Source organism: Sodalis sp. CWE (genome assembly GCF_019646055.1).
GTDB lineage: Bacteria > Pseudomonadota > Gammaproteobacteria > Enterobacterales > Enterobacteriaceae > CWE.
Window position 1 is genome coordinate 1 of the sequence record NZ_JAESFE010000001.1, and the last position, 57671, is coordinate 57671.

The 57671-nt window shown below is 32.1% G+C and carries 32 protein-coding genes, 1 tRNA gene and 4 pseudogenes (1 of these 37 running past the window's edge); 14 read left to right on the forward strand and 23 right to left on the reverse strand.

Translation table 11 applies throughout. The features are described from left to right. A tRNA-Trp gene (locus JK145_RS00005) sits at positions 1 to 73 on the forward strand. Positions 74 to 191: 118 nt separating this feature from the next. Here JK145_RS00005 and pssA read toward each other — a convergent pair. Further along, complete coding sequence (pssA, locus tag JK145_RS00010; RefSeq protein WP_220664846.1) at positions 192 to 1550, reverse strand: CDP-diacylglycerol--serine O-phosphatidyltransferase; 1359 nt, start codon at positions 1548 to 1550, stop codon at positions 192 to 194. A gap of 722 nt (positions 1551 to 2272) precedes the next feature. Then, positions 2273 to 4477 carry a primosomal protein N' gene (gene priA, locus JK145_RS00015; RefSeq protein ID WP_220664847.1) on the reverse strand — a complete coding sequence of 735 codons (2205 nt, stop codon included), beginning with the start codon at positions 4475 to 4477 and terminating at the stop codon, positions 2273 to 2275. A gap of 226 nt (positions 4478 to 4703) precedes the next feature. On the opposite strand from priA, the gene rpmE reads away from it, so the two are divergent. Further along, positions 4704 to 4922 (forward strand): 50S ribosomal protein L31, encoded by a 219-nt coding sequence (gene rpmE, locus JK145_RS00020; protein WP_220664848.1) that lies wholly within the window; start codon positions 4704 to 4706, stop codon positions 4920 to 4922. Between the two features lie 1034 nt (positions 4923 to 5956). On the opposite strand, the gene nfo is transcribed toward rpmE, so the two are convergent. Continuing rightward, complete coding sequence (gene nfo, locus JK145_RS00025) at positions 5957 to 6808, reverse strand: deoxyribonuclease IV (RefSeq protein ID WP_220664849.1); 852 nt, start codon at positions 6806 to 6808, stop codon at positions 5957 to 5959. Positions 6809 to 7445: 637 nt separating this feature from the next. Between nfo and JK145_RS00030 the strand changes: the two genes are divergently transcribed. From JK145_RS00030 to tpiA, 5 genes are all read left to right on the forward strand, one after another. Further along, on the forward strand, positions 7446 to 8294 hold the full coding sequence (locus tag JK145_RS00030; protein WP_220664850.1) for an SPOR domain-containing protein: 849 nt from the start codon (positions 7446 to 7448) through the stop codon (positions 8292 to 8294). Positions 8295 to 8383: 89 nt separating this feature from the next. After that, positions 8384 to 8914: an ATP-dependent protease subunit HslV gene (hslV, locus tag JK145_RS00035; protein ID WP_220664851.1), complete on the forward strand. Its 531-nt coding sequence runs from the start codon at positions 8384 to 8386 to the stop codon at positions 8912 to 8914. 12 nt (positions 8915 to 8926) lie between these two features. Then, positions 8927 to 10264 carry an HslU--HslV peptidase ATPase subunit gene (hslU, locus tag JK145_RS00040; protein WP_220664852.1) on the forward strand — a complete coding sequence of 446 codons (1338 nt, stop codon included), beginning with the start codon at positions 8927 to 8929 and terminating at the stop codon, positions 10262 to 10264. 734 nt (positions 10265 to 10998) lie between these two features. Beyond that, positions 10999 to 11745, forward strand: coding sequence for a ferredoxin--NADP(+) reductase (gene fpr / locus JK145_RS00045; protein ID WP_220664853.1), 747 nt, complete (start codon positions 10999 to 11001; stop codon positions 11743 to 11745). A gap of 414 nt (positions 11746 to 12159) precedes the next feature. Further along, positions 12160 to 12942 carry a triose-phosphate isomerase gene (tpiA, locus tag JK145_RS00050; RefSeq protein ID WP_220664854.1) on the forward strand — a complete coding sequence of 261 codons (783 nt, stop codon included), beginning with the start codon at positions 12160 to 12162 and terminating at the stop codon, positions 12940 to 12942. Between the two features lie 116 nt (positions 12943 to 13058). Here tpiA and mrcB read toward each other — a convergent pair whose 3' ends face one another. Then, positions 13059 to 15455, reverse strand: a complete 2397-nt coding sequence (gene mrcB / locus JK145_RS00055) for a bifunctional glycosyl transferase/transpeptidase (RefSeq protein WP_220664855.1) — start codon at positions 15453 to 15455, stop codon at positions 13059 to 13061. 1791 nt (positions 15456 to 17246) lie between these two features. On the opposite strand from mrcB, the gene pcnB reads away from it, so the two are divergent. From pcnB to panC, 4 genes are all read left to right on the forward strand, one after another. Further along, the gene (pcnB, locus tag JK145_RS00060) at positions 17247 to 18413 is read left to right on the forward strand and encodes a polynucleotide adenylyltransferase PcnB (protein WP_220664856.1); all 1167 of its coding nucleotides are present in this window, start codon (positions 17247 to 17249) and stop codon (positions 18411 to 18413) included. 142 nt (positions 18414 to 18555) lie between these two features. Further along, a complete protein-coding gene (gene folK, locus JK145_RS00065) occupies positions 18556 to 19050 on the forward strand; it encodes a 2-amino-4-hydroxy-6-hydroxymethyldihydropteridine diphosphokinase (protein ID WP_220664857.1) in 495 nt (164 codons plus the stop codon). 239 nt (positions 19051 to 19289) lie between these two features. Continuing rightward, complete coding sequence (gene panB / locus JK145_RS00070) at positions 19290 to 20081, forward strand: 3-methyl-2-oxobutanoate hydroxymethyltransferase (RefSeq protein WP_220664858.1); 792 nt, start codon at positions 19290 to 19292, stop codon at positions 20079 to 20081. 16 nt (positions 20082 to 20097) lie between these two features. Then, a complete protein-coding gene (gene panC, locus JK145_RS00075; protein WP_220664859.1) occupies positions 20098 to 20961 on the forward strand; it encodes a pantoate--beta-alanine ligase in 864 nt (287 codons plus the stop codon). A 2247-nt stretch (positions 20962 to 23208) separates the two neighbouring features. On the opposite strand, the gene ubiA is transcribed toward panC, so the two are convergent. After that, the gene (ubiA, locus tag JK145_RS00080) at positions 23209 to 24084 is read right to left on the reverse strand and encodes a 4-hydroxybenzoate octaprenyltransferase (protein ID WP_220664860.1); all 876 of its coding nucleotides are present in this window, start codon (positions 24082 to 24084) and stop codon (positions 23209 to 23211) included. Positions 24085 to 24853: 769 nt separating this feature from the next. Then, complete coding sequence (pgi, locus tag JK145_RS00085) at positions 24854 to 26506, reverse strand: glucose-6-phosphate isomerase (RefSeq protein ID WP_220664861.1); 1653 nt, start codon at positions 26504 to 26506, stop codon at positions 24854 to 24856. Between the two features lie 574 nt (positions 26507 to 27080). On the opposite strand from pgi, the gene lysC reads away from it, so the two are divergent. Then, entirely contained in the window at positions 27081 to 28448 is a 1368-nt protein-coding gene (gene lysC / locus JK145_RS00090; RefSeq protein WP_220664862.1) for a lysine-sensitive aspartokinase 3, read from the forward strand. 1368 nt (positions 28449 to 29816) lie between these two features. Here lysC and lpdA read toward each other — a convergent pair. The 3 genes and pseudogenes from lpdA to aceE all read right to left on the reverse strand — a co-directional run bounded on the left by lpdA (position 29817) and on the right by aceE (position 35578). Beyond that, a complete protein-coding gene (gene lpdA / locus JK145_RS00095) occupies positions 29817 to 31235 on the reverse strand; it encodes a dihydrolipoyl dehydrogenase (protein ID WP_220664863.1) in 1419 nt (472 codons plus the stop codon). Positions 31236 to 31374: 139 nt separating this feature from the next. Then, positions 31375 to 32673, reverse strand: a pseudogene (gene aceF, locus JK145_RS00100) (dihydrolipoyllysine-residue acetyltransferase); the annotation flags it as partial. Between the two features lie 223 nt (positions 32674 to 32896). Then, complete coding sequence (gene aceE / locus JK145_RS00105) at positions 32897 to 35578, reverse strand: pyruvate dehydrogenase (acetyl-transferring), homodimeric type (RefSeq protein WP_220664865.1); 2682 nt, start codon at positions 35576 to 35578, stop codon at positions 32897 to 32899. A gap of 1481 nt (positions 35579 to 37059) precedes the next feature. Between aceE and nadC the strand changes: the two genes are divergently transcribed. After that, positions 37060 to 37950, forward strand: coding sequence for a carboxylating nicotinate-nucleotide diphosphorylase (gene nadC, locus JK145_RS00110; RefSeq protein WP_220664866.1), 891 nt, complete (start codon positions 37060 to 37062; stop codon positions 37948 to 37950). 550 nt (positions 37951 to 38500) lie between these two features. Here the strand turns inward: nadC and JK145_RS00115 are convergent. Together JK145_RS00115 and secA are read right to left on the reverse strand one after the other, a co-directional pair. Next, entirely contained in the window at positions 38501 to 39544 is a 1044-nt protein-coding gene (locus tag JK145_RS00115) for a GMP reductase (RefSeq protein ID WP_220665216.1), read from the reverse strand. Between the two features lie 792 nt (positions 39545 to 40336). After that, the gene (secA, locus tag JK145_RS00120; protein ID WP_220664867.1) at positions 40337 to 43054 is read right to left on the reverse strand and encodes a preprotein translocase subunit SecA; all 2718 of its coding nucleotides are present in this window, start codon (positions 43052 to 43054) and stop codon (positions 40337 to 40339) included. A gap of 644 nt (positions 43055 to 43698) precedes the next feature. On the opposite strand from secA, the gene JK145_RS00125 reads away from it, so the two are divergent. After that, on the forward strand, positions 43699 to 44241 hold the full coding sequence (locus tag JK145_RS00125; RefSeq protein WP_220664868.1) for a DUF721 domain-containing protein: 543 nt from the start codon (positions 43699 to 43701) through the stop codon (positions 44239 to 44241). Here JK145_RS00125 and lpxC read toward each other — a convergent pair. From lpxC to murE, 12 genes and pseudogenes are all read right to left on the reverse strand, one after another. Continuing rightward, positions 44230 to 45174 carry a UDP-3-O-acyl-N-acetylglucosamine deacetylase gene (gene lpxC / locus JK145_RS00130; protein WP_220664869.1) on the reverse strand — a complete coding sequence of 315 codons (945 nt, stop codon included), beginning with the start codon at positions 45172 to 45174 and terminating at the stop codon, positions 44230 to 44232. The genes JK145_RS00125 and lpxC overlap by 12 nt on opposite strands. A gap of 259 nt (positions 45175 to 45433) precedes the next feature. Then, positions 45434 to 46436, reverse strand: a pseudogene (gene ftsZ, locus JK145_RS00135) (cell division protein FtsZ); the annotation flags it as partial. Positions 46437 to 46502: 66 nt separating this feature from the next. Continuing rightward, entirely contained in the window at positions 46503 to 47762 is a 1260-nt protein-coding gene (gene ftsA / locus JK145_RS00140) for a cell division protein FtsA (RefSeq protein WP_220664871.1), read from the reverse strand. Between the two features lie 130 nt (positions 47763 to 47892). After that, positions 47893 to 48003 (reverse strand): annotated as a pseudogene (locus JK145_RS03025) (hypothetical protein); the annotation flags it as partial. 97 nt (positions 48004 to 48100) lie between these two features. Further along, complete coding sequence (locus JK145_RS00150; RefSeq protein WP_220664873.1) at positions 48101 to 48448, reverse strand: hypothetical protein; 348 nt, start codon at positions 48446 to 48448, stop codon at positions 48101 to 48103. A gap of 253 nt (positions 48449 to 48701) precedes the next feature. Then, positions 48702 to 50186, reverse strand: a complete 1485-nt coding sequence (gene murC, locus JK145_RS00155) for a UDP-N-acetylmuramate--L-alanine ligase (protein ID WP_220664874.1) — start codon at positions 50184 to 50186, stop codon at positions 48702 to 48704. Positions 50187 to 50271: 85 nt separating this feature from the next. Continuing rightward, a complete protein-coding gene (gene murG, locus JK145_RS00160) occupies positions 50272 to 51369 on the reverse strand; it encodes an undecaprenyldiphospho-muramoylpentapeptide beta-N-acetylglucosaminyltransferase (RefSeq protein WP_220664875.1) in 1098 nt (365 codons plus the stop codon). Beyond that, a pseudogene (gene ftsW / locus JK145_RS00165) lies at positions 51366 to 52487 on the reverse strand (cell division protein FtsW); the annotation flags it as partial. The pseudogene ftsW and the gene murG, both read right to left, overlap by 4 nt. A gap of 87 nt (positions 52488 to 52574) precedes the next feature. Beyond that, the gene (gene murD / locus JK145_RS00170; RefSeq protein ID WP_220664877.1) at positions 52575 to 53894 is read right to left on the reverse strand and encodes a UDP-N-acetylmuramoyl-L-alanine--D-glutamate ligase; all 1320 of its coding nucleotides are present in this window, start codon (positions 53892 to 53894) and stop codon (positions 52575 to 52577) included. A gap of 5 nt (positions 53895 to 53899) precedes the next feature. Beyond that, entirely contained in the window at positions 53900 to 54985 is a 1086-nt protein-coding gene (gene mraY / locus JK145_RS00175) for a phospho-N-acetylmuramoyl-pentapeptide-transferase (protein ID WP_220664878.1), read from the reverse strand. Next, complete coding sequence (gene murF / locus JK145_RS00180) at positions 54979 to 56358, reverse strand: UDP-N-acetylmuramoyl-tripeptide--D-alanyl-D-alanine ligase (protein WP_220664879.1); 1380 nt, start codon at positions 56356 to 56358, stop codon at positions 54979 to 54981. The genes mraY and murF overlap by 7 nt, the downstream gene beginning before the upstream one ends. Further along, on the reverse strand, positions 56355 to 57671 hold the 3' portion of the coding sequence (gene murE, locus JK145_RS00185; protein WP_220664880.1) for a UDP-N-acetylmuramoyl-L-alanyl-D-glutamate--2,6-diaminopimelate ligase. It continues 180 nt past the right edge of the window; the window shows 1317 of its 1497 coding nt (coding positions 181-1497); the start codon falls outside the window, past its right edge; the stop codon is at positions 56355 to 56357. The genes murF and murE overlap by 4 nt, the downstream gene beginning before the upstream one ends.

Below are 57671 nucleotides of genomic sequence, written 5' to 3' on the forward strand. Positions count from 1 at the left end.
GGGGCGTAGTTCAATTTGGTAGAGCACCGGTCTCCAAAACCGGGAGTTGGGAGTTCAAACCTCTCCGCCCCTGCTTAACAATTTATATTAAATAAAATTTTGCTCTTTGAATGTAAAGAAGAAATTAATCGAATAAAATCCGGGTTTTATAATTGCTTACGTAAAACAATACTCTTTCTCTTACTTCTGTATTATAAAAGAATTCGATTGATTAATCGATCAATAAGCATTCTACGTAATCGACGAATGAATTTTCGAATCTTAATTGGATAGTCATCTATATTTTCAAGTTCTGAAAAATGTTGGATTATTTTAGTATGAATACAAATTTGGTCGAGTTCTTTTTTACGTTGTAGGCAAAGCACTTCTTCGGGATCATGAATTAGTAACGCATTTTCTAAATCAAGGCGCCAAGCACGTGGGTTGAGGTTATTGCCAGTTAGTAATTGCCACGTGTTATCTATCCATATTCCTTTTATGTGAAAGCTGTTTGTACCGTCTTGCCATAAGCGAACTATCAATTTATTTTCATCTATATATCTTTGTAATGGTCGAAGAAAATGACGCAAATTGATCTCATATAGATACGGTAAAATATCAATCATTTTGAATGAGCTTTCTTCTGGAACATAAAAATCGTTAGCAGTTTTGTCACCAATAACAATTTCAATTCTCTTACCTATACGTAATAGACTGATTAAATCATATTTAAGTAAAGTGGGTAAATTAAAATAAGGCGTACATAAAATTAAATTATTTTCAGTAGAACACAATAAGTGATGAATTGTTTTATTTAATGGACTTTGCCTACCTAACCCAATCAGTGGAGTAATAGCTAATTCATTGCTATTAGCTTTTCCTTGAAAACGATAATCGGCTTTACGCAAAAGCTGGCGAAGCATTTTAGTATCGTGCTTTATCTCAAAAGTTTTCGGTCTTGAAACATTATCCAATCTACGTACTGCTGGTGCGGTTAGTAAATATTGCTTAATATAAGTAAGTAGCGTGTCAGATAAGGAAAGATTACGAATAATTTTATAACGGTCATAACGATATTTGTCTAATTGATGCAAATAAACATTATTTAAACTAGCTCCACTGTAAATCACTTGATCATCAATAATGCAGCCTTTTAAATGAAAAACACCTAATGCCTCACGTGTATTAACTGGTATACCATAGATCGGTACGTCTATATCTGGATGATCTTGCATCATACGACAATACCAATCCGCATTGGTATTGGAACCGATTTCTCCTATACGGTTTCGTTGTGCTCGATGCCAATCAATTAAAATTGTTGCATCTAGAGATACATTATGATATTTAGCTTTGTAAACCGCTTCAAGGATTCGTTTTCCACCTTGATCCTGTTCTAAATATAGTGCGACTAAGTAAATTCGTTTTTTAGCAAAAGAAATAATCCTTATAAGCTCACGGTAAAAATCATGAGGACTATAAAGAGTTTTAACATCTGCAGCTACCTGAGGAATTTTTGGCAGTTGTGCAACGTACTGTCGGTGCTTTTTTTGCTTAAAGTTCGAAAACATTGCAACTAATTTTAAAAAATTAAGTATTCTAGTAGAGTTATTTTTTTTGAATTAAAAATGTATTTTTTCTATTTTAGTTATTAGTTTTACTGTTTGAAAAAACAATTTCCTTTAAAGCTCTTTTTTTTTGATTAAAACTTACATAGAAAAATATGATCATTTGTTATTTCAGCGCAGCAAGCATTTTAAATTTTAAATCTTAGTTTTTTATTAAATGTTTTAAACATCATTTAATTTTAACTTCTTCAATTTTATTTGACCTTTTGTTTACTGAAAGAAAATTTCTTCTTTAAAAGAATGAAATAAAGACAAGGTTTCTAGCAATGTTTTAGTATAGAAAAAACTACTTTGATGAGCTCTATATTAGAACAATGAAAAATTATGAATTTTGGTATTTTAACACGTATTGCTTTAATATGGACGAGTTAACATTTATCCAAGCTAGGCAATAACCTTCTAAAAGACACACCATTGTTTCAATAATATTGAAGGACTATTACTTTTTACAAGTACTTATTTAAATGTTCTCGGAATCTTCTCTTAGAATTAGTAGAACAGTGATTACCTTTTACCTTAAAAGCAAGTCTTCTTAAAACAAAAAGAACTAATATAGCCCTTTACTTATTATTTAGAATAAATGATTGGCATATATTCACTAATTAAATTAAAAAAACTAATTAATTCTCCTGTTTAAGAATTTAGTTTTTAAAAAAATGTTTTTTTTAATTTTCAATGGGATCTACATCTAAATACCATCTTATCTTTTTGTTAAGTGGCAAAGAATTTATTAATGGAAGACTAGTAGTAATTAAATTTTGTAGCTGATAACAGGAAAGATGAAAGAGTAACAACTGCCAACAAAAACGTCTATCCTTTTTAGGAACTATTGCAGGAATAGGTCCTATAATCCATAAATCATCATTATGCAACGAACTAAATTCTAATATTTGACGTAATTGATTAAGAAACAGCTGTGCATAATGATTATTTTGATCATATGCTCGGAATAAAATTTGTTTACTAAATGGGGGCAGGTTTGTTTGACGTCGTTCTTCCAGACTTTGCTTAGCAAAATTCATATAACCGTACGATAACAAGGTTTGCAATAAAGGATGATCTGGGTAACAAGTTTGTATTAATACTTCCTTTTGTTTTCGAGTTCGTCCAGAACACTCAATAATCTGTGTATATACTTGTGCAAAACGTTCAGGAGCACGAAAATCATAAGAAAATAGAACACCATCTATGTCCAAAAAAGATATTAAAGTAATGCATGGAAAATAGTAATTTTTTACTAAAATTTTTGTACCAATTAAAATACATGAATTACCTTTTTGTGCTTGAATTAAACGCATCCTAAAAGAGTTTTTACATGCTATAGTATCTCGATCAATTCGAATTATTGGTGTACCTGGAAATAAAGATATTAGCGCCTCCTCTAATTGTTCAGTTCCAACTCCGACTGTAACTAAGCCAATCGATCCACAGTGTAAACATTGATATGGTAAAGCACAATGGCTTCTGCAATGATGGCAACGCAATTGCCAGTGATAATGCTGGTGTAAAGTATAGTAACGATCGCATCGTTGACATGTAGCAATCCAACCACATTCACAGCACAATAATACCGGCGAAAATCCACGTCGATTCAAATATAGCATCACTTGATTGCCCTCTGCTAAATGCAAACGCATTCTGCTTAGCAAAGGCAGAGAAAGTCCGTTTATCAGCCTGTGTCCTTTTATATTGAGCAATTTACGTCTAACAATTTTAAGTTGTGTGATTCTATTTCTTAGAGTAAGTTGACGGTATTTTTTTTTATAAACATTAGCAATAGTCTCAAAAGAAGGTGTAGATGTAACAAGAACTATTGGAATCTTTTCTTCTCGTGCACGAAATACTGCCATATCGCGAGCATGATACCGCCATCCTTTTCTTTCTTTATAAGAGTTGTCATGTTCTTCATTAATTACAATGATTCCTAATCGAATAAAAGGGGCAAAAATTGCTGAACGGGTTCCAATGACAATTGCACACGCTCCATGAAATACCTTTAACCAAATTGCTAATTTCTCACTATCATTGAGTTTTGAATGTAGAACTTCAATTGGAACATTAAAATACTTGCGAAATTGTATAATTTTTTTTAGAGACAAATTAATTTCCGGTACTAATACTAAAGCTGGCTCTCCTTTAGAAAGGAGATTTTCTATTATAGTTAAACATACATCAGTTTTTCCAGATCCACTAGCACCAGTCAATAACCAAACAACAAATTTATTTCGTTCACTAAGAATAGTCTTAACAACAGTCTTTTGTTCTATATTCAGTTTCAGTTTCCTCTCGTTAGCCTGGAATCTTAATCGCCAATCATAGTACATGTTCGATTCTTTAGATTGTAAAATGCACAACCCTTTATTGCGTAATAAATAAAATGTTGATGGGTTTAACTGTAATGCGTTCATTTGATGATAGTATATTGGCTTTTTTAAAAGCAATGCTAAGACTCGTCTTTGTTGTGGCGCTCGATTTAAACTGCATAATTTTATTGAACGACCTTGCTCTGTAACAATCCACTGTCGTGGATAATTTATTACTGCAGGTTTACCATGACGAAGTAAAGCGGGTAAAGCATGAAACAATACTTGTCCAGTAGGATAGTGGTAATATTTTGCAGACCAATTCAAAACATGCCATAAATTAACTGAAAATAATGATTGCTTATCAAGCACTTTACAGATAAATTTCAATTTATCTCGAGATATTTTGCTCCTTTCATCTTGAAAAGAAATGATTATTCCAGTAACCTGACGACTCCCAAAAGGAACTCTAACACGACTTCCAATTATTGGTGACATATTATTTGGCATAAGATAATCAAATGTCTTTGCCACCGGAACTGGTAATACAACTTTTACAATTAACATGATATCTTTCTTGAGCAGAAAAGAAACACTGTGTTCAAATTTTATTGAAAATTTGCTACTGATATTTGTATTTATAAGAAATAACTTCAGATTAAAAGACCATTGTACAAAAACGAATAGACCTTGCTTTTTCTAAAAGAATTAATTTTTTTATAAAAAAAGTAAATATATCTAATGCAAAAAAAATATTTTCAGTTTTTAAAAAAATTGTATTTTTAGAGGTATTATGAAAAAAAACATTCATCCAAATTATGAAGATATAACCGCTTTCTGCGCCTGTGGAAATATTATTAAGACACGCTCTACATTAGGGCGCAACCTAAATTTAGATGTTTGTGGGAAATGTCACTCTTTCTATACAGGAAAACAGCGTGTGGTCGATACTGGTGGCCGTGTTGATCAATTTAAGAAACGATTTAACGTACTAATTGGTAAAAAAAGTTAATCTCGCAGATTTAAAAGTTAATTGATTTGATCAACATTAAGTAATAACAACGATATCTATTTGATCTTTGTTTTATTTTTTCTTAAATTTACTACCTGAAGCTAGATTAGCTGGCAATTTAAAAAGTTAAAAGTGATTTTCAACATAAAAAATTGAAATTGCTTTGCTTATTATTAAATTCCATTCGCTAATAAAGTACCGTATACATACGAATATCTATAATTCCTTAAGAATTTATCCAAAAAAATTGAAAGTTAATTTCTATCCATCAGGTTTGATTTGTTAAAAAACGCAACATTAGCAATTAAGAGCGTAGAACTTTGCTTAATAAAATTAATTTCAATTGAAAATTGACTTTAATATTTCTTTTATTTATTCAATAAATTTACTATTTTCAGTACTTTTTTATTTAAGCTAAACAAAAGTTCCGCATAAAAATGAATATCTACGTAAAAATATTTACATGTTCTGCTTTAGATAAACAAGCAGAAAGAAGATGTCTTTCTTTTTTTTTATTTCCAATACTTTAGAAAATCTTAAAAATTCATTGATTTTCGAAATACAAAAATATAATTGTTCCGAGCTAATGTTTAGATAGAACATCATTTAGTTTTTAAAATCTATTTTTTAGAAATAAAGGTAATATTTCAAATGTATTGAATTAAATACTTATTTATAACTACCTTACTTTGAAAAGTATTTTTAGAACTTTAAAAGTTAAGTACTTGTTGATGGGCAAAATTAGAAGATTTTTTTTAGAAACTCTTTCTTACTAAGAGTCAGTTATTATGTTATTGTATAGAGATAGTTATATAATAACTATTTAATTTTAATAACGTCATTAAAGAAAATTAGAAGTTACAACCATTCAAACAATGTAAATTCTTTGCATTCTTTTTTCCTGTAAAAATAGAAATATTAATTAGTAATTAATACAGAATTATCCCTTGATAAAAAGAAACGCCTTAACAAATTGTTAAAAAAATAAAAATCTTTTTTATTAAAATTTTTAGAAAAAAATACTAATTTGCTTATTAAGCAGATAATGATTTTAGCCAAGAAATTTCTTTTAACCAAAGTTTTGAGTCAATTGTTTCTAAAATTATAGGAATTTCATTAAAACGATGATCAGTTACTATCCAAGAAAAAACAGCTTCTCCTATCTTTCCTCCAAAAAGATTGTAATGACGATCGACCCGACTACCACAACTAACCATAGTATTATTAAGATGTAAACCACGTAAATAGAAAAAACCAATAATATCATCAAATTGCTTGAAAGTATCAACGCAAGATGATACGTTACACAAGTTATAACCAGCAGAAAAAGCATGACACGTATCAATACAAACCCCGACACGATTTTTGTCATCCACCCTGTAAATAATTTCTGCAAGCTGCTCAAACCGAAAACCAACCATTCCTCCCTGACCAGCTGTATTTTCGATGACAGCGGTAACATTACAAGTTTTTTCTAATGCTAGATTAATAGAATCAGCAATACGAATCAGACAATTATTTTCACTAATTTGTTTTAAGTGACTACCAGGATGAAAATTAAGTAAATGTAATCCAAGTTGCTGACAGCGCTGCATTTCATCAATAAATGCCTCACGCGATTTTTTAATACCTTCATAAGTTGGATGCCCAAGATTGATAAGGTAACTACTATGTGGAAGAATTTGCTTAGACATATAACCATAATGCTTGCAAGCGTTTTGAAAAGTACTAATAGCTTTATAAGAAAGTGAATCAACTTTCCATTGACGATGATTCTTAATAAAGAACGAAAACGCTGTTGCTTTAAGATTACTAGCATGTCTTACTGCATTAGACACGCCTCCCAATACACTAACGTGTGCTCCGATAAATTTTTTCATTTTCATTTTAATTTCTTATGTCTAAATTCTAAATACGATAGAATTGTATAAGACGATCATATTATTGAAATAGATAGATTTTCCTTTCCTTCATTTTATGCGTTAATGGAAGTTTACGAGTTAATTTAAGTTACGCTTTGACGTTAAATGCTTTTTACACGGATTCTCTTTTCTGATATTGTTTTCAACAACTTTTTATTTTCGAAAAATTCGAAATATTATTTTTCTTTTTTATCATTCTCTAATTTTTTCTAAAAATTAGAAAATCACATAATTTATCCTTTAGGTAAACAAAATTCCAGTTTGGAATATAATCAAAATTTGCAGTTCCTTAACTATTAAAATGCATAATTAATTAATAGTGATTGTTGAAGGTAATTAGTTATTTACTGTGACTAGTTCTTTCAAAGATGGTGACTGCAAAATGCAATAACTACTCATGAAACTGCTTTTTTAAATTTTTTATTCGTTTAAATTCTTACATTAGTAAATATTAGAAATATGCTAAAACTACATTTGTTTATATAATTAATACCTTATATTCAATATATTTTAATATATCTGAAAATTCGTTCTAAATTTGTACTAGCCAAAGATCATTATATTCAGTAGCATAGAGTATTGATAATCAATTTAGAATGTAATGAAAATAAAAACAGCACGAAAGGACTATGCGAGACATGGTTTCTTTTTGAGAGATCGATATAGAAGAACGTTGCATCGAAAAAAAAACCGTATCTTTTTTGGTATATCTAAAATGTTTGTTATGCAAATAACTGTTATATTAAGTATGCTTTTTGGTTGCCTTTATTTAATCGCTCATAATTCAGACAAATTAGTAAACGCAACCAATTATAATAAAAAAGTTGATAGTCTACTTCCAAGTAAACCAAAAGAGCGATGGCGTTATATTAAAGAATTAGAAAATCACCAAATTAGCACAAAAGCTCAAAAAACTACTAATAATCTAAAAATAGTAGATAAAACACACTTAGTAAAAAAAATATCAATTAAAAAAAAGAAAAAAAATATGTACTGGCATTCAGCGTCCTCTAACCCTGATAAATTGATTCATAATGAACAAAAAAAAATACCTAATATATGGCCACATTTAATTACTCAGACGTCTCATAATCTCTTGCAAGAAAGATCCATACGACCATTAAATCGTATAACATCATCAAACATAATATCACAATTTTTATCTAAACAAATAGAGCAAAATGTTACTATGTTAATAGGTGAAAAAAAAATGGTAACTAAAGAGCAATCACGACGTTGGTTAGTTCAATGTGCATCTTGTAGAATTAAAAAAAGAGCGGAGTCAATTCGAGCTCAATTAGCACTCTTTGGAATTGAAAGTCAAGTTGCCATAAGCAACGGTTGGAATCGAGTTGTACTAGGTCCTTATACTCATCGCATTATTGCTAGTAAAGTCTTACAAAGAATGCGAAATACTGGAATATCAAATTGTATCCTAGTTGCTAACTAGAATTAAAAAATTTAAAATGTTACTCCGTGCAGTAATATTTATATTTTGATTACTGAGACAATATTTGTATTTGTTTTAAGGAATTATTCGTGACAACAATTATAAGCGTACGTCGCAATGGAAGTGTCGTTATAGGCGGTGACGGACAAGCCACTTTAGGAGATACCGTTATGAAAGGTAATGTACGTAAAGTTCGCCGCTTATACAATGACAAAGTTATTGCTGGTTTTGCTGGTAGCACTGCGGATGCTTTTACTCTTTTTGAGCTATTTGAGCGCGAATTAGAAGTGCATCAAGGTCACTTGGTTAAAGGTGCAGTTGAGTTGGCCAAAGATTGGAGAACTGATCGTATGCTTCGTAGATTAGAAGCTCTTTTAGCAGTCGCTAGCTCATCAGATTCGCTTATCATTACAGGAAACGGTGACGTTATTCAACCAGAAAATGATCTTATTGGTATTGGATCCGGAGGTCCCTACGCACAATCCGCAGCACGTGCGCTCTTGGAAAACACTGATTTAAGTGCTCGAAAAATTGTAGAAAAAGCATTAAGAATTTCTGGTGATATCTGTATCTATACTAATCAGTTTCATACCATCGAAGAGTTATCATATAAAGTATGAAGGACGAATAAAATGTCTAAAATTACTCCACGAGAAATTGTTAGCGAACTTGATGGCTATATTGTAGGTCAGCATAAAGCTAAGCGAGCTGTAGCTATCGCATTACGTAACCGTTGGCGTCGTATGCAGTTAGATGGCATTCTTCGCCAAGAAGTAACTCCAAAAAATATTCTTATGATTGGACCTACTGGCGTAGGTAAAACAGAAATTGCTCGTCGCCTAGCTAAATTGGCCAATGCTCCATTTATTAAAGTTGAAGCGACAAAATTTACAGAAGTGGGTTATGTAGGAAAAGAAGTAGACTCGATCATTCGTGATTTAACTGATTCAGCTGTTAAAATGGTACGATTGCAATCTATCGAACGAAATCGTTTTCGAGCCGAAGAACTAGCTGAAGAACGAGTACTTAGCGTTCTCACTCCATCCTTTAAAAAGAGCTGGGAACAAGAAGAAGGTAATACCGATGCTCTTAGTATTCGTCAGAGTTTTCGAAAAAAGTTACGAGAAGGTCAATTAGATGAAAAAGAAATCGAAATTAACCTCGCTGAAACTTTAGCTCCAGTTGGTATTGAAATCGTAGCCCCTCCTGGCATGGAGGAGATGACTAATCAATTACAATCGATGTTCAAAAATTTGGCTAGTCAAAAACAAAAGCCTCGCAAAATAAAGATTAAAGACGCTATGAAAATTTTAATAGAAGAAGAGGCTGCCAAATTAGTAAATCTTGAAGAATTAAAAGAAACCGCAATAGAAATGGTAGAACAACACGGCATCGTTTTTATTGATGAAATAGATAAAATTTGTAAACGTAGCGAAATGTCTGTCTCCGATGTATCGCGAGAAGGGGTTCAGCGTGACCTTCTTCCATTAGTAGAAGGTTGCACCGTTTCTACAAAGCATGGAATGGTAAAAACAGATCACATCTTATTTATTGCGTCTGGTGCATTTCAAGTTGCTAGTCCTTCAGATCTCATTCCTGAATTGCAAGGAAGATTACCAATCCATGTTAAGTTAGAAGCGCTTACTAAAAATGATTTTGAACGAATCTTAACGGAACCAAACGCTTCTTTAACTGCTCAATATATTGCATTAATGGCAACAGAAGGAGTAAATATTATTTTTACTGAAGACGGCATTAAACGTATTGCTGAAGTAGCCTGGCAGGTAAATGATCGTACTGAAAATATTGGCGCTAGACGTTTACACACCGTTTTAGAACGTTTAATGGAAGATATTTCTTACAACGCTAACAGTCAGAATGATAAAATAATTTCCATTGATGCAGACTACGTTCGAAATCATTTAGATGAACTAATATATGATGAAGATTTAAGCAAATTTATTTTATAAATAAGACGGATTACAATTTTTATTTTAAGTTTAGACCAATTTCCAGTTTTATTTCTATCTAATAATCAGACTAACTAGTCAATACTACAATGAACTAATTGTACCAAATTACTTAGAATTTTTCTTTGATTTTCTTCAATAAGTAATTTGATAATTTACTGAACAATAGACTTGTTCAGAGCGTTTTTGCTTTTATTAGTTACATATATATAAAATTCTGATAGAGTGAAAAAAATTGGTTTTTTTTGATCTACTTAGCATAATGAATAATCAATGAAAAATTCTTTCTATGTTCAGATATCGCTCATAAAAAAATGGTATGATTATTTTTAAATATAAAGGTCGAGTAATTGTCATGTCTATTTTTCTAAGGTAGAAAAATTCTACGATATCGGTAATTAGTAAGTTAATTAGTTTTATTAATTATTAACCAACCCATTTTGATTGAAAAAAAACGAATTTGATAGAGAAGTTCAATAATATGATTACTTAGTTTAAATAATAAATGCAAAGCAAAAATGCATAGAATTGAGTTCATATATTTCATTTCAGCTGTTTTTCTTGAAAAATTAATAAAGTAAATAATCCATGCTCATCTCTTATAAGATTCGTTTAACTAGATGATGAAATGTCTACTTCAAAATTGTTATATTAACACGTTAATAATTGTGTATCACGTCTATATCAGATGAACTAAGAAAATAATAAAAACTTATTTAATGAGGATCAATATTATGTCTGAATGGGTGATAGGTAATGTAGTTCAAGTGAAACATTGGACTGATAATCTTTTTAGTTTAATCATCCGTGCTCCAATTGACCCTTTTGTTGCTGGACAGTTTACTAAACTAGGGTTAGAAATTAATGGAAAGAAAATACAAAGGGCTTATTCTTACGTTAATGCACCAAAAAATAGAAATTTGGAATTTTATTTAATTGCTGTACCAGGAGGCAAATTTAGCGGGAAACTGCATGCAATGCAACCCGGAAATAATTTAATGATTACTAAAAAAGCAGCAGGTTTTTTTATATTAGATGAAATTCCATCCTGCAAATATCTATGGATGCTAGCAACAGGTACCGCTTTAGGTCCATACCTGTCAATATTGGAACAAGGTGATGGACTCGAGCGTTTTGATAAAATTATTTTAATTCATGCAGTAAGATTCGCTAAAGAATTAAGTTACCTACCGCAAATGCTAAAACTTCAGAGGCGTTTTAATAACAAATTATCTATACTAACAATAGTGAGCAGAGAAATAAATCAAGGGTCGCTTACTGGTCGGATCCCTTCTCTTATTAAAGATGGTTCACTAGAACAAGCGATAAACCTAAAATTAGAAGCAAAAAACTGTCATGTTATGTTATGCGGCAATCCAAATATGGTACATGATACGCAACAGATTTTAAAAGAAACAAGAGCTATGCAAAAACATTTCAAAAACAGTCCTGGACATATAAGTACTGAACATTATTGGTAAGCAGAATAATGTTCATGATATTTGATTTAACATTAGATTAGATTTCTTTTAAAGAGAAAGATCCCCCAATAGTTTTTGGCAAATTTTATGTTCTTAATTTAAAAAGAATAAATTTACTTTAATAAAAGTATTACGCCTAATTAAAGATTTTTTTCAAAAAAACTAAAAACATATTAATAAGCATGCTAAGTTTGTTTAATTTTAAACAAAAAATTTAGATGTTTTTTATAGATACAAAAAGCTTAAAAAAAATAAAACTGAATTTTCTTTTTTATTTCACTAACCTAAAATGATCAACGTTTAATCCTTTATTATCAAATCTACACATTAGAAAATGTGCAAAAGAGGATATTTCAATGTTTTTATATGGTCAATCTTGAATAAGAAACCTTCTCTATTCATAGGAGAATAATAATGCGTTATCCATTAGTAATAGGTAATTGGAAACTTAACGGAAATAAAACCACTATTAGTGAATTACTTACGGTGATAAAAGCTGAACTCAATAGTTTCACTGTTACCTGTAGTGTTGTTATCGCCCCACCGATGATTTATCTTGATTTAGTTAAGCGTTATCTTGATAAAAGTTTGATTATGTTAGGTGCTCAAAATGTCGACATTCATATTTCCGGACCCTATACTGGAGAAATTTCTTCTGAAATGCTTAAAGATATCGGTACGAAATATGTTATTATTGGGCATTCAGAACGACGTATTTATCATAAGGAAAATGATTGGCTTATCGCTAAAAAATTCTCTATTTTAAAAAAAATAGGATTAATTCCAGTATTATGCATTGGAGAAAATGAAATGGAAAAAAATGCCGGTAAGACTGAAGTGGTATGCGCTTATCAAATTGATTCCATATTAAATCATTTAGACATTAAAGCGTTTGAGAATATTGTTATTGCTTATGAACCGATTTGGGCTATTGGCACTGGAAAATCTGCTACTCCATCACAAGCACAAAAAGTACATGAATTTATCCGAAAACACATTGCTGTGCACGATGCAGCAATTGCAAAACGTGTTATCATTCAATATGGTGGATCGGTTAATACCCATAATGCTGCTGAATTTTTTTCTCAGCCAGACATTGATGGCGCCTTAGTTGGTCAAGCTTCTCTGAATGCTTATACTTTTTCAGCTATTATCAAGGCTGCTTCTATAATAAAGCAAGAAAAACTTGATAGTTAAAATTTCAAAAAATTAACACCTATCCATCTATGGATAGATAGATACAGAATTAAAATTTTCTTTTTTCAATAAAAAGATTTTTTTCATCTTTCTATAAAAATTACAATTTTAGATAACTAATTTATTTTCATCTCCAATGAAGATGAGCAAAGTAAATTTGGATTATCAGTCCAAACTGGTAATGTACGTACTCCATCACTACTGTTACAAACAAAATTACCTGCATAGTCAATATACATTTGATTAATGCCATCTGGTGGTATCAAGTTCAATGTTAATGGCATTTGATTTTCTAAATAAAAATGATAAAGAACTAAAGCACCTTTGGCACCAGTCAATTTTGTAGGACCGTTATTATCGCGTCCTACCCAAGTAATAGAAACTTCCTTTCCATCAATACCAACAAACCAACTATCACGAAAGTCATTTGTCGTTCCGGTTTTTGCTGCCAAATGTGAAGAAGCAAATTTTTTTGATAAAGAACGTGACGTTCCGTACATAGCAACCTGTTGCATTGCATATAGTGTTAAATATGCCGCTTGAGCAGGGATAACTCGTTCGGCTTGCGGTAAGCTTTGATGTAAAATAGTATTATTTTCTCCTATTACTGATCGCACTGCTGATAAAGCAGCATGGTATCCACCACTAGCAATAGTTTGAAATTCTTGAGCTACCTCTATTGGAGTTAGGTTTATAGCACCAAGTAGCAGCGATGGTACTGGATTAATTAATGAAGAAGGAATACCTAACTTTTTTAAAGTGACAATGACACGATCAAGTCCTACTGATAATCCAAGATTCACTGTAGGCACATTCAAAGAATTAGTTAGCGCATCCACTAACATAACCTTACCACGAAATTGTCGATCGTAATTTTTTGGTGACCAAAGACTACCATTCGGTTGTTTAAAAGCAATTGGTTGATCAGCAGTCCAAGTGTTAAGTCGATATTTATCTGGTTCGCTTAAAGCAGTTAAATATGTAGCTGGTTTCGCTAAAGATCCTATTGAACGTCGTGCCTGCATTGCGCGGTTAAAACCAGCAAATTGTGGTTCTGCACCACCAACCATAGCACGTATTTCTCCGCTAAATCTGTCGACTATAACCATGGCAGCTTCCAGATCCTTAATACCACGATTTGATCGAAGCATTTGAATGCCAACTTCTACCGCTTTTTCTGCTGCTTTCTGTGAAAGAAGATCTAATGTAGTAAAAATTTTAGTGCCAGATAAATCTTCAATTTTTTCTCCTAGTTTTTTCTGTAATTCTTCACAAACCTTTTGTATAAAAGCCGGTTGAGATGCTAATATTTCTTTTTTTGGCTGAACTTCTAATGGACGAGCAATTAGTACGTTGTATAATTTGCTATCTATTATTTTTTGATTTTCTAATAATTTTAGGATTTGATTTCTTCTCTCTAATGTTAGATCGGCATTACGCCAAGGATTATATAAGGATGCTCCTTTTACCATTCCTACTAACACTGCTTGCTGACCAAGATTTAACTCATTAATCGGACAACCAAAATAATATAAGCTGGCTAATGGAAAACCTCGAATTTGATCGTTTTTATCTTGACCAAGATATACTTCATTTAAGTATAGTTCTAAAATGCGATTTTTATCACACCGCCAACTTAAAATAAGGGCCATATAAGCTTCATTAATCTTACGCCATAGTGAGCGTTTGTTAGATAAAAATAGATTTTTAACCAACTGTTGTGTCAGTGTGCTACCCCCTTGCACTGCACGTCCAGCAGTAATGTTTGCCAAAAAGGCACGACAAATAGAAGTAAAATTAATACCATCGTGTTGGTAAAAATATCTATCTTCTGTGGCAATCAAGATTTTTGTTAGAAAATCTGGAAAGTCAGAAAGAGGTATAAACAAACGTTGTTTACCTTTTGGTGAATTTAGCATTGTAATGAGTAATGGATCGAGACGAAAAAGTCCAAAGTTTCGCCCAGTGTTTTGATTTTTTATTTCTAATAGTTTATCCCTTTCAAAGGTCATACATACATGTATTTGTCCTTCTTTCCCATCCGGGAAATTAAATGGACGTCGTAATAGTTCAATACTATTGCCCTGCACGATAAATTCACCAGGGTGCGTAATGTGAGATACTTCACGATATTTCAAATTTTCCAATAATGTTATTATGTTGCTTTGACTATAAAAATTACCAGGCTCTAATATTACTATACGACTATAAACAGCTGCAGGAAATTTCCAAACTTTTCCGTTAACACAATTTCGAATTTTTATATCTAAATGTACGCCATAAACTAAAATGACGATTATTGCTAATATCAAAAAAACACCAATAGACCAATTTTTTATTCGGCCATTTTTTCTTTTTTTTGAAATGATTCTATTTGAACATGAATACAGAGAATATTCTTCTTTAGTTTTATTACCTTGCAGATAATTAAGGAAGGGTCCATTTCTATTCGAAGTCTTGAGATTCGCTGATCGCTTGTAACGACTTATAGGTTCACGATCATTCCAAGACATTACTTCCACCTCCCCTTAAGGAATCTTCTAATGACTAATTATTGGAGTAATTTCGTTCGTTTTTTTTAGCACTTTTAATTTAACTAAAAATAGATATTATGGATTTTTATGAGATAAATTCTTATCTCATTATTAACCATAATCGAAATTATACAACTGTATATTTATACTTTATAATGACAATCTATGAAAGATACAAAACGAGTACAGTGTCATTATATAGATTCCTTTATACCATTTAAAAAAATACATATAATTTTTTATCAAATTCTAATTTAGAAAATCTCACAGAAACATAAAAGACCCATTGTTCTTCTATAAAGAATGGAATTTTTAGTTTTTTCCGTCTTATCAATACACTGGATCTAATTATTGTTCTATACGACAGTTTTTAAATCTTATTCTTTTATAAGAAATCGCTATAAGATAAACACGACATATCAAAATGGCATGAAGAATAAAATAATTTTTTCTTTTCTTTTTTTATATCATAGATGAATTTTGCATCAAAATTATTTTTAACTACTAAAAAGATTTTTGATAATGGTTTTCATTATAAAATGAATTTATTATTATCAGTTCTGTTTTACTACCACTAAATCTAGTGTTCGTTAGGCATGCTTGAAGAAAAACCAGACGTCTTTTGCGTTTAAAGAACGTTCTGTCTTTCAGACAGAATAGTTTGGAAAGAGTAAAATTCGATTCAACAATTAAAAATCAGCCTTTAACAAAAAATCAAAAAGAAAAAGATCTATTTTAGAAAAATCTTTCTCCAATTTCCTTATCAGGAGGATACCACTGATAATATTTTGTAAAAGTTTTAACTGAAAACATCAACAGTAACTAGAAATTAAATTTGTGAATTACCAATTTAAGTATCGTTTTTCTTTATGAAGTTTCTTTCCTATATAATCAATTGCTAATGTTCATATAGAATTCTATAGATGAATAAAAATTTAGATCATTGTCTTTTTAAGAATTAATATCTCCACCGCGATTATTAGGATACAATTGCAGTGGTTATAGTCTTGAAAGACAAAAAAGAAACATATGTAAGTAAAGACCAATTGTTTTTTTAAAAAAATCAAAAAACTTAAAAATTGATTAAGCAAAAAATAAAGCTAACCATATATTATTATTTTTGTAACCAGAGTAGAAATACTGATTTTTTTTGGCCTTACAGACGCTTCTTTAAAAGAAGAACAATTAAGATAAAACTAAAAAATATGAATGAAAAATTTGAACTTATCAAAAACATTAAAATTTCTTAAAATAGAAGGGAATAAATTTGAATTAAATGTGCATTTGATAAGAAATCAAGTATTTAAATTTAAAACAGGCAAGACTATTTCGATGGTACACTTTTTGTGAAATTCTGATTATATTTTGCAGAAAGTAAAAAGTAGAATCGATATAAAACATGTAATGTAGTCTGATTGTTTAAAAATTATCTTTATTAAAATATGACATTATGGCGTTGTTTTTTTATTTACATGTTTCCATAGGAAAATTAACTCATGCTCAGGATTTACTTAATTCCACTTTCTTTTGTAAGAAAACTGTTCTCACACTGTTTATTTTAAATTAGCAATTTCTAATTTACTACAAACTGAACAGTAAATTAATTAAAAATTTTTTTAACTAAATGACGAAAATATTTTGTCTCTAACTTAGATAACTTTTTAATTTTATGAATGAACACTAATTATAAGACCTTTACTTGAAAAAATTAAATATTTCATATGAAATTTAACTAAAATCACAAACGACCCATAAGGGAAATTCTATTTGATGATTGTTCCGCATAATCAGTATGCTATTTCTCACGAAAAGATCAGCATAAACGCGTTAAAAGTTCTTTATCGGCTAAAAAAAGTAGGGTATCGAGCTTACCTAGTTGGAGGTAGCGTACGCGATCTAATTCTCGGTAAACAACCAAAAGATTTTGATATTGCTACTAACGCTACTCCGGAGCAAATTCGCAAAATATTCCGCAATTGTCGCTTAGTTGGTCGGCGTTTTCGTCTTGCTCATATTATGTTTAGATCTGAAACTATCGAAGTTGCTACTTTTCGCGGCCATCACCAAACATTAGAGATTAAAAAATTTAAAAACAGAACAGATTATATCAACCAAAATGGTATGTTGTTGTGTGATAATATATTTGGCTCTATTGAAGAAGATGCTCAACGCCGTGATTTTTCTATAAATAGCTTATATTACGATGTAACTAAATTCACTTTATATGATTATACTGGCGGCCTAAACGATCTGAAGAGAGGGATTATACGCCTGATTGGAGATCCAGAAACTCGTTATCGCGAAGATCCAATTCGCATGCTACGCGCAATACGTTTTTCTGCTAGATTGAATATATCTATCAGTTTTGAAACGGCAGAACCAATCTCTCGTTTAGTCAAATTGCTTTATCATATTCCTTCTGCAAGGTTGCTTGAAGAGGCTCTCAAATTATTTCAAACAAGAAGCGGTGAAATTACCTACCAATTATTATGTAAATATCAACTATTCAAATTTTTATTTCCACCAACTAACAGTAATCTTGAAAAGGAAAATTATCTCGTAAAGCAAATACTAATCTATGCATTAGCAAGCTCAGATCGTTTTTTTAAAAAAAATATGTATGTTCATCCAGCTTTTTTGTTTTCTGCGATCTTATGGTATCCACTGTTAACTCGTGTAAAAAATTTAATTCAGAGAGATAACATCTCCTATACTAATGCGTTTTTTTTAGCAATAAAAGACATACTTAACCAGCAATGTAAAATTTTAGTTATTCCAAAACGTTGGGTTATTTTAATACGAGATATATGGCAACTGCAATTGCAACTATCAAAACGTCAGTGTAAAATTGCTGATAAATTAATTAAGCAACCTAAATTCTACGCTGCCTATAATTTATTCAAATTGCGTGCTAAAATTGAAAAAATATCAAATTAAAAAAATATTGTCTACAGGAAGTAAAAATAATCTTTTAGAACTTTATAATAAAAAAGAAAACCCATTGTTTTAAATGAAAAAAAGTCTATATTGATTAAACATAACCGCTCAAAATTTCTAATGACGATAGTACTCAAAATGTATGGAACGTGTGTGGCTTTCTATAGGAAGCAATCTTTCGAATCCCTTACAAAAGGTTAATAATGCTATTAAAGCATTAAAAGATTTGCCAAAAACGCGGCTTGTTGCTTGCTCATCCTATTATCGGAGTCGTCCATTAGGACTAAAAAATCAACCTGATTTTTTAAATGCCGTAGTCGCTTTAGATACAAACTTGGCACCAGGAACATTACTTATTTATATTCAAAAAATTGAACTATGTCAAGGTCGTATACGTACGAAAAATCGTTTTGGACCTCGTACATTAGATTTGGATATTTTATTGTTTGGTAAAAAGATTATTATAGAAAATCATTTGGTGATACCACATTATGATATGTATAGACGAGAATTTGTACTTTATCCCCTTTCTGAAATCGCGCCAGATTTAAAGCTTCCTAATGGCGTTTTGATATCTAATCAATTACAACAAGTTCCGTTTAATGGACTGACTTGTTGGGGAAAAAAAGATGTTTAATGAAAAGTAAAGAGATCTTTATGTCGTAAAGCTTATGTTTATTCTATTTATAGAGATGATTTTCTCTGCTTATTAGATAAATTTTTATCAAATATAATAATTTCTATTTTTAAATAGAACGAAAATTTCAGCGTTCTTACTAATTAATCGATATGTATATCAAAAAAATTTTTAAGATAATCTATTAATATTTAGCTCTAAATAGAAGATAGTTAGAATGGAGGTTTGTTAAAAAAACTATGGTAACAATTTCTCATTTACAGGAATGGAAGCGGGAACAATTTAAATTTGCCTCTATTACCGCCTATGATGCCACGTTTGCACGCCTTTTTTCTAAAAATGGAGTTAAAGTGATTCTAGTTGGAGATTCTCTTGGAATGACTATACAAGGACATAATTCTACTTTACCAGTTATCTTAAATGATATGGTATACCATATTCGCTGTGTACGACAAGGAGCACCTTCTTGCTTTCTTTTGGCTGATTTACCATTTATGACTTATGCAACGCCATCTCAAGCTTTCGAGAACGCAGCAAAACTAATGCGTGCGGGAGCTAACATGGTTAAGTTAGAAGGAGGTGGTGCATGGTTAGCTGATACTATCAGAAATTTAGTCATGCGTTCGATACCTGTTTGCGGACATCTTGGTCTAACTCCGCAATCGGTTAATATGCTTGGAGGATACAAGGTCCAAGGTAAAAATATGAATGATGCAGAACAATTATTGGCTGACGCGCATATTTTAGCAAAAGCGGGAATGCAACTTCTAGTTTTGGAATGCGTGCCAAGTAAGCTTGCGGAGCAAGTAACATCTGAACTAACTATTCCAATTATTGGAATAGGTGCTGGGTCTAAAACTGATGGACAAATTTTAGTTATGCAAGACGTTCTTGGTATTACAGAGGATATTAATATGCCTACCTTTGCTAAAAACTTTTTAGCATCCGAAGGAAATATTCCTGCTGCTGTGCGTTGTTATATCCAAGAAGTTGAATCAGGACAGTTTCCTGCATTGGAACATAGTTTTTAGAAGTAGAAGAGGTACAGTGCTTATTATCGAATCACCAAAATTACTGCGCCATACGGTTAAACAATGGCATCAAAAGTGCAATCGTATAGCCCTTATTCCTACCATGGGAAATTTACACGACGGACACATGGCATTAATTGATGCTGGGAAGACTTATGCAGACAAAGTTTTGGTCAGTATATTTATTAATCCTATGCAATTTGACCAATTTGAAGATCTACTAAAATATCCGCGTACCCCAAGGAAGGACTATGAAAAATTGATTAAAAAAGGCGTAGATGTGGTTTTTGCACCAAAAATAGAATCCATTTATCCTAATGGTCTTGATAATCAAACTTCTGTTCATGTACCTTCTTACATCACAAATATACTAGAAGGTGAAAGTCGGCCAAATCATTTTTGTGGAGTTTCCACTATTATTAGCAAATTATTTAATTTGATTCAACCAAACATGGCTTTCTTTGGGGAAAAAGACTTTCAACAATTACTAGTCATCCGTCAATTAGTAAAAGATATGAATTATGACGTTGAGATCATTGGGATACCAACAGTGCGTGATTCTGACGGACTAGCATTTAGTTCGCGCAATAGTCTTCTGAATGCCTCAGAGCGGCATCTGGCTATTAAATTAAACCAAGTACTTACACAACTTGTAAATCAGTTTTTTGAAAAGAGAAATCATATCGACAAGTTTGATGAATTACTTGAATCAGCAAAAAAGGAATTGGTAAATTTTGGTATTAAGCCGAACAGACTTGTCGTTAGAGACGCGAAAACATTGAAACCTTTGACAACCAGTAGCCAAAAAGCAATAATTTTATTTACCGTTTATATTGGAAACATTCGTCTTATTGACAATGCACAAATAGATTTAATTTAGATCTAAAATTCTTAAATTAATTTAACTTATTCACAAGTCTTTCTCAAAAAATAGTGAAGAAAATAATTATAGACTAAAGAGAAATTTTTCTATTGTAAATAGAAGAATTAATTTTATAAATTAAGTTTATAATACAAAATGATTTTTCTATCAAAAAAACATATTAAAAGCACTATGAAAAAATATAAGATCGAGGTATGCGTTTCTTCTTAGAAGATTGAATCGTTTTCATTATTTTTCATACAATTGATAATTAAAAAATTAACTCCAAAGCGTTATCACAACATTTTATATATTAAAGATTCATTAATTTCTTGTTGAGTGAAACTTATTTAATAGATATACCTTATCTAAATAGGTAAAACTAGTGATCAACTTTTCTAAGTTAGTCACACAAAAATCAGAAAAACATTAAAATTAAGCTTAAAGCCAAATTTTTTAGAGTAAAATTCGAAAAAAAAATAAAATAAAATATTATTGGAAAAGAAAGATAGCACGAAATACTATACAAACACTATAAGTAGTATTATTCATAAATAATATTAAAACCCATAATGCTAAGAAAAAAACTAAAAAAGTAAAAAATTAGTCATACATTGAAAATGTTTCAATTAGTTGAACTTTAGCATTAAACGAAACTATAAAAACAGTTGCATTTAATGAAGATAACTTTTATAAAAGATGACTGATGTATCATGTTACTCATAACTTTATTAGAAATTTTTAACTGTTAATGAAGCAAAAATGCTGACTTACTTTATAAATCAATATCTTTAATATAAGAAGATAATAACGATTAACACAAAAGATAAAGTAATACAATTTTGTACAGAATATCTTTCTCCAAATAATGCAACCTGCTTCGAATAAGTCGTAATTTAGATTAGTAGTTTTAAATAGAGTAAATTTTTTCTAAAAAATAAAAGGATTTTGACGTAATTATTACCGTAAAAACTGTATCAGTTTCTTAATTGAGTCAGAAGAGACGGTATATTTACTATAAGAATGCGCATGTACATTACAATTGAATGAGTAAATAGCTGCTTTGATTTTAGCGAAATTTCCAATAATATTGGATGCATCAAACAGTTAAAATAAATATAAATACATTAATAAACGATTAGTACAAGCTGATTTAAATTAAATCTACCAAATTGCTTAATATTATTAACTTACATGTAATTAATTAATTATTTGATAATAAATATTTTTTATTTTTTTCAAAATCAATTAAAGAAATTGATTTTTTGATTATGCAAGTGATGCCCTACACATGTTTGCAATTGCACTTTGCATGATGAGATTTATTTTTTTGCATAAATCTTTCTTACAGAAAGAACCGTTGATATTTTAATTTTATTAATTAAATGCAAAATAATTAATCATTGAAGTCTAATAAATTTTTTCAATTAATATTGGATATTTTCTCATCTCAATTTACGAGAATAAGTCGTTTTCAGTGACTCTTCATAAAATGAATTATGTTTGAACTAAATTAGATTAGACATCTATAGTTATTTAATAAAAATTAAAGCGAATAACCTTTAAAACCTACTTATTGTGATCAGTAAGCGCATATTTTTTATCTATAAAAATTTTTATTTAAAAACTATTTAAAACTAAAAATAGTTAAAAGAGATAATTCTTTGATAGAATTTATGAGTTATTTTAATTCACTAATCAATCTATATTTATAATCCAATTTTTTATTGTAGAATTTTTTAAAAAAGTTTATTATTAATCAATCACCGTTCAAAAAAATATTTAAAATTCTTTAAAGATTCTTGCTTTAAATAGCAACACTAGCTTTAATCCAATGCTTATATTGATCTTAAAAAAAAACGGGTTGTTTAAACAATTGTTTTTTAATTTAAAAAATTGAGAACATAAATAGCCTTTACTGTAAGCATAAAATTTGAAATCTTCAGAAAATCATTTTAGTTAAAAAAACTAAATAAATATAATGAAATTTGTTATTTTCTTAAAATCAATTGCACCTTGCAGCATGCAATAATTTAACTTAAAAAATTTCAGAAACACATTCTTTTTATTTCTCTCTATAAGAGAGGTGTGCTTTGTTTCCTTCTTTTAAGAAGAGAAAATCAATTTCGAGTTTAAGCATTCAATCATTTCTCTTTTCAAGGTTTATTTATGTATTGTATTATTCGTCTATTCTTTTAGATATGACAGAAAAAATATGAAAGGTGAAAATATGAATGAATAATTACATTCAATATATAGATTCAATTATCGTTGAAGCGGTAAACCGAAAAAGATTCCGATAAAAATAACCATTCCAACAAAATTATTTTTTAAAAAAGCTTGAAAACTAGCGTTGCTTTTTGAGGCATTAGTAATTTGTTGTTGCCAGATAAACAACCACGTTGCACTTGCTAAAGATAAGAAATAAATTCCATTTAGATTGAGATATATACCGACTGCACCTAATAGCAATAGCATCATTAGATGTAGTAACATAATGATAACTCTATCCAAATTTCCAAATAAGATGGCAGTTGATTTAATACCAATAATCATATCGTCGTCTCGATCTATAATGGAGTATTGGGTATCATAAGCTATTGTCCATATAACATTTGCTAAAAATAACAGCCAACAATGTAACGGTAAAGATTGACTTACTTCAATAAAAACCATAGGAATTGAGCAACTGAACGCTATTCCTAAGATTAGTTGCGGAAAATACATATATCTTTTCATGAATGGATAAACACAGGCTAATATTAAAGCAACTACTGAAAGTGCAATAACCTTTATATCTAAAGTTAATGCCAAAATAAAAGAAACTCCCAGCAAAAAAATGAGCAATATTCTCGCTTCTTTTTTTTTTATTTTTTGATTTGGTAATGGACGATTGCAGGTGCGTTTAACGAAAAGGTCTATATCATAATCAATATAATCATTTATGACGCAACCCGCTGCACGCATAAAAAACACACCTAACATAAATACTACCAATGTTTTTAATTTAGGCACGGCCATACTTGCTAGCCATAATGCCCATAAAGTTGGCCATAAAAGCAAAAATAATCCAATTGGCTTGTTAATCCGTATTAAACAACACCATGTTTTCCACTTGTTTTTTATGAAATTGTAATTCAATTACCAGATTTCCTTTAATTGTTTTAAATTCTAATACAGAGAAATTTCAGCTATTTTAGCTATTAAATAATTTTCTAGATTTCATCAATAAATAGGATTTTTAGTGATTTAGAATAATTTAATTTATATTAAAAATATAAAGCAATGTTCTTAATTAAAGAATTTATTATTTTTTTAGAAAAGTTAATAAAAGTAATTTCTTGCAATATGATTATATTGATAGTGCTATTCTCGCAATAGAAAAAATACTGTAGAAAATAAAAATAATGAGTTAAAACACTCCCAATAAAAAATTTAGGCAAATTTCATTTAAAGTGAAAATGCATTATTTATGCAAATAGATTTTTTGGAAAATCAAAATAATTTCACACATTATTATTTAAAATAAGTGTAAGATTTTAAATTATATAACAAAATAATAAATTTCTTATTTAGAATAAGATGCAATAAACGTTGTTTTCAAATTAACAAAAATATTTTCCCTAAATTAGGAATTAATATTTTGATCACTATAAATCAATAAACGTTAAATATTAACATAATATTAATTTTTTTAAAGATTACTAAGTTGCTTATTCCTAACTTTCCAAATAAAAAAACTTTTAAAAAGTATCTAATTCCAAAATAAATAAACAGATTTTATCATTACTGTATCATCCTCATATTAACCCAGTTTTATTGGATTAAATTTTTAATATGTGCATGATTTTATCACAGATAGTTTCTAAGTTAGATACGAAATCAAATTTTTGAAAACTTGTACTAAAAATCAACAACGACGCCAAGAGTGATAACAGTTAATTAAACCATTAGTAGAACTATCATGAGTATTCACTGGACTATTTTGAGTTAATTCTGGTAGAATGCGGCCAGCGAGCTGCTTCCCTAATTCAACTCCCCATTGATCAAAGGTATATACGTTCATAATTATTCCCTGTGTAAAAATTTTATGTTCATATAATGCAATAAGTGCTCCCAAAGTATAGGGAGTGATTTTACGAATCAAGATAGAGTTAGTGGGACGATTACCTTCAAACACCTTAAATGGTATAACATTCCTGACTTGATCCAGTGTTTTTCCGTTTGAAAAAAACTCTTCTTCTACTTCTTTACGCGATTTTCCAAAAGCTAAGGCTTTAGTTTGAGCAAAAAAATTGGAAAGTAACTTAGTATGATGATCAGCAATAGGATTATGGCTGATAGCAGGTGCAATAAAGTCACATGGAACAATTTTAGTTCCTTGATGAAACAATTGATAAAAAGCATGTTGACCGTTTGTTCCTGGTTCGCCCCAAATAATAGGTCCAGTTTGATAATTAACAAAATTTCCGTTTCGATCAATAGATTTTCCATTAGATTCCATATTTCCTTGTTGAAGATAAGTAGGAAAGCGATGCATATACTGATCATAAGGGAGAATCGCTTCGGTTTCCATACCAAAAAAGTTATTATACCAAACACCAATCAGTGCTAATAAAACCGGTAAATTTTTATTAAACGGAGTTGAAATAAAGTGATGATCCATAGCGTGCGCGCCGCTAAGTAATTTTTGAAAATTATCAAATCCCAATGATAACATAATAGAAAGACCAATAACAGACCACAATGAATAGCGACCGTTTACCCAATCGCACAATTTAAACATATTTTCCATTTCAATGCCGAACTCCATCACTGCTTTTTTATTAGAAGATAGCGCAATAAAATGACGAGAAATGTGTCGCTCGTTTTTGGCAGCTTTTAAAAACCAACTTTTTGCACTATGGGCATTCATCATAGTTTCTTGAGTAGTAAAAGTTTTAGAGGCTACCAGAAATAAAGTGGTAGACGGATCGAGATTTTTTACTGTTTCAGCAAAATGAGTTCCATCTATATTTGATATGTAATGCATATTTAAATGATTTTTATAAGGTCGAAGTGCCTCGTTGACCATATATGGGCCAAGATCGGATCCTCCTATACCGATATTGACAATATCGGTAATTGGATGATTAGTATAACCTTTCCATGTTCCACTAATTATTTTCTTACAAAACTGATTCATTTTTTCTAATGTTGCATTAATATCTGGCATAACATCTTTTCCATCTACATTAATTGGCATATTACTACGATTCCGCAAAGCGACGTGTAGTACAGGTTTATTTTCAGTACGATTGATTTTTTTTCCAGTAAACATAGAAGAAATACCTTCTTTAAGGCCACATTCGTCTGCTAAAGCCAATAATCGAGTTAAAGTTTCATTGGTAATGCGATTTTTTGAATAATCCACTAGAATTTGATCATCGAAGGTAGCTGAAAAGGAAGAAAAACGATCAGGATCTTGCGCGAACAGGTCGCTTATTTTTACATCTTTCATTATAAAGAAATGTTGTTGCAGTGCCTTCCAGGATCTGGTATGACAAGGATTGATATTTTTCATAAAAAACCCTTTTGAGAACAAGTTTGCTTATTTTTTTGTTGTATATTTTTCAGACGATTGCTACTTATCTTTATTGAATTTTAAAGTTATGTAAATTTTCCATTATTTCAATGATTTATTTGGTACAGAAATCATTGGTTCTTTTTAAGAATTATTCCTTTTCTTCAAAAGAAAAGATAAAACTGCCCTTTAAAATAATTTCTATATCATTAATAGAACTTATGTAAGATTCTTAAATTTCATTATTTATATTTTTGGCGTATATATCATGTATTAAAAATATTCCAGATGGAAATAAAAACAACACCAAAGAATTTGTCTTAAAAAGACATGCGCCTTTTCAAAAGGAAATAAATAAAATATTGACAATGTTGTGATTAATCTTGTTATCTTGTCCGTAAGAAACATTAATTTTTTATTAAAAATTATCAGAATATTCTTTGTTTCTTTCTAAAAGAAAATGTTTACTGTATTTAATCCTTAATTTCCATTTCTTATCTATGATCTTCCAAATTGGAATTATTTAATTTTATTAATTCTACATCTTCTATGATGCTTAATATGAGTCTCACATATGTTAATTGATTCTGCTACTTCATTTCAAGTAGCTAAATTCGGAGGAACTAGCTTGATTGATTTTGAATCAATGAACCATAGCGCAAATATTGTACTAAATAATCCTATGGTGCGCTTAGTAGTACTTTCTGCGTCAGCTGGCATTACTAATATACTTATTGCACTTTCTGGAGGTCAAAAAGAAAGCTACAGAAGATATTTTCTAAATAAAATTCGGCAAATTCAATATAATGTTATTGATCATCTTATCGATAAAACGAGCGTTCGAAAAAAAATTGATCAAATGATTTATAACATTGGATTACTGGCTAAACTAGCACAACTTAAGACTTCATTAGCACTGACTGATGAATTGGCTAGTCACGGAGAATTAATGTCTACATTATTGTTTGTGGAAGTTTTACGTCAACGTGGCGCATCAGCAACATGGTTTGATATACGTAAGGTTATGCTCACTGATAACCAGTTTGGCCATGCTAAACCTTATGACTATCTACTTAAAACCCAAACACGCGCTTTACTTATACCACGTTTAAAAACTGAGTTAATCATTACTCAAGGATTTATTGGAAAAGAGTTCAACGGTCGTACCACTACCCTTGGACGTGGCGGAAGTGATTATACAGCAACATTACTTGGAGAAGCGGTAAAGGCAAGACAGGTTAATATTTGGACTGATGTACCAGGAATTTATACTACTGATCCACGTATCGTACCACAAGCCAAACGAATTGAAAAAATCAGCTTTAAAGTGGCTGCCGCAATGGCTATCTTTGGTACTAAATTTTTACATCCTGAGACACTAAAACCAACGATACGCAGTGCAATCCCAATTTTTATTGGATCCAGTAAAGAACCCAACGCTGGTGGAACGTTGGTGTACAACTATACCGAACATCAGCCATCATTCTCTGCCATATCTTTGCGTTATCATAACATATTACTAATATTACAGAATTTCGGTATAATGTGCGCAAATAAACTCCTAGAACAAGTACTTAATACATTAAACCGACACTCTATTTTGGTAGATTTTATCACTTTTTCTAAAATTAGCGTATCGTTAATAGTCAACCCCTTTTCAAGGCTACCTATTAACGACAAAAATTTGTTTATAAATTCTATTTTGACAGAATTATCTCTTTTATGTAACTTTTCAATAGAAGAGAACTTAGCTATTGTCACAATAATTGGTAATAGGTTACGAAAGATAAATAAATCGGATAGAGAGTTACTATATAATACTCTTGATAAGCTTAACATTCGGCTTATTTTTGGGGCTAGTAATTATAATATTTCTTTGTTAGTTTCCAACGATGATGCTGAAAATATTGTTAGGGTTCTACACAATTCATTATTTAGATAAGTTTATAAAACATATATACACACTAGTTTAGTTAAAACATATTTCTCCTATTTACTTTTTCAATAAAATAATGAAAAGATTTAAATTTTAAAAAAATAAGATGTTTTTTATCTTAAAAAGATCTGCTTTCAGTAACATCTTTAGATATAATATTTTTGGAATTTATTGTTTAATTGATGTACTGATATTAAATAGTAGTTAAAATTTTTTAAAAATTTAAAGAACATTCTCAAAAATTGATGTTGAGAAGTAAGTGTTATTACCTTGACTTTTGATCAAACCATTAACCTAATTTCAATAAAAATTTTTTCAAGACTGTTTCTTTGCCTTTTTCTTAAAAAGAATGATTAGTGTTAATTAAATTAACTTTTTTAAATTTTTCAAAAGAAGCTTTTAAGTAAAGGTAGATTTCATCAATAAAATGCTCTAATAAAACAGGTTCTCGAATTCGAAAATTATCCTAGTTGCTTTATAGAAATAAAAGCTAAAACCAATTTAAATTCAGTACAGATAGTTTTTTGAAAATTTATTTTAAATGCTTGTATATTTTACATACTTTTTATATTAAAAGTTGAAACATCTTAAATTTTTATATTGATAAGCAATAAAGCCAATCGCTTAAAAGAAGCACTCGTAAAACTTGCTTCGCACTCGTTATATTTTAAGCTTCTTTAAAAGATATAACGCTAGAACTGCAAATTAAAAGGCCGCATAGCGTGTTATTAAATTAATCAAGAGAATAAGAATTATCAACAATTTGATTTAGATCACTACATGCAAACTTTTAAAAATCAAAGAACTACTACAGGAACCAATAGCGCGATTTATGCACTTAGAAGTCGTCCATATTTGCGTTCATTTTATCTCAGAACGCTAGTCAAACGATAATTTTATATTCATCGTAACGATGTTAAAGGAGAAATACATTGTTTCATTTTTATTCATTAAAAGCTTCAAATTATTCACTTCATCAAATTAGGCAATCAGATATCAGTGTTTTATCATAATTGATTATTATTTCTGCGTAATTTTTAGAAATGTAGAGCAGTTAAGGTACTACATTTACTGAATTATTTCAATTTAAAATCTTCTTTTAAAGAAATGAAAGCGTTCAGTCAGGCGAGAGATACAAAGTTTTATCTGAAAATATATTTCATACTAAAATGGTTCTTGGAAATTTTGATCTAATTATTCTGGAAATTAATAATGTTAATTCTAAAGAGAACAGTGGTCGCTTATTTGATCGAATAAAGAGTTTATAAACGCTAGTAGCAAATGAGATTTTTAATAAAAGTTTATTTTGAATAAAAAGAAATTTTTTGAATAAGCTTCAAATTTAGATACGATTAAAATAATCAATTCCATGCCTTATTTAATAAGTTCAGTAATTGTTCCTTCGTATATTTCTGCTGCTAAACCAATTGATTCATACAGTGTAGGATGGGCATGAATTGTTAAAGCAATATCTTGCGCATTGCATCCCATTTCGATAGCTAACCCAATCTCGCCTAATAGTTCGCCACCATTAGTTCCAACAACAGCACCGCCTAAAATTCTACGATTCTCTTTTTCAAAGATTAGTTTAGTTATGCCGTTTTGACAACCGGAAGCAATAGCGCGTCCAGAAGCTGACCAAGGAAAAGTAACTGCTTTATAATTAATACCCTTGTTTTTTGCTTCTTTTTCTGTTAAGCCTACCCATGCTACCTCTGGTTCAGTGTAGGAAATAGATGGAATTACTTGAGCATCAAAATAGTGATTTTTACCAGCAATTACCTCTGCTGCTATGTGTCCTTCATAGCTGCTTTTATGCGCCAACATTGGATAACCGTTAATATCGCCAACAGCATAAATATGTGGTATATTAGTTCGCATTTGGTTATCGACACGAATGAAACCCTGATTATCTACTTCAACGCCAGCTTGAGAAGCATTTAATAATTTTCCATTTGGTATACGACCCGCAGCAACTAATATAGTTTCGTAACATTGCGTTTCTAACGGTGCATCTTTTCCTTGAAAATCAACATAGACACCATCTTTTTTAAATTCTACGTTGATAACTTTTGTTTCTAACATGATCTTGAAATAACTGTTAATATATTTTGTAAATACTTTTATTATATCTTGATCAGCTAATGGAAGTAGTTGATCGGATACTTCGACTATATCTATTTTCGATCCAAGCGTGTGATAAATAGTTCCTATTTCTAATCCAATAACACCACCACCTATAACCAGTAATTTTTTAGGTATTGACATTAGTGAAAGTGCGTCAGTAGAATTCCATATGCGTATATTTTCCTTTTCATATGGAATGCACGAAAGCTGAGCTGGACGAGATCCAGCAGCAATAATGGCGTGTTCAAAAACAACAGAAGTAACACTATCACTTTTTGCTTCTTTTACCTGGAGTGTATGAGAGTTAATAAATCTACCAGTACCATTTATTATTTTCACTTTTCGCGCTGCAGCCATGTTTTTTAGTCCAATAACTAACTGATTTACTATTTTCTCTTTTGAGAGACGTATTTTTTCAATATTTATCTTTAGATTTCCAGAAAAGATGCCGCGGTTTCTTAACGAATCTGTTTCTTTAATAATCCTTGAAAATTGTAATAGTGCTTTTGAAGGAATACAGCCCACGTTTAAGCAAACTCCACCAAGAGTAGAATAGCGTTCTACTAGTACAGTTTCTAAGCCTAAATCTGCACAACGGAAAGCTGAAGAGTATCCTCCTGGACCACCTCCAAGTACTAAAACTTTAGCTTTTATTTCGGTGTTCATTTTAAAACCTCTTAACTGCTGTTTTTAAAAACCATGGTTAATTGTTCTATGTTTTTCAAGAAATTTTTAGAAAAATCACAACTAATGTAAGCAACGTTGTATTAAAGAGAGATAAATAGGTACATGGGAAATTTTTTAATTACATTACCAAACGACGAAAATCAGACATTATCTCATTGATTAAATTGATAAAACGAGCACCATCAGCACCATCAATAACTCGATGATCGTAAGATAATGACAAGGGAAGTATTAATTTTGGCGAAAAATCTTTACCATTCCATATTCCCTTCATAGATAACTTGGATACACCGAGTGTAGCTACTTCGGGAGCATTTACAATAGGAGTAAAAGCAATACCCCCGATTCCTCCTAGATTAGAGATGGTAAAACACCCACTTTCCATATCTGATAAATTTAATTTACCAGAACGAGCTTTTTTTGAAATTTCTGTCAGTTCGTAAGATAACTCTAAGATACCTTTTTTTTTTATGTTTCGAAACACCGGCACAAGCAAACCATTTGGCGTATCAACTGCAACACCAATATTAATATATTTTTTCAAAATTAATTTCTGTGTGTCTGCTAATAATGAACTATTAAAACGAGGAAATTCTTCTAAAGCTTTAGCAACCGCTTTCATAATAAAAACTAATAGAGTGATTTTAATATTTTCTTTTTTCTTTGCCGCTTCTTCGTTTTGCTTTTTACGAAAAATTTCTATCTCGGTTACATCAACTTCATCAAATTGAGTAACATGTGGGATCATCATCCAATTTCGATGCAAATTAGCACCAGAAATTTTTTGAATGCGATTTAATTCTTCCTCTTTAGTATCACCGAACTTACTAAAATCTATTTTAGGCCATGGGAGCAACGATGATGCAACCGAATCAAAATTTATGGTCCTTAAATTAGCATCAGTATTTTGTACTGCTTTTTTAATATAGAACTGAACATCTTCATATAGAATGCGACCTTTTCTTCCAGAGCCTTTTATTTTTTCTAGATTAATACCAAATTCTCTTGCTAAACGGCGAACTACCGGGCTAGCATGGATATAGGGGTATTTTTCGATAATTTGATCTACTCCATTGGAGGACGATAAAACATCGTTCACACTTTTATGTAAATTTGACTGCGACGAAGAACCTTCAGTTCCAGCTGTATCGCTCGTCATGTCAATAGTTTTCGAAGAAGAAATAGAAACAACGTCTTCCTCAAGTTCAAATATCATTATCTTTGAACCAGTTCTTACTGTATCACCAATATTAACACTAATTTCTCTAACAGTACCTGTACACGGAGAAGGAATTTCCATTACGGCTTTATTCCCTTCAACAGTGATAAGTGACTGCTCAACTGTAACTTTTTCGCCAATTTTTACTAAAATTTCCGTAACTTCTACCTCATCGATACCAATATCAGGCATATTAACTTCTTTTTTCTGTAAAAAAGAACTCGTCAATTCAGATTGACAAGTAGACTCAGCTCCAATTATTTCATGACTCATTATTAATTCTTCATCAACACTGTCATCACACGAACTCATTAAAGTTTCAGTAACTTGTTCTTTATTCTCTATGCTGACGATATCTGAATCTTTGGCTATAGCTGATAAATTGATTTTGATATCCATAATGTATTTACTCCTGCCTCGCTTAAATTAAGCGAGGACTAACTTTATCGGGATTGATATTGAACCTATTAATGGCTTGTGACGCAACATTAAAACTAATATCACCACATTTGGCAAGTGCACTAAGTGCTGCAAGTACAATGTAGCTAGCATCTATTTCAAAATAATGACGCAAATTTTCGCGGCTATCGGAACGACCAAAACCATCAGTACCTAAAACTTGAAATGTTTTAGCAGGGACAAAGTTTCGTATTTGTTCAGCAAATAGCTTCATATAATCAGTGGACGCCACTATTGGTGAATCATTTAATACAGTAGTTATGTATGGTACTCGCGGATTTTCCATTGGATGTAACATGTTCCATCTTTCACAATCTTGTCCTTCTCTCGCTAATTCAGTAAAAGAAGTTACACTATATACATCAGAACCGATCCCATAATCCTGCAATAAGATATGTGCAGCATTACGAACATGACGAAGAATTGCTCCTGAACCCATAAGTTGCACTTTACCTTTACTTCCTTCTAATGTTTCTAGTTTATAGATTCCTTTACAAATTCCCTCTTCTACACCTTTTGGAATAGCCGGCATAATGTAGTTTTCGTTTACTGTTGTAAGATAATAGTAAATATTTTCCGGATTGTTTCCATACATCCTAGTTAATCCGTTATGGATAATTACTGCAACTTCATAGGCATAAGCAGGATCATAAGATATACAGTTTGGAATAGATAAAGATTGAATATGACTATGACCATCTTCGTGCTGTAACCCTTCTCCGTTCAAAGTAGTTCTTCCAGAAGTTCCGCCGATAAGAAAACCTCGCGCCTGTTGATCTCCAGCAGCCCAACAAAGATCACCGATTCGTTGAAAACCGAACATTGAGTAATAAATATAAAATGGGATCATTGGAAAATTATTTGTACTATAAGAAGTAGCCGCTGCTAGCCAAGAGGCAGCTGCTCCTAATTCGCTTATTCCTTCTTGCAAGATTTGTCCATTCTTATCTTCACGATAATAAGAAACTTGTTCCTGATCTTGGGGAGTGTATAACTGTCCATTAGGACTATAGATACCTATTTGACGAAAAAGACCTTCCATACCAAAAGTGCGAGCTTCATCAGCAATAATTGGAACTATGTGATTTTTGATCGAGTTATTTTTTAAAATTAAATTCAGAATACGAACAAAGGCAATTGTTGTAGAAATTTCTCTCTTCTGCTCCTCCAGAAGAGATGCAAACTCTTTTAATGTAGGTAGTTCAAGTTGCTTAGTAGAATTTTTTAGTCGACTAGGAAGGTAACCAAACAGTGCTTGTCGTTTTTTATGCAAATATTTATATTCTTCACTTTCTTTTTTGAAGGTTATAAAAGGTAGCGTTTCAATCTTGTCATCAGTAATACTCTTTAGATTAAAACGATCGCGAAAATAACGAATGCCTTCCATGTTAATTTTCTTTACCTGATGAGCAACATTCATTCCTTCTGCGGAGATACCCATGCCATATCCTTTGATAGTGTGCATTAAGATAACTACAGGTTTACCAATTGTGTTTTTGGCTTTTTCGAAGGCTGCATAAATTTTCTTTGGATCATGTCCACCACGATCTAATGCCCATATTTCTTCATCGCTCATATCTTTTACTAGTGATGCGGTTTCTGAAAATTTACCGAAAAAGTGTTTACGAATATAAGCACCATTTTTTGATTTAAATGTTTGATAATCCCCATCGACAGTTTCATTCATTAATTGAACAAGTTTACCAGATTTATCTTTACGTAGCAACGTATCCCAACGGCTTCCCCAGATGACTTTAATTACTTTCCAACCAGCGCCTTCAAATATTCCCTCTAGTTCATTAATAATTTTTCCATTACCGGTTACCGGTCCATCTAAACGTTGCAAGTTGCAATTAATAACAAATACCAGATTATCTAATTTTTCACGAGTTGCAATGGTAATAGCGCCTTTAGATTCTGGTTCGTCCATTTCACCATCTCCAAGAAAAGCATAAACAGTTTGATTAGTGGTATCCTTCAGTGAACGATGATTTAAATATTTTAAAAATTTTGCTTGATAAATAGCACTAATTGCACCGAGACCCATTGATACTGTCGGAAATTGCCAGAAACTTGGCATCAATTTTGGATGAGGATAGGAAGGCAGCCCTTTTCCGTTTATTTCTTGACGAAAGTTATCCAACTGTTCTTTATTTAATCGACCCTCAAGAAAAGCTCGTGCGTATATTCCTGGAGAGGAGTGCCCTTGAAAATAAACTAAATCTCCACCATCCATATCATTACGTGCTCGAAAAAAATGGTTGAAACAAACTTCATAAATAGTGGCTGATGATTGAAACGAAGCTATGTGACCACCTAATTCTAAATTTTTTTTCGAAGCATGCAATACAATCATAAGAGCGTTCCAACGAATAGCAGAACGAATGCGACGTTCTAGTTCTAGATCGCCTGGATATTCCGGTTCCTCTTCAAGAGGAATTGAATTAATATAATCTCCTCGCCTAGTATAAACTATTTCTTTCTTTGTAATTTTACTAACGGGATCCATGCATACTTTTTTAAGTATCTGATTAATCAAAAATTGTGCGCGTTCGACGCCTTCTTCACGGATAACAGATTCGACTGCTTGAAGCCAATCGCGTGTTTCGATCGGATCCACGTCATCGTACAAATATTCTGACATGGTATTGTTCCTTAAAAGTTATCTTTGCTTTAATCGAACTTAAGTATTTTATTGCTCAGTGTATAACCTTTTAAAGAAGATTACCACAAGCACCGTACGTTTTTAATACAACGTATAATGTATATCGTAATTTTTAATCTTTAAATTTCATGTAATCATTTGTAATGTAATTACTACAGGTTTCTATCTAAAAATATTAAGAGGACTCTTAATTGTATAACCTATCAACTATGAACCACTCAGGCTTATCTTTCTCGTTAGAAGAGGCAGGAATTTATTTGAGTTATTTTTTGAGAAATCAAATTTCTAGTTAGCAATAAGAAAACTCCTTCTAGGAATTTTTAACTATTATTAATACGATTAATGATGATTTTTTTTACAAAAAGCATTTAACTGTTATTAATTTCGTTTCTAAAAAATAGAAACAGTTATCCCGTTATGTTTTGTCTTAATTTAAATTAAGTGAATTTCACTCAATAATTTTAAATTACATTTTTATTATCTCCCTGCAATCTCTCTTCGAGAGATTTGTTTCTCAAACCTAGCAAAAAAAAATAAATTGCCATAAAGTTTTTTCTTAAATTACATCCATTAGTCGTTTGTTAAAGCAGTTCGAGAGTATTGTCCTTTTATTTTTTTTATTGCTAAGTTAAGGTAATTTATAAAGATGTTACATTTAGTGTTTCTAATCTAGGGTTCTATCTGAAGTCAAATTTAGAATAAAATTTCTATAAATCAGAAGTTTTTATAATTTTTCTATTTTAGACATATCAAAGACGGTTATTAATGAATGATGAAACAGTTCGTTTTCTTGACAGAATCAGATATAACTATGCTTACTTATTAATTGCGTACTTACTGATAGCTTCATCCATCATGGGGATCTTTAAAAGATTTAAGGAAACACACAACGTTGTGAGATTTTGTAATTTTGATAAGATAGCAAGCAGAATAAAGAAGCAAAGAAAAGGACTTTCTGCTAGAAAGTAAGTTTTTCTAAAAAAAAGCTGAGAACTTGTTAGACAGTGTTTTACTAGGAAGCTATTTCTTCAATTAAATATTCTATTCGAAATACTGAGCATCACTTTTGATTGATTAATTTCTTAAATATTCTTTAGTAAGAAACATCATAAAACGATGCTTGGTTTTTTTTCTTGCTGCAGAATATTTTTATATGGTATTTAATTATAAATTTAAAAAGCAACTAACCGTCCAAAAATGAATGGTTTCATATCAATAATTTCAATATCTTTAATTTTCGAATTTAGCTGAAATGAACAAACAATTTGCTCTGCCATTATGTAGATATATTTTAGTCAAAATATTTTTAATATAATCAAATAATAGAACATAAAAATGAAAGTTATATTCTGAATTAGATTTATTTTTATTCCTCTTAATAAGAGAAAATTATATTAGCTATATGGAAATATTTTTATTTTTGAAAAAATTTTTGCTTTTTTAAGAATGGAGACATTAAAGTGATTCGTCGTGATGATATTTTCGAAAACCGAAAAAATGAATTACTTTTACGATTGCAACAAGATATTCCTTCATCAGTCAGTTTTGCTCTGAAAGAAGATTTAAACGGGAACATAGATATACAATCGGATGTTACTTCGCTTTTACTACCGATAAACAAAAAAATTAACGCCATGATTATTACTCGAGAAAGTGGTGTTTTTTGCGGAAAACGTTGGTTCGAAGAGGTATTCAATCAATTAGGCAATAGTACAACAATAAAATGGTCCGTTTCAGATGGTGATGAAATAAAGGCCAATCAAATTTTATGTCAACTATATGGATCAGCTCGATTACTACTTATGGCTGAACGAACTGCACTTAATTTCATACAAACACTTTGCGGTGTAGCTAGTGAAGTAAAACGATACGTTAAAGAATTAGAAGGAACCTACGCAAAACTACTTGATACACGGAAAACTCTACCAGGTCTTCGAATGGCGCTAAAATATGCAGTGTTGTGTGGAGGCGGTAATAATCATCGACTTGGACTATCAGATTCGTTTCTTATTAAAGAAAATCATATTATTGCGGCTGGATCCATTTTTAATGCTGTAAATAACGCTATAGCGTTAAATTTCAATGTGCCTATAGAAATCGAAGTAGAATCTATTGAAGAGTTATATCAAGCCATAGAATCTGGAGCTGATATAATCATGCTCGATAATTTCAGCCAAGAAGATGTTGAAAAAGCAGTATTAATAAATCAAAACCAAGCAGCGCTTGAAGTATCCGGTAATATTACATTTTCTACATTGCGAGATTTTGCATTGACTGGTGTCGATTATATTTCAGTTGGCGCATTAACAAAACACTTACGAGCATTAGATCTTTCTATGCGTTTCTTTTGATTGTTTAATGATAAGTATGATACTACTATTTATTCTTCTTCTGTTCTACTGATCAAAAAAAAGACTTTCTTTTTATTTGTACAAAACATCTTTTTAAGATGAGTGTATGAAATTTTGAAAAAATGCCTGCATTCTTTAAATGAAGCTGAGAAGAATTAACTAACGATTTGCAGTAAACATAAATGCTCTACTTAAAATTTTCTCAAAAAATAGTTTCCTTATATATTAGTTTTAAATCTTTTTATATATTTAGAGTAATAAATCAGTTCGACTCTTCAATGTTTTTCTTTAACTTATTAAAGTGTCCAAATTAGAACTAAATTGTGAAGAAATTTAATTTATTAAATGTATTTTTTTAATTGTTGGTATTGTGAAAAAAACGTACTTATCGTTGTTTATTCCTTATTAACTATAAGTTTCAATAGAATTGAACATAATTGTCTGAAATATTATTTAAATCGTAATACTATTTTCAATAATCTCGAAAGAATATTTCTTCTATTAGAAATTTTTGGTTTATATTTTTCAAATCTCATAATTGTAATGACTACTAAAACTTAGTAAAAATCTTGTTCTCTTGTTCGGCAACATAAATAAAAGTAGTACGTTTAGTTAATTCTTTAAGTCTTGATGCTCCAACATAAGTACAAGCAGAACGTAAACTACCCAGTATATCACGGATGGAATGTTTTACAGGACCACGAATCGGTAATTTTACAGTTTTTCCTTCTGTTGCACGGTAATGAGCTATACCTCCTATGTGCTTTTTCATGGCTGATTCTGAACTCATCCCATAGAATAACATAAATTTTTCTCCACATTCTTCAATGATTGTTCCTTCGCATTCGTCATGACCAGCAAGCATGCCTCCTAGCATCACAAAATCTGCACCACCACCAAATGCTTTAGCAATATCACCAGGAACCGTACAACCACCATCACTAATAATTTGACCGTTCAGTCCATGAGCAGCATCTGAACATTCTATTATGGCTGATAATTGTGGATAACCAACTCCAGTTTTAACACGTGTGGTGCATACTGAACCAGGACCAATTCCTACTTTTACAATATCAGCGCCTGATAAAATCAGCTCTTCTACCATTTCTCCTGTAACTACATTACCAGCGCAAATCACTTTATTTGGCCATTCTTCACGAGATTTTTTAACAAAAGTTACAAAATGTTCTGAATAGCCGTTAGCAACATCAATACAAATAAAATTTAAGTTTGGTGATAAAGATAAGATCTGTTTTGTTTTATCAAAGTCAAAAGGAGAAGTTCCGGTAGATACAATTACATCACGTAAAACCGCTTCTGATGTGATCGAGATAAATTCACGCCACTGATTTGTATCATAATATTTATGTACAGCAGTGAGAATATTAAAAGAAGCAAGTGATTTAGCCATATGAAAAGTTCCTATAGTATCCATATTTGAAGCAATAATTGGCACACCAGACCATTGAATGTTGGAATGTCTAAAAATAAAGTCACGCTGTAACTCAACGTGAGAACGACTTTTTAATGTAGATCGTTTTGGTCGAATAAGAACATCTTTGAAGCCTAGCTTCATATCTTCTTCTATGCGCATAGAGTGTTCCTGATGAAAAGCGCATTGATCGCTTTCATATATTGAACGTGGTTTTACCATCAAACACAGTTTTGTTTTTTAGAAAAAACCAGAAAAATGTATTAGATCGGAGTTAGCGCCTGTTTCTACCTGACTTATGTAGAACCGTATATTTATTCTTACTTATTCTAAATCTTTTTTGGGAGATTACAAATCTCCTCGACTAAAGAAAACATTATCATTATAATGGCTACATTTTTTATTAAAAAAAATAAAGATACATAATAGCCAGTATAGCTTTTTGCGTCTTTATTTTTGTCGTAAATAAATATAACTTAATGATTTAACGATCGAGTTAAAGTAATTAAGAAACTTTTCACTTTTTTAAATCACTTAAATGTAGATGCATCTCATGGTGAGTGATGATGATCCATACGGGCAAATAAGTGTGATTATACCTGAATAATATGAGCACCAATAACTACCAATATTATTAACCATAGACATAGTACGTGATAGTACATTTATCTCAATAACGTGTTCTGTAAGCTAATCAGAAGGCTGATAGCGCTTATCCAAACATCCATGAAGAACAAAATATCTAGCTTTTTTCGATCACTGTTAGTTAATTAAGTTTTTATAAAAAATGATATCTGAACTTCCTCTTTGAAGACAAAAAAATTGATCTGTCAAAATTAATGCTTTGCTTGCTTTACTATTTATATTCTTCCTGATTTTAAATTCATATGATATTTTAATTACCTTAGAAAGATTATCTAAGAACCAGTGCTAATCAAATAAAAAATTAACTCTCTAAGAAGAATTATATTTTCCATGACAGTTTTTAAATTTTTTACCTGAACCACATAGACAAGGGTAATTTTGTTTTAACCTACCATTATCTATTGGTTTTTTTACAATTTTCCGTAGCTTTTCTTCTTCTGAAGCGAAATATACTATTTTCTGTTTTTTAATTGGGAAATTAAATCTCTCGTTTTTTTCTCTTTTTGTTTTTATTTCATTTGTCTCGTTTGTTTGCACCTTACTGAGTATACTAATAACTTCATATTTCAATAAATCTAGCATGCCAGAAAACATGGCAAATGATTCTCTTTTATATTCTTGCTTCGGATCTTTTTGTGCATAACAACGTAGGTGAATTCCCTGACGTAAATAGTCCATTGACGCTAAGTGTTCTTTCCACAAGAAGTCAAGTGTTTTTATCATAACACTTTTCTCAAACTTACGCATTGCGTTGATGCCAACGATCTTTTCTTTTTTCCGATACTGAATTATTGCTTGCTCAAAAATACGTGTTTGTAGCGCTTTTTTATATAGTCTTGGCTCATTATTCAACCACTGAGATATAGGAATATCTAAATCAAAATCATTTTTAAGGCGTTTTTCTAATCCTGACAGATTCCAAAGCGATTCTGTTGGTTTTAGTAGAGTAGGAACGTAGGTATCAAGAACGCTCTTTAAGACATCTTTTCTAATATTCTTAATAGTTGCGCTAATATCTTCCTTACTAAGTAATGCATTGCGTTGAGTATAAATTATTCGACGTTGATCATTAGCAACGTCATCAAATTCTAATAATTGCTTACGAATATCAAAATTTCTACTTTCCACCCTCCGTTGAGCATTAGCAACTGCTTTGGTGACCCATGGATGTTCAATGGCTTCGCCATATTTCATGCCTAACTTTCGCATCATATTAGTAATACGTTCTGAAGCAAAAATACGCATCAAGGAATCTTCCATGGACAAATAAAAACGAGAAGATCCAGCATCTCCCTGTCGTCCTGCACGACCACGTAACTGATTATCGATACGTCGAGATTCATGACGTTCGGTTCCAATAATATGTAAACCACCAGAAATTAATACTGCCTCGTGGCGCGACTTCCAAGCATTTTTAATTTTAGAAATTTGTTTTTTATTTGGAAAACTCAGAGACGCAACTTCTGTCCGCCAGTTTCCTCCTAGCATGATATCAGTACCTCGTCCTGCCATATTTGTAGCAATGGTGACAGCTCCAGGTTGTCCTGCCTGGGAGATAATTTCAGCTTCCATGGCGTGGAATTTAGCATTTAATATCTTATGGGGAATACCAACTTTTTTTAATTTTCTGGAAATGAGTTCTGATTTTTCTATAGAAACAGTTCCAACAAGGACAGGCTGTTCTCGTTGGGTACACGCTTTAATGTCATTAATAATTGCATCAATTTTTTCTTTTTCTGTCATATAAACAAGATCAGCTAAATCTTTACGAACCATAGGGCGATTAGCTGGTACTACAATCGTATCTAGTTTATAAGTTGAACTAAATTCAAAAGCTTCTGTTTTGGCTGTACCCGTCATGCCTGCTAATTTCTCGTATAGACGAAAGTAATTCTGAAAGGTTATTGATGCCAATGTTTGATTTTCGCCTTGAATTATAACATTTTCTTTAGCCTCTATTGCTTGATGTAAACCATCAGACCACCGTCTTCCAGGCATTGAACGCCCTGTATGCTCATCAACAATAATCACTTCTCCATTTTTGACAATATAATCTACATCACGAATAAATAGTATATTAGCCCGTAAAGCGGCAATTATATGGTGCATTAATCCAATATTATTGGATGAATAAAGTGAGTCATCTTTCTTTATGAATCCGTTTTTTAATAACAATTTTTCGATAAATATCAAACCACGTTCAGTTAAATTTATTTGACGACTTTTCTCATCTACCGAAAAATGTCCTTTACCATGAAAATTTTCTGAGTCTTCCTGATCTTGAGGAATCAGATAAGCAATAAGCTTGTTGATACGATGATATATATCTGAACTATTTTCTGTTGGACCAGATATAATTAACGGAGTACGAGCCTCATCAATCAATATAGAATCTACTTCATCTATTAGCGCATAATGTAGCTTGCGTTGGACTCGTTCTTCTTGATTAAATATCATATTATCACGTAAATAATCGAATCCGTATTCATTATTAGTACCATAAGTAATATCAGCTGCGTAAGCAGCATGTTTATCTAACATTGACAAACCAGGAAGGTTAACCCCAACGCTTAATCCCAAAAATTCGAATAATGGACGATTGTTTTCTGCATCTCGCTGCGCCAGATAATCGTTTACAGTTACTATATGAACCCCTTTTCCAGTCAAAGCATTCAAATATGCAGGTAAGACAGCCGTTAGAGTTTTTCCCTCTCCGGTTTGCATTTCAGCAATGCAATGGTCATTAAGCACTATTCCACCTATTAATTGTACATCAAAATGACGCATACCAAATATTCTTTTACTAGCTTCGCGTACTACAGCAAAAGCCTCTGGTAATAGACTATCAAGAGTTTCTCTTCGAGAGAGACGATTTTGAAATTCAATAGTTTTAGCCGCAAGTTGTTCGTTACTTAATTGTTCTATTTTTGGCTCTATTTGATTAATGAAGTCTACTGTTCTATTTATGCGGCGTAAAGCACGATCATTGCGATTACCAAATAATTTGGTGAATAATTTTGCTAACATATTAGTTAATAAATCTCATCTGTAAATATAGTTTATCTGTGAATATTGATTAAAATTTTCAACAAAGAAATATAATCTCCTTCTTTTTTTTAAACAATTTTATTTATGGTAACGTTATACCTTCCTTTCATTTGTATCAAGGATATATCCTTTCTTACATTCTTAAGAAGTAATATACATATAATGAGGCATTATCAATTCACATAATCTAAAATTATTATAGTTGTGCTTTTTTACAATTTACTAAAAACTCGATAATAAGTGTGTCATCAATTTTATCCAAAACAACTAACTCTTAATTACATGCTATTATGTTTTCTTAATTCTATAAAAAAGACAATTATGCATTTAAATAAAAAAATAAATAGAATTCTATATAAAAGAAGATCGATCTAATTATCTAGAAATAGTAAGTTATAAAAAAGAACTTTCATCAACCTTGTTTAATCATCATTAAAAATGCTAGTGTCTCACCTATTGACTTAGTAAATATAAATTGTTAGCTTGTTCTTTTGTGCAAAAAGAATTTACAGCATAGTGATCAGCTTTAAATTCAAAAAGTGTTTAAATACATATTTTTTCGAACTTATCTTAATGGGATAATGATCTTTACTTCAAAATATTTTTTATTTCATTCAAACGTCATGTGCAATAATCGTCCGCAACCTATCAACAACTTATTTAACCTTTTTTCTAAAAAAGATTATCGTTTTGCGCCTTTATTAAAAATTCAAAGACATGCTACTTTATTATTAAAAATAAATCGTGCAATTAATGAATTATTACCGGAATCAATACGACCATGGTGCCGCGTTGCAAATATTCGTCATAAAGTCTTAATATTGGAAGTCGCCAGTGCTAGTTGGAAATTTCGGTTAAATTTTGAACGATCTCAATTGTTGTCAGCATCAAAAGCGCGAATTTTGCCGTTTTTTTCGTCTATTGATATTAGAATTAATCCAGGATTAGCTAGAAAACAGCTTTTAACCATGAAAAATAGTAATCAAAATTATCAAGCTGATAATCCTTTTCTTAACAAGAAAAAACTACGACATAAAATGGTGAGACAATTTTTGAGTGAAAAAAGTGCAGAATCTATCCGTCATCTTGCTTTGCAAAATAACGGAAGAGTAAAAAACGCGTTAGAACGGTTGGCTTCCCTCTCAGAGAGAAGATCAATTAATTAATCTTTTATCACTATTATAGCAAGTATTTTTCTTTGCAACATCAAACGTCAACGGTAATTTAGTTTCATCTTCAAAGGTTTTTAATTCCCAAGCCCATTGAGATTCTAAAACTTTTTTTAGTAATTTATTATTCATAGTGTGACCGGATTTAAAGGCACTAAATGCACCAATAATATTGTAACCACAAATAAATAAGTCACCGATAGCGTCAAGTACTTTATGACGAATAAATTCATCTTCAAATCGCAAACCATCTTTATTCATTATACGATAATTGTTAATTACAATAGCGCAATCAAAACTGCCGCCAAGCGCTAATCCGCAAGATTGTAGACGTTTAATGTCGCACATAAAACCAAAAGTTCTTGCGCGACTTATTTGTTGCACGAAAGATTCCGTAGAAAAATTTAAAAAAAAATGTTGCGATCTAGCCTCGATTACAGGATGATTAAAATCAATAGTAAAATCAAGTGTAAAACCTTCATGCGGGCTCAACTCAGCCCATTTTTCTTCTTCTTCAACGCGTATTTTTTGTTTTAGAAAAAGAAATTTTTTAGCACTATCAACTTCTTCAATTCCTGCATCTAGTAACAAACGAACAAATGGACTAGCGCTTCCATCCATGATAGGAATTTCAGGTGCATCTACTTCAACAACAATGTTATCAATTCCTAACCCAGCTAGTGCAGCATTTAAATGTTCTACAGTTGAAATTTTTATATTGTTTTCATTTACTAAGCAAGTGCATAAAAAAGTATCTCGTACTGATCGAATATCTATAGGAAAATCTATTGGTGGATTCAGATCTGTTCGACGATAGATTACCCCAGTATTTGCAGATGCAGGTTTTAGGGTTAATTTAACTTTTTTTCCGGTATGAAGTCCGACTCCGATAGTTTGTGCAATACGCTTTAATGTCCGTTGCTTGATCATTTACTTCTCATGTATATTTTATCGACGCTATCCATTTAGCGGAAAGATTAAAATATAGAATGAATATCTTTTGGAAAATCTGCTACCGTATTTTAATCTACCTGCTTACGCAGAAATGCTGGGATATCTAAATAACTTAGTTCTTCTTCTTGAAATTTCTTATTATTAACTTCTCCTTTTTCTGTTATTTCGTGCTTTCTGTTAAGAAATGACGCATTTTTATCGCGATTATGATAACAATAATTATTTGTAGCGGGAGATTGATGATTTTTTTGTTTGTTTGTTAACAATGTAATCTCTTGACGTTTATCCATACCAATTCCTGTTGCTACCACAGTAACACGTAATTCATCATTCATTTCTGGCTCTAATGAGGTACCAATCACTACAGTAGCTTCATCTGAAGAGAACGCACGGACTGTATTGCCTACAGTTTCAAACTCATCCAAACGTAAATCAAGCCCAGCAGTAATATTTACTAGAACACCGTGAGCGCCAGATAAATCAATGTCTTCCAGTAACGGGCTTGAAATGGCTATTTCTGCTGCTTTTTCTGCTCTATCGTCACCGCAAGAAGTTCCAGAACCCATCATGGCGTAACCCATTTCCGACATAACGGTTCGCACATCAGCAAAATCAACATTCATTAACCCGGGACGAGTAATTAACTCAGCAATACCTTGTACTGCACCTTTTAGCACGTCGTTAGCTGCTTTGAATGCATCTAAAAGAGAAATTCCACGCCCCAAGACTTTTAGTAACTTGTCGTTAGGAATGATAATCAGTGAGTCAACATGTTTAGAAAGTTCAATAATACCTTGTTCGGCGAATGCCATGCGTTTTTTGCCTTCAAAGTTAAAAGGTTTGGTAACTACAGATACAGTTAAAATATTAAGATTTTTAGCAATCTCAGCTACAACAGGAGCAGCGCCTGTGCCAGTTCCACCTCCCATACCGGCAGCAATAAAAACCATATCAGCTCCTTCTAACGCAGCTTGTAATGATTCACGATCTTCTTCTGCTGCATTACGTCCAATTTCTGGGTTAGCTCCAGCTCCTAAGCCTTTAGTTATATTGCTACCGATTTGGATTGTTTGTCCTAAAGATGTTTTGCGTAATGCTTGCGAATCGGTATTTACAGCAAAAAAATCCACACCTTCAATGCGCTCACGCACCATGTGTTCAACAGCATTACCACCACCTCCACCAATTCCGATAACTTTAATAACTGCATCGGTAATTAACTCCATAGATTCAAACATAACTTATCCCCGTTTTACATTTTATCGAGAATCGGAGTCCCCTACTTTGTTCCTGTGAAAAAGTCTTCAAAATTCTTTTTGTAGCCAACTACTTAATCGTTTAAACCATCTTCTAACTGACATTTTTTTTTCTATTTGCATTTCATTGTTTAAATAATGGTCTTTACCATAATGCAATAATCCAACAACCGTAGAATAATAAGGTTCTCTCACGTGATCTTTTAAACCAGTGATATTTAATGGATAACCTATGCGCACTTGTGTATGAAAAATCTGCTTTGCACAAGCTGTCAAACCATCAATTTTTGCTGCACCACCAGTGATGACAACACCAGCAGACAGAGAATGATTTTTTGCCCATTTTGCTCGGAGTTTTTCTTGTAATTGAATGATCTCATTATTAACTAGACTAAGTAGTTCCATGTATCGTGGTTCAATTACTTCAGCTAAAGTTTGTCTTTGTAAGCAACGTGGCGGTTGTCCATCAGTAGTTGGTATTTCTATACTTTCTTCTTTGCTAAGGAGTGCGCCTAGTGCACAACCGTAACGTACTTTAATTGTTTCAGCATCAATTGGTAATGCTTCGAAAGCATAAGCAATATCATTTGTAACAGTATTACCAGCATAAGGAATTACTTTGATATGCCTTAAGGAACCAGCAATGAAAATTGCCACATCTATGGTTCCACCACCAATGTCAACTAAGCATACACCTAGTTCACGTTCGTCCTCGGTTAGCACAGCATAACTTGATGCTAAACCAGAAAAAATTAATTGATCGACTTTTAATCCGCAACGCTCTACTGAACGTACAATATTTTTTGCCATATCATTATGACAAGTAATTAGATGAACTTTAACCTGCATACGTATGCCGGTTAAACCAATTGGATTTTTAATTCCATCTTGGTAATCAATTGTATAATCTTGTGGGAGAACATGTAAAATACGGTGTTCATCGCGAACCCGAACTGATTTAGCGGTATGTACTACATTTTCTACGTCTTCTTGCGTCACTTCTTCCTCAGAAATTGGCACTATACCAATTTCATTTTGACAATCAATGTGTCTACCTGACAAAGCAAGATACACAGAGGAAATTTGACAGTCCGCCATTAATTCTGCTTTATCAATAGCAGATTGCACACATTTTACAACTGATTCTAAATCACTAACGCTGCCCTTATCCATACCGCGAGATGGACAGCCGCCAACTCCGATAATGCTTATCATTCCATCGGAAAGCACTTCCCCCACAAGGACAGCAACTTTAGCCGTACCTATTTCTAAGCCTACCAATAATTTTCTATCTGCTGCTTTGATCATTATTCATTTTGCCTGCATCTGCGTTGTAGTCAGTTTTTTATTTTTTTTATCAAAAAAAGTACAATTTGCATTTCAACCGACGGCCAGACCTGAGTCATAACGCAAATCAACATAATTTATATATTTATTTTCATTGTGTGCTTGTTGTAAAAAGTATAGGATAAATTTCAATAAAGCGTTGTAGTCGTTTAATTTGATCTTTCTGGCCTATTTCTAGCTTAATACCATTCATTAATATTAAATGCCATGAACTTTGTCACTCATAATGGTCGTTTTAATCTGAAGTTTGATAGTCATCAGTATGTTGTTCATAACATAATAATTGCTCAAAACTTTTTTTAACTTTCTTGTGGTCCATGTAATATTGGTACAAATTGGTTGATAATGTGAGCTGAAATTGGCTCGATTAATATCTTTTCATTATTTTTAATTAAATACATATTGCTCCATTGAGCTATGACTAGCTTAGTGTCTTCTACTGGAAGAACCTTAAACTCCTCTGTCCATGTTTTTTCCTTTTTTGCGTTAATTTTCTGTTTAATCCAAGGAATTCGTTTAATTTGTTTCTGCATAAGGCCAATTTTTTTTATAAAAGTAACATCAACTTTATCAAAAATTGGAGTTTTTTGTCGAACATCATTATTATCATTATCGGCGAATTTTCTGATAATTATTAGTTGATACATTTTTGATAAAAAATTAGGATCTCTCGTTCAGTTAATAATTCTATATCCTGTCCATGAAAAAGCGCTAAGAGCTACCAGGAAAAGCGCTGAATTAAAAATAAGTTGACTGTTTCTCTATAATCACAACCACAACGTATGGAGGTTTTTCTCGTCTTATTACTGCTGTACGTATTTACAACTGCTTGTGGTACCATATTAAACCATTCCGGATGAAATCTTCTTACAAAAAGAAGTTATTTTGGATAAACTTATTTTATCCATCATTAACTAACTGTTTATCTAATTTAATTTGGATCTTGTTTTCAATTAGTTTTCTGACAATGTTTCCAATCGTGCCAGCACCTTGAATTAACACTAAATCATTGTTTTTCATCACTAATTCTAAAATCATCGATAGTTTATTTATATGCGACACAAAAATCGGATTTATTATCCCAAGGTTTCGAATAGTGCGACATAAAGAAAAACCGTCTATACCTGATATAGGTAGTTCTCCAGCAGGGTAGATGTCTAGTATCAATAGAACATCTACTCTAGAAAGAACAATAGAAAAATCTTCATATAAATCTCTAGTACGAGTATATCTATGCGGTTGAAATATCATCACAAGTCGCTTACCAGGCCATCCTATTCGAATTGTTTGAATTGTTGCTTTTATCTCTGTTGGATGATGACCGTAATCGTCTATTAGCATTACGTTACCAGATTTACCATTGATATTGGTTAAATCATAACGTCCTAAATTATCAAATCGTCGTTTTGTTCCTTGAAAATTTTGCATTGCTTGAAAAATATTTTTATCATCAATACCTTCCTCGGAAGCTACTACGATTGATGCCATTGCATTTAGTGCGTTATGTTTGCCAGGCGCATTGAACAGTTTTATTTTTAATTTTAATTTTCTTTTTCGAAGAACGATAAAATTACTATACATACCGTTCTGATGGTATTCGATAATGCGAAAATCAGCGTCATCACTAAAACCATAAGTGGTGACTTGTCTTTTGATAAAAGGTAATATCTCACGGATTGCTGGATCGTCAATGCACATTATTGCTCGGCCATAAAACGGCATTTTATGCAAAAAGTTAATAAATGTTTTTTTTAAATTTTCGAAATCTCGATGATAAGTATCCATATGATCAGCTTCGATATTAGTAATAACAGCTATCATTGGTTGTAAACTTAAGAAGGAAGCATCGCTTTCGTCAGCTTCAACAATGATATGACGACCAGATCCCAAACGAGCTCGAGTATTAATGGTTTTTATTATTTCTCCATTAACAAATGTTGGATCAAAACCAGCTTGAATATAAATACTAACTATCATTGAAGTAGTGGTGGTTTTTCCATGTGTTCCTGCAACAACGATACTATGACGAAAACGCATTAATTCTGATAGCATTTCTGCACGTTGGATAACTGGAATACGTGCCTTTCTGGCTGCTATAATTTCTGGATTATCAATTGCAATAGCATTCGATACTACTACCACATTAGCATTACAGATATTTTCTGGTTGATGATTAAAAAAAATGTATGCGCCAAGATCTATTAATCTTTTTGTAATTGAGTTCGAAACTAAATCAGATCCACTAATTTGGTAACCTTCATTTATTAGAACTTCTGCAATGCTACCCATACCATTGCCTCCAATTCCAACAAAATGAATTTTCTTGACCCGCTGCATACCGGGTAGCATTAAATCTTGAAATTTAATCAATCGTTTTATGTTCACATTGCTATTAATTTTTTAATTATCTGTAATAAAATTACAACAAAATAATTTCAAAACTTTGATGTTATCAATTAAAATTTAATCATTAAAAATAAGAAGAAGCCGCTTTTTTCAGCGCTAGCGCTATGCGTTCTGTTGCGTTAAAAGTATTTACTGCACGAGCACGTTGTGCCATTGTTAACAGAATTGATCGATTCCAGCTAATTAGTAGTCGAGTTACTCGTTCAATGCTAAAAAATGGCTGTTCAATAATTTTTGCTGCTCCATGTTCCTCTAATAAACAAGCATTCCAATATTGTTGACGGTCTTTGTGAATAAACGGAACGAACAAAGCTGCCACCCCTGCTGTAGATATCTCACTTACTGTTAGTGCTCCAGCACGGCAAATTACAATGTCCGCCCAAGCATAAGCAGAAGACATATCGTCAATAAATTCTACAACCTTGTACTGTGTCATCCTGCTGGTTTTATTATTATTTTCTTTTTCCATATAGGTTTGAATAACCTCTTCTAACCTTCCTTTTCCTGTTTGGTGCCAGACGGTTATAGTATTAATTAACTGTGAAAATACTTCCGGCATTACTTTATTAAGTACCTGTGCACCTTGACTTCCTCCTATAATTAAAACCCGAATTGGCCCAGTTCGATTTCGAAAACGTATTTCAGGTGAAGGAAGACTTATAATTGTATCACGTATTGGATTACCAACTACTTCAGCATGTGGAAATGCATTAGGGAAAGCTTGAAGTACTTTATACGCAATTTTTGCCAAGCTGCGATTTGTTAGTCCAGCAACACGGTTTTGCTCATGCAAAACTAAAGGAATTCCGCAACTCCAAGCTGCCAAACATCCTGGTCCGGAAACATAGCCTCCCGTACCTAGCACTACGCTAGGTTTCCAAGAATATATAATTGATCGTATTTTTCGTATAGTTCGGAAAATGTAGAGACAAGCTAGGAACTTTGCTTTTAATCCTTTTTTACGACGCGGATTACTGATGCAAATATGACTAATATTAATACCATATTGTGGTACCAAATTTGCTTCTATACGTTCAGAAGTTCCAATCCAAAGAACTTGCCAACCATGCTTCATTAGATGTAATGCTACCGTTAATCCAGGAAAAACATGTCCGCCAGTACCGCCTCCTATCACCAATAATCGTTTTTTCTTTCTTTTCATCGAGATCCTATTAGGAATGCTTGTTTTTTAGCTATTCGTCTTTCAAAATCTATTCTCAAAAGAATTACCATTGCTATTGTCATAACGATTAAACTAGAACCTCCGTAACTGATTAATGGCAACGTTAGACCTTTGGTTGGCAATACACCAACAACAACCCCTATATTAACCAAAGTTTGAAATCCAAACCAAATTCCAATAGAACATGCCAAGAAACCAGAAAACTGTTGGTTAGCTTCCAACGCCTTTCGACCAATACTCATTGCGCGAAATGAAATAAAAAATAACAATGATAACGTTAAGACTACTCCAAAATATCCAAGTTCTTCTCCCAAAATAGCGAAAATGAAGTCAGTATGGGCTTCTGGTAAATATTCCAGTTTCTGTATTGAATTTCCTAATCCTCGGCCCCAGAATTTTCCACAACCAAAAGCCATTAGCGATTGAGTAAGCTGATAGCCACTGCCAAATGGATCATCCCATGGTTTCCAGAACGACATTATACGACGTATGCGATACGGTTCAGAAAATATAAATAAAAAAACTGTAAATATTCCAGAGCCGATAATTAATGAAAAATGCCAAAGTTTAGCGCCAGCTAAAAATAACATCGCTAAAGCAGTAACAAACAATATTATCGTAGTCCCAAAATCGGGTTGTGCTAGCAGTAATGCTGATGATAATATTATTACACTTATTGGTTTACAAAGTCCCAAAAAATTAGCACGCACTTCCTTTGCTTTTCGCGCTAAATAATTTGCAATATAACAAAATAGTGCAAGTTTAGATAATTCTGCAGGTTGAACTCGCAATGGACCAAAAGCTAACCAACGAATTGAACCATTAGCCGAACTTCCGATTAGTAAAACTAATATTAACATCGCTAAAGCAACAAATAACATTAATGGACTGCAACGTTGCCAAGTAATCATTGGTACCCTAATTATCACTAATGATAATAAAAATACTGAAGTGAGATAAAGAGCATCGCGCTTTATAAAATAAAATGGATCACTTGATATACGCGCTCCGATTGATATCGAAGCCGAAGCAACCATCACGAAACCAATACTAATTAATCCTAATACTGACCATAAAAGAGCGCGATCATAAAGCACATCTTTTTGTTGTCTTTTAAAATTGAGACTGTTAATCAACCACATATTCAATAATATAGGTTTATTTCTTTTTCTAAGATTATTACGCTATCCTAATTCTAAAGCGAGACGAGTGAAAGTCTCACCACGTTCTTCAAAATTGATGAACTGATCTAAGCTCGCACAAGCAGGAGATAACAAAACCAAATCTCCTTTCTTTACACAGCAACCAATAATACGCATCGCTTGTTCAAGCGTATCAGTAATAATTGACTTGTCAGGGCATAAAGAAGCTAGTTTTGCGCCATCTTGTCCAAAACAATATAACCGTATTTGATGATAACTTTTCTGTATTCGTAACTGAAGTGTTGTAAAATCTGCAGATTTTCCATCACCTCCCAAAATCAAATGGAGTGTACCAACTACCTCTAATCTATCTAGGGCAGCTTCTGTACTGCCTGTATTTGTTGATTTTGAGTCGTTAACCCAATGCACACCGTTACGTTTGTGTATTAACTCAAAGCGATGCGCTAGGCCACAAAAATGACGCAGCGCCATTAAACTGCTTTCACGGGGAATTTTTAGTTCGTCTGCTATCGCTAATGCCGCTAAAGCATTAGTATAATTATGAACTCCGCTAATTCTTAGTTCTTTGCATTCCAGTAATTGTTTGCCATAAGCCATAAGCCAAATTTTTCCAGAGCAACGATGTAAGCAATAATCTCCTCTTTTTATGCCGAAACTAATAAAACGCGCGTTTTTTCTATGCTCTGGAAAAGTAGAGATATCATCTGTATTAATCAAACAAGTTAAAGAGTTTCGATAGATAGCTAGTTTAGCCATACGGTACTGTTGCATACAGACCGAATAACGATTCATATGATCTTTGCTAATATTCAGAACAGTTGCCACAGAAACTTTTAGGCTATATGTATTTTCTAGTTGAAAACTAGATAACTCTAAAATATACAATTGACATGATAAGTTTAATAATTCTAAAGCAGGTAATCCAAAATTACCACCAACACCAACTTTTAAGCCTGCCTTGGAAGCCATTTTGTTTACCATATGCACAACAGTGCTTTTACCATTCGTTCCTGTTACTGCTACCACTGGTACCTCTAATGCTTCACGTGCGAATAACTCAATGTCGCTAACAATAACAGCATCAGATGATATTAGAGAAGGATCCAACGACGGAACACCGGGACTTTTTACTATAAGTGTAGCATTAAGAAGCCATTGTTTATGTAACGAACCTAAATGAATTGGTATATCATGCGGAATTTTTCCCAAACCGATTGGTGAATAACATGTATCTATTACATACGGAATCACACCGCGACGATGGAAGAAATTAACACAAGAAACACCGGTAATGCCTAATCCAATTATGACCACTCGCTCACGCCGATAGTCTGTTTTCATCTATATCACCGCATTCTCATCGAAACCAACCCAACCAAAACTAACATTAATGAAATAATCCAAAAACGTACCATAATACGAGGCTCTGGACATCCTTTTAACTCATAGTGATGATGAATTGGAGACATAAGAAAAAATCGATGACCACGCAGTTTAAATATACTAACTTGTAAAATCACCGACAAAGTTTCTATTACAAATACTCCACCCATAATAAATAATAAAAGCTCTTGGTGTAATAAAACCGCTATTATTCCAAGCATGCCTCCAATCGAAAGAGATCCAACGTCTCCCATAAAAATTTGTGCAGGATAAGTATTAAACCATAAAAAACCGATACCTGACCCAATTATAGCCGCGCAAACTACCGCTAACTCGCCTGCAAATTGCGTATAAGGAATGTGTAAATAGTTTGCAAAACCTATGTTACCTGTTACCCAAGCTATTAGCGCTAAACCAAAAGCAACACAAACAACAGGAACAATCGCTAGGCCATCTAAACCATCTGTTAAATTTACTGCATTGCTAGTGCCAACAATTACAAAATAAGCTAAAGGTACGTACCATACCCCTAATTGTGGCTTAACTTCATTAAAAAAAGGGATTACCAACTGAGTTGGTGATGGCGTATTTTTCTCTATTTTAAATATGATTAATATAACTGCCAAGGCTATTAATGATTGCCAAAAATATTTCCAAAAAGCAGTAAGTCCTTTAGAACTTTTATATGCTACTTTACAGTAGTCATCAATAAAACCTATAGTTCCATAACTAATTAAGACGAACAAAGTAAACCAGATATATGGATTAAAAAGATAAGACCACATTAATACTGAGGTAACAATCGAAAAAAGGATCATTAATCCGCCCATAGTAGGGGTACCATGCTTTCTGATATGTGACTCCGGTCCATCTGTACGCACCGATTGTTCAATATGTAGTTTTTTTAGCCAAATTATTAGATACGGCCCGGTCCATAGGGATAAAAAAATTGCTGTCAAGCAACTCATACCTGCACGAAACGTTAAACAATAAAAAAATTTAAATATCGAAAATGATTGAATCAAATATTCTGTTAACCATATTAACATGATACCCTCTCTTGTATGGAGAGCACCACTTGCTCCATCACAGCATTGCGTGATCCTTTTATTAAAATGGTTGTCGGTTTTTTTTCGGACAGAAGTAGCAAAATTCGATCAATTAATATTGCTTTGTTTTGAAAATGTTCGCCTCGTCTGCTAGCATTGCTAATTAAATAACTAAAATAACCAATGCTGAGTATTTTGTCGATACCAGATGTTGCGGCAATAATTTTACCTATATTCCAATGATACGCTGCTGTGTTATTTCCCAATTCAGCCATATCACTAACTACCATTACTTTGTATCCAGGTATTTTCAATAGAACTCTTATAGCAGCAATCATCGAGCCAACATTGGAGTTATAACTATCGTCTAATAATAATTGATTTCTTCCAAGAAGAATAGGAAATAATCGCCCAGGAAGGGGTTGAATTTTTTTTAAACCAGCAACGACAGAGGATAACGATGCTCCTACTGACATTGATAACGCGCAGGCAGCTAAAGCATTAGAAACGTTATGTATTCCCAGTAATGGCAATCGTACCGCACACGCTCCTGATGGAGTATGTAATAGAAAACGTATACCTTTTAAGTTTTCTTCAATATGGCTAGCAAAGAAATCAACGTTGTTGGTTGCCTGTGTAGCAAATCGCCAAATATTTCTTTGATCTAAATCCTTTTTCCAATTTTTCCAATCATGACTGTCAGCATTAAAAATGCCGCGTCCATTAATACTTAAACCAGAGAAAATTTCTCCTTTAGCTTTTGCTACAGCTGATAAAGAGCCGAATCCAGTCAAATGAGCTATAAAAAGGTTATTTATCAAAGCAGCTTCCGGGCGAACTAAGCTAGTAATCCAAGAGATTTCACCAAGACGATTGGCTCCAATTTCAATAACTGCATAATCATGTATGGGTGTTAAACGTAGTAAAGTTAATGGTACGCCTATTTCATTATTAAAATTTCCCTGTGTTGCTAAAACGTTTCCGCATTGGCGCAAAATAGCAGCTGTCATTTCTTTAACTGTAGTTTTTCCAGAGGATCCAGTTACAGCAACAATTCGCGCCGAAACTTGTCGACGTACCCAGGCGCCTAACTGACCAAGTGCACGTTTTGTGTCAGTAACGATCAATTGCGGAACAGTTAATGGTATTGGACGATTAACCAATAAAGCACTACAAAAAGAAGTACTGATAGCTTGCTTAGCAAAATCATGCGCATCAAACCTATCCCCTTTTAACGCAACAAATAAACATTTACGTTTCATAGTAGCACCTAGTGTACGTGAATCAGTTGTGACAGTTTCGATACAAACGTCTTCTCCAATCCAATCAGCACGAAGAATCGATGCGATGGTGCTGAGTCTAAATGAAATCATGTATCGATCGCTCCTCCTAATAACTGTGCTACAATGGCACGATCGGAGTGATAGATTGTTTTTTGTCTGATAATTTGATAATTTTCGTGGCCCTTTCCAGCTATTAGGATTATATCTGTCCATTTAGCTTGCATAATTGCGGAAGTTATTGCTTCGGAGCGATTGAGAATCACCTGCACTCGCTTCTCATCTTGGAAACCTTTTCTGATATCATTAATGATGTCCAACTTTGTTTCATTACGTGGATTATCATCAGTAATGATAATTTCGTCAGCATATAGATAGGAAATAGAAGCCATTAGTTGTCTTTTTCCTTTGTCACGATTGCCTCCGCAGCCAAAAACACACCACAATTTTCCATTACAATGCAATTTTGCTGTTATTAATGCTTTTTGTAGCGCTTCAGGATTATGAGCGTAATCGACTAAAACTGTAGGTAAACCTTTTGCACGAAATGCTTCCATGCGTCCGCAAATAGAACGCAATTGACGTGCATTCTTAAGTAAGATTGGAAGCGAATAACCGATCGAAAGTAGTGTTGCTATTGCTAATAACAGATTAGTAACATTAAATTCTCCAATCAATGGACTTTGTAACTTTCCATTACCCCAACTAGAACAAAAAAGAATCTCTGTACCGTCCATATGGTAATATATTTCTTCAGCATATAACCAATTTCCATTTCTTTTTTTTGGAAAATTTTTTTTAGTTGATACAGAAATTGCGGCTGGCAGCATTTTAAGCCAATGACGGCCGATAATATCATCTGCATTAATAACATATTGACTGACGTCTAATTCGCTAAAAAGTCTCCATTTAGCTGCTTTGTAATGCGACATATCACCATGGTAATCTAAATGATCTCTACTGAGATTTGTAAATACTGCAGCCGAAAAATGAATATTCTCAACGCGATGTTGATCTAACCCGTGAGAAGAAACTTCCATTGCCACAAAATTTACTCCTTCTTTTTGAAATTCTGACAATTGTCGCTGTATTTTGATTGGTGATTCAGTGGTACTATTAGATGGAGAAAGATGACTTAAAATGCCATTTCCAATGGTACCCATTACAGCACTATTTTCTATTCCTGACAGCTGTGCCAATAGATGAGTAGTTGTAGTTTTTCCGTTAGTTCCAGTAACGCCAACCAAACACATGGTTTGCGATGGATGTTGATAAAAACGTCCAGCTATCTCGGACAAACGCTCGCGAAGGTGATGCAAATAAATAACTGGTATACCTTGAATTTTATAAATTTCATTATTGTTAGAATTTACTTCATTTTCTGCTTGTGCTACAATAGCAGCAAC

Coding starts and splice junctions, on each gene's coding strand:
- pssA (WP_220664846.1), bottom strand. CDS start 1,550: ATGTTTTCGAACTTTAAGCAAAAAAAGCACCGACAGTACGTTGCACAA.
- priA (WP_220664847.1), bottom strand. CDS start 4,477: ATGTTAATTGTAAAAGTTGTATTACCAGTTCCGGTGGCAAAGACATTT.
- rpmE (WP_220664848.1), top strand. CDS start 4,704: ATGAAAAAAAACATTCATCCAAATTATGAAGATATAACCGCTTTCTGC.
- nfo (WP_220664849.1), bottom strand. CDS start 6,808: ATGAAAATGAAAAAATTTATCGGAGCACACGTTAGTGTATTGGGAGGC.
- JK145_RS00030 (WP_220664850.1), top strand. CDS start 7,446: ATGAAAATAAAAACAGCACGAAAGGACTATGCGAGACATGGTTTCTTT.
- hslU (WP_220664852.1), top strand. CDS start 8,927: ATGTCTAAAATTACTCCACGAGAAATTGTTAGCGAACTTGATGGCTAT.
- fpr (WP_220664853.1), top strand. CDS start 10,999: ATGTCTGAATGGGTGATAGGTAATGTAGTTCAAGTGAAACATTGGACT.
- tpiA (WP_220664854.1), top strand. CDS start 12,160: ATGCGTTATCCATTAGTAATAGGTAATTGGAAACTTAACGGAAATAAA.
- mrcB (WP_220664855.1), bottom strand. CDS start 15,455: ATGTCTTGGAATGATCGTGAACCTATAAGTCGTTACAAGCGATCAGCG.
- pcnB (WP_220664856.1), top strand. CDS start 17,247: ATGATTGTTCCGCATAATCAGTATGCTATTTCTCACGAAAAGATCAGC.
- folK (WP_220664857.1), top strand. CDS start 18,556: ATGGAACGTGTGTGGCTTTCTATAGGAAGCAATCTTTCGAATCCCTTA.
- panB (WP_220664858.1), top strand. CDS start 19,290: ATGGTAACAATTTCTCATTTACAGGAATGGAAGCGGGAACAATTTAAA.
- pgi (WP_220664861.1), bottom strand. CDS start 26,506: ATGAAAAATATCAATCCTTGTCATACCAGATCCTGGAAGGCACTGCAA.
- lysC (WP_220664862.1), top strand. CDS start 27,081: ATGTTAATTGATTCTGCTACTTCATTTCAAGTAGCTAAATTCGGAGGA.
- lpdA (WP_220664863.1), bottom strand. CDS start 31,235: ATGAACACCGAAATAAAAGCTAAAGTTTTAGTACTTGGAGGTGGTCCA.
- aceE (WP_220664865.1), bottom strand. CDS start 35,578: ATGTCAGAATATTTGTACGATGACGTGGATCCGATCGAAACACGCGAT.
- JK145_RS00115 (WP_220665216.1), bottom strand. CDS start 39,544: ATGCGCATAGAAGAAGATATGAAGCTAGGCTTCAAAGATGTTCTTATT.
- secA (WP_220664867.1), bottom strand. CDS start 43,054: ATGTTAGCAAAATTATTCACCAAATTATTTGGTAATCGCAATGATCGT.
- JK145_RS00125 (WP_220664868.1), top strand. CDS start 43,699: ATGTGCAATAATCGTCCGCAACCTATCAACAACTTATTTAACCTTTTT.
- lpxC (WP_220664869.1), bottom strand. CDS start 45,174: ATGATCAAGCAACGGACATTAAAGCGTATTGCACAAACTATCGGAGTC.
- ftsA (WP_220664871.1), bottom strand. CDS start 47,762: ATGATCAAAGCAGCAGATAGAAAATTATTGGTAGGCTTAGAAATAGGT.
- JK145_RS00150 (WP_220664873.1), bottom strand. CDS start 48,448: ATGTATCAACTAATAATTATCAGAAAATTCGCCGATAATGATAATAAT.
- murG (WP_220664875.1), bottom strand. CDS start 51,369: ATGAAAAGAAAGAAAAAACGATTATTGGTGATAGGAGGCGGTACTGGC.
- murD (WP_220664877.1), bottom strand. CDS start 53,894: ATGAAAACAGACTATCGGCGTGAGCGAGTGGTCATAATTGGATTAGGC.
- mraY (WP_220664878.1), bottom strand. CDS start 54,985: ATGTTAATATGGTTAACAGAATATTTGATTCAATCATTTTCGATATTT.
- murF (WP_220664879.1), bottom strand. CDS start 56,358: ATGATTTCATTTAGACTCAGCACCATCGCATCGATTCTTCGTGCTGAT.